This is a genomic window from Ruegeria sp. AB5, from assembly GCF_056542645.1.
Map to the genome: position 1 here is coordinate 1 of NZ_JBQGAE010000013.1, position 54697 is coordinate 54697.

62 protein-coding genes, 1 tRNA gene and 1 pseudogene (1 of these 64 cut by a window edge) are annotated in these 54697 nt (G+C 57.6%); 32 read left to right on the top strand and 32 right to left on the bottom strand.

The genetic code is table 11. The annotated features are described in order from the left end of the window. The 5 genes from ACR0L4_RS18120 to ACR0L4_RS18140 all read left to right on the top strand — a co-directional run. The coding region (locus ACR0L4_RS18120) for a COG4223 family protein (RefSeq protein ID WP_480514475.1) at positions 1-1146 on the top strand (1146 nt) is incomplete at its 5' end. A 10-nt stretch (positions 1147-1156) separates the two neighbouring features. Next, positions 1157-2644, top strand: a complete 1488-nt coding sequence (locus ACR0L4_RS18125) for a heme biosynthesis HemY N-terminal domain-containing protein (protein ID WP_480514476.1) — start codon at positions 1157-1159, stop codon at positions 2642-2644. A gap of 234 nt (positions 2645-2878) precedes the next feature. After that, positions 2879-3112 carry a hypothetical protein gene (locus ACR0L4_RS18130; protein WP_170751947.1) on the top strand — a complete coding sequence of 78 codons (234 nt, stop codon included), beginning with the start codon at positions 2879-2881 and terminating at the stop codon, positions 3110-3112. 147 nt (positions 3113-3259) lie between these two features. Next, positions 3260-3487 (top strand): hypothetical protein, encoded by a 228-nt coding sequence (locus tag ACR0L4_RS18135; RefSeq protein ID WP_480514477.1) that lies wholly within the window; start codon positions 3260-3262, stop codon positions 3485-3487. 124 nt (positions 3488-3611) lie between these two features. Further along, a complete protein-coding gene (locus ACR0L4_RS18140) occupies positions 3612-3809 on the top strand; it encodes a hypothetical protein (RefSeq protein ID WP_170751943.1) in 198 nt (65 codons plus the stop codon). A gap of 190 nt (positions 3810-3999) precedes the next feature. On the opposite strand, the gene ACR0L4_RS18145 is transcribed toward ACR0L4_RS18140, so the two are convergent. The 8 genes from ACR0L4_RS18145 to ACR0L4_RS18180 form a co-directional block, all read right to left on the bottom strand. Beyond that, positions 4000-6003, bottom strand: coding sequence for a hydantoinase/oxoprolinase N-terminal domain-containing protein (locus tag ACR0L4_RS18145; protein ID WP_480514478.1), 2004 nt, complete (start codon positions 6001-6003; stop codon positions 4000-4002). 71 nt (positions 6004-6074) lie between these two features. Next, positions 6075-7112, bottom strand: a complete 1038-nt coding sequence (gene queG / locus ACR0L4_RS18150; RefSeq protein WP_480514479.1) for a tRNA epoxyqueuosine(34) reductase QueG — start codon at positions 7110-7112, stop codon at positions 6075-6077. Between the two features lie 74 nt (positions 7113-7186). Then, entirely contained in the window at positions 7187-7852 is a 666-nt protein-coding gene (gene fzlA, locus ACR0L4_RS18155; RefSeq protein ID WP_480514480.1) for an FtsZ-binding protein FzlA, read from the bottom strand. A gap of 58 nt (positions 7853-7910) precedes the next feature. Beyond that, a complete protein-coding gene (gene mtgA / locus ACR0L4_RS18160; protein WP_480514481.1) occupies positions 7911-8645 on the bottom strand; it encodes a monofunctional biosynthetic peptidoglycan transglycosylase in 735 nt (244 codons plus the stop codon). A gap of 39 nt (positions 8646-8684) precedes the next feature. After that, positions 8685-9647, bottom strand: a complete 963-nt coding sequence (locus ACR0L4_RS18165) for a Hint domain-containing protein (protein WP_480514482.1) — start codon at positions 9645-9647, stop codon at positions 8685-8687. Positions 9648-9830: 183 nt separating this feature from the next. Beyond that, a complete protein-coding gene (gene gltB / locus ACR0L4_RS18170) occupies positions 9831-14363 on the bottom strand; it encodes a glutamate synthase large subunit (protein ID WP_480514483.1) in 4533 nt (1510 codons plus the stop codon). Next, positions 14360-14794 (bottom strand): GFA family protein, encoded by a 435-nt coding sequence (locus ACR0L4_RS18175; protein ID WP_170751929.1) that lies wholly within the window; start codon positions 14792-14794, stop codon positions 14360-14362. The genes gltB and ACR0L4_RS18175 overlap by 4 nt, the downstream gene beginning before the upstream one ends. 28 nt (positions 14795-14822) lie before the next feature. Next, entirely contained in the window at positions 14823-16256 is a 1434-nt protein-coding gene (locus ACR0L4_RS18180) for an NAD(P)-dependent oxidoreductase (protein ID WP_480514484.1), read from the bottom strand. A gap of 229 nt (positions 16257-16485) precedes the next feature. Here ACR0L4_RS18180 and ACR0L4_RS18185 point away from each other — a divergent pair, with 229 nt between their 5' ends. Then, positions 16486-17289 carry an undecaprenyl-diphosphate phosphatase gene (locus ACR0L4_RS18185; RefSeq protein WP_480514485.1) on the top strand — a complete coding sequence of 268 codons (804 nt, stop codon included), beginning with the start codon at positions 16486-16488 and terminating at the stop codon, positions 17287-17289. Here ACR0L4_RS18185 and ACR0L4_RS18190 read toward each other — a convergent pair whose 3' ends face one another. Continuing rightward, positions 17290-18273 carry a complex I NDUFA9 subunit family protein gene (locus tag ACR0L4_RS18190; protein ID WP_480514486.1) on the bottom strand — a complete coding sequence of 328 codons (984 nt, stop codon included), beginning with the start codon at positions 18271-18273 and terminating at the stop codon, positions 17290-17292. 201 nt (positions 18274-18474) lie between these two features. Between ACR0L4_RS18190 and ACR0L4_RS18195 the strand changes: the two genes are divergently transcribed. Beyond that, positions 18475-18561 (top strand) — tRNA-Leu (locus tag ACR0L4_RS18195). 546 nt (positions 18562-19107) lie between these two features. Here ACR0L4_RS18195 and ACR0L4_RS18200 read toward each other — a convergent pair. After that, positions 19108-19263, bottom strand: coding sequence for a hypothetical protein (locus ACR0L4_RS18200; RefSeq protein ID WP_480514599.1), 156 nt, complete (start codon positions 19261-19263; stop codon positions 19108-19110). Between ACR0L4_RS18200 and ACR0L4_RS18205 the strand changes: the two genes are divergently transcribed. Together ACR0L4_RS18205 and ACR0L4_RS18210 are read left to right on the top strand one after the other, a co-directional pair. Further along, positions 19238-19444: a hypothetical protein gene (locus tag ACR0L4_RS18205; RefSeq protein ID WP_480514594.1), complete on the top strand. Its 207-nt coding sequence runs from the start codon at positions 19238-19240 to the stop codon at positions 19442-19444. The genes ACR0L4_RS18200 and ACR0L4_RS18205 overlap by 26 nt on opposite strands. A gap of 24 nt (positions 19445-19468) precedes the next feature. Continuing rightward, entirely contained in the window at positions 19469-19840 is a 372-nt protein-coding gene (locus ACR0L4_RS18210; protein WP_170751921.1) for a VOC family protein, read from the top strand. A gap of 67 nt (positions 19841-19907) precedes the next feature. Here the strand turns inward: ACR0L4_RS18210 and ACR0L4_RS18215 are convergent, their stop codons facing one another. From ACR0L4_RS18215 to pncA, 6 genes and pseudogenes are all read right to left on the bottom strand, one after another. Then, positions 19908-20411, bottom strand: coding sequence for a hypothetical protein (locus ACR0L4_RS18215; protein ID WP_170751919.1), 504 nt, complete (start codon positions 20409-20411; stop codon positions 19908-19910). 124 nt (positions 20412-20535) lie between these two features. Then, positions 20536-21105, bottom strand: coding sequence for an SH3 domain-containing protein (locus tag ACR0L4_RS18220; protein ID WP_170751917.1), 570 nt, complete (start codon positions 21103-21105; stop codon positions 20536-20538). A gap of 1091 nt (positions 21106-22196) precedes the next feature. Next, positions 22197-22382: pseudogene (locus ACR0L4_RS18225) on the bottom strand (IS5/IS1182 family transposase); the annotation flags it as partial. Between the two features lie 4 nt (positions 22383-22386). Then, positions 22387-22596, bottom strand: a complete 210-nt coding sequence (locus tag ACR0L4_RS18230; protein WP_170751740.1) for a hypothetical protein — start codon at positions 22594-22596, stop codon at positions 22387-22389. A gap of 140 nt (positions 22597-22736) precedes the next feature. Next, positions 22737-23297 carry a GNAT family N-acetyltransferase gene (locus ACR0L4_RS18235; protein WP_170751915.1) on the bottom strand — a complete coding sequence of 187 codons (561 nt, stop codon included), beginning with the start codon at positions 23295-23297 and terminating at the stop codon, positions 22737-22739. 328 nt (positions 23298-23625) lie between these two features. Further along, positions 23626-24219: a bifunctional nicotinamidase/pyrazinamidase gene (gene pncA / locus ACR0L4_RS18240; protein WP_480514489.1), complete on the bottom strand. Its 594-nt coding sequence runs from the start codon at positions 24217-24219 to the stop codon at positions 23626-23628. Between the two features lie 93 nt (positions 24220-24312). Here pncA and trhO point away from each other — a divergent pair, with 93 nt between their 5' ends. Together trhO and ACR0L4_RS18250 are read left to right on the top strand one after the other, a co-directional pair. Next, positions 24313-25218 (top strand): oxygen-dependent tRNA uridine(34) hydroxylase TrhO, encoded by a 906-nt coding sequence (gene trhO / locus ACR0L4_RS18245; protein WP_480514490.1) that lies wholly within the window; start codon positions 24313-24315, stop codon positions 25216-25218. A gap of 64 nt (positions 25219-25282) precedes the next feature. After that, positions 25283-25783 carry a potassium channel family protein gene (locus ACR0L4_RS18250; protein ID WP_480514491.1) on the top strand — a complete coding sequence of 167 codons (501 nt, stop codon included), beginning with the start codon at positions 25283-25285 and terminating at the stop codon, positions 25781-25783. 13 nt (positions 25784-25796) lie between these two features. Here the strand turns inward: ACR0L4_RS18250 and ACR0L4_RS18255 are convergent, their stop codons facing one another. After that, a complete protein-coding gene (locus ACR0L4_RS18255; RefSeq protein ID WP_170751907.1) occupies positions 25797-26126 on the bottom strand; it encodes a hypothetical protein in 330 nt (109 codons plus the stop codon). A gap of 188 nt (positions 26127-26314) precedes the next feature. Between ACR0L4_RS18255 and betB the strand changes: the two genes are divergently transcribed. Continuing rightward, complete coding sequence (gene betB / locus ACR0L4_RS18260) at positions 26315-27769, top strand: betaine-aldehyde dehydrogenase (protein ID WP_480514492.1); 1455 nt, start codon at positions 26315-26317, stop codon at positions 27767-27769. A 286-nt stretch (positions 27770-28055) separates the two neighbouring features. Here the strand turns inward: betB and ACR0L4_RS18265 are convergent, their stop codons facing one another. Genes ACR0L4_RS18265 through ACR0L4_RS18285 form a run of 5 tightly spaced genes read right to left on the bottom strand, consistent with a single transcriptional unit; the run spans position 28056 to position 32714 of the window. Then, on the bottom strand, positions 28056-30212 hold the full coding sequence (locus ACR0L4_RS18265; protein ID WP_480514493.1) for a hypothetical protein: 2157 nt from the start codon (positions 30210-30212) through the stop codon (positions 28056-28058). Continuing rightward, a complete protein-coding gene (motA, locus tag ACR0L4_RS18270; protein WP_480514495.1) occupies positions 30209-31078 on the bottom strand; it encodes a flagellar motor stator protein MotA in 870 nt (289 codons plus the stop codon). The genes ACR0L4_RS18265 and motA overlap by 4 nt, the downstream gene beginning before the upstream one ends. A 47-nt stretch (positions 31079-31125) precedes the next feature. Beyond that, positions 31126-31710: a MotE family protein gene (locus ACR0L4_RS18275; RefSeq protein WP_170751900.1), complete on the bottom strand. Its 585-nt coding sequence runs from the start codon at positions 31708-31710 to the stop codon at positions 31126-31128. Next, the gene (locus ACR0L4_RS18280; protein WP_480514496.1) at positions 31707-32216 is read right to left on the bottom strand and encodes a hypothetical protein; all 510 of its coding nucleotides are present in this window, start codon (positions 32214-32216) and stop codon (positions 31707-31709) included. Before ACR0L4_RS18280 ends, ACR0L4_RS18275 begins: the two co-directional genes overlap by 4 nt. A 9-nt stretch (positions 32217-32225) precedes the next feature. Continuing rightward, complete coding sequence (locus ACR0L4_RS18285) at positions 32226-32714, bottom strand: flagellar basal body-associated FliL family protein (RefSeq protein WP_480514497.1); 489 nt, start codon at positions 32712-32714, stop codon at positions 32226-32228. A 119-nt stretch (positions 32715-32833) separates the two neighbouring features. On the opposite strand from ACR0L4_RS18285, the gene fliF reads away from it, so the two are divergent. Genes fliF through fliP form a run of 4 tightly spaced genes read left to right on the top strand, consistent with a single transcriptional unit; the run spans position 32834 to position 36036 of the window. Continuing rightward, entirely contained in the window at positions 32834-34429 is a 1596-nt protein-coding gene (gene fliF / locus ACR0L4_RS18290) for a flagellar basal-body MS-ring/collar protein FliF (protein WP_480514498.1), read from the top strand. Further along, entirely contained in the window at positions 34429-35025 is a 597-nt protein-coding gene (locus ACR0L4_RS18295) for a FliH/SctL family protein (protein WP_480514499.1), read from the top strand. Before fliF ends, ACR0L4_RS18295 begins: the two co-directional genes overlap by 1 nt. Next, the gene (locus ACR0L4_RS18300) at positions 35018-35305 is read left to right on the top strand and encodes a FliM/FliN family flagellar motor C-terminal domain-containing protein (protein ID WP_170751890.1); all 288 of its coding nucleotides are present in this window, start codon (positions 35018-35020) and stop codon (positions 35303-35305) included. Before ACR0L4_RS18295 ends, ACR0L4_RS18300 begins: the two co-directional genes overlap by 8 nt. Beyond that, complete coding sequence (gene fliP, locus ACR0L4_RS18305; RefSeq protein ID WP_170751887.1) at positions 35305-36036, top strand: flagellar type III secretion system pore protein FliP; 732 nt, start codon at positions 35305-35307, stop codon at positions 36034-36036. Before ACR0L4_RS18300 ends, fliP begins: the two co-directional genes overlap by 1 nt. Positions 36037-36248: 212 nt before the next feature. Here the strand turns inward: fliP and ACR0L4_RS18310 are convergent, their stop codons facing one another. Together ACR0L4_RS18310 and ACR0L4_RS18315 are read right to left on the bottom strand one after the other, a co-directional pair. After that, the gene (locus ACR0L4_RS18310; RefSeq protein ID WP_480514501.1) at positions 36249-36857 is read right to left on the bottom strand and encodes an MlaC/ttg2D family ABC transporter substrate-binding protein; all 609 of its coding nucleotides are present in this window, start codon (positions 36855-36857) and stop codon (positions 36249-36251) included. Next, a complete protein-coding gene (locus tag ACR0L4_RS18315) occupies positions 36847-37662 on the bottom strand; it encodes an MlaA family lipoprotein (protein ID WP_480514502.1) in 816 nt (271 codons plus the stop codon). The genes ACR0L4_RS18310 and ACR0L4_RS18315 overlap by 11 nt, the downstream gene beginning before the upstream one ends. A gap of 288 nt (positions 37663-37950) precedes the next feature. Between ACR0L4_RS18315 and ACR0L4_RS18320 the strand changes: the two genes are divergently transcribed. Genes ACR0L4_RS18320 through ACR0L4_RS18335 form a run of 4 tightly spaced genes read left to right on the top strand, consistent with a single transcriptional unit; the run spans position 37951 to position 40693 of the window. Further along, positions 37951-38406 (top strand): RidA family protein, encoded by a 456-nt coding sequence (locus ACR0L4_RS18320; protein ID WP_480514503.1) that lies wholly within the window; start codon positions 37951-37953, stop codon positions 38404-38406. Beyond that, on the top strand, positions 38403-39170 hold the full coding sequence (locus ACR0L4_RS18325; protein WP_480514504.1) for a glycerophosphodiester phosphodiesterase family protein: 768 nt from the start codon (positions 38403-38405) through the stop codon (positions 39168-39170). The genes ACR0L4_RS18320 and ACR0L4_RS18325 overlap by 4 nt, the downstream gene beginning before the upstream one ends. Positions 39171-39215: 45 nt before the next feature. Beyond that, positions 39216-40403, top strand: a complete 1188-nt coding sequence (locus ACR0L4_RS18330) for a GNAT family N-acetyltransferase (protein ID WP_480514505.1) — start codon at positions 39216-39218, stop codon at positions 40401-40403. Beyond that, a complete protein-coding gene (locus ACR0L4_RS18335; protein ID WP_480514506.1) occupies positions 40400-40693 on the top strand; it encodes a 4a-hydroxytetrahydrobiopterin dehydratase in 294 nt (97 codons plus the stop codon). The genes ACR0L4_RS18330 and ACR0L4_RS18335 overlap by 4 nt, the downstream gene beginning before the upstream one ends. On the opposite strand, the gene ACR0L4_RS18340 is transcribed toward ACR0L4_RS18335, so the two are convergent. From ACR0L4_RS18340 to ACR0L4_RS18355, 4 genes are all read right to left on the bottom strand, one after another. Further along, the gene (locus ACR0L4_RS18340) at positions 40690-41001 is read right to left on the bottom strand and encodes a hypothetical protein (RefSeq protein WP_170751877.1); all 312 of its coding nucleotides are present in this window, start codon (positions 40999-41001) and stop codon (positions 40690-40692) included. The two genes, ACR0L4_RS18335 and ACR0L4_RS18340, sit on opposite strands and share 4 nt — an antisense overlap. 22 nt (positions 41002-41023) lie before the next feature. Beyond that, a complete protein-coding gene (locus tag ACR0L4_RS18345) occupies positions 41024-41368 on the bottom strand; it encodes an EF-hand domain-containing protein (RefSeq protein ID WP_480514507.1) in 345 nt (114 codons plus the stop codon). Between the two features lie 11 nt (positions 41369-41379). After that, positions 41380-41625 carry a hypothetical protein gene (locus ACR0L4_RS18350; protein ID WP_170751873.1) on the bottom strand — a complete coding sequence of 82 codons (246 nt, stop codon included), beginning with the start codon at positions 41623-41625 and terminating at the stop codon, positions 41380-41382. 102 nt (positions 41626-41727) lie between these two features. Continuing rightward, positions 41728-42213 (bottom strand): peroxiredoxin family protein, encoded by a 486-nt coding sequence (locus ACR0L4_RS18355; RefSeq protein WP_170751871.1) that lies wholly within the window; start codon positions 42211-42213, stop codon positions 41728-41730. A 100-nt stretch (positions 42214-42313) separates the two neighbouring features. Between ACR0L4_RS18355 and ACR0L4_RS18360 the strand changes: the two genes are divergently transcribed. From ACR0L4_RS18360 to ACR0L4_RS18375, 4 genes are read left to right on the top strand one after another with little or no spacing between them, the layout of a single operon-like run. Further along, positions 42314-43525: an NAD(P)/FAD-dependent oxidoreductase gene (locus tag ACR0L4_RS18360; protein WP_480514508.1), complete on the top strand. Its 1212-nt coding sequence runs from the start codon at positions 42314-42316 to the stop codon at positions 43523-43525. Next, a complete protein-coding gene (rsmD, locus tag ACR0L4_RS18365) occupies positions 43522-44079 on the top strand; it encodes a 16S rRNA (guanine(966)-N(2))-methyltransferase RsmD (RefSeq protein WP_170751866.1) in 558 nt (185 codons plus the stop codon). Before ACR0L4_RS18360 ends, rsmD begins: the two co-directional genes overlap by 4 nt. Position 44080: 1 nt before the next feature. Then, positions 44081-44716, top strand: coding sequence for an HAD family hydrolase (locus tag ACR0L4_RS18370; RefSeq protein ID WP_480514509.1), 636 nt, complete (start codon positions 44081-44083; stop codon positions 44714-44716). A gap of 24 nt (positions 44717-44740) precedes the next feature. Beyond that, entirely contained in the window at positions 44741-44920 is a 180-nt protein-coding gene (locus tag ACR0L4_RS18375) for a hypothetical protein (RefSeq protein ID WP_480514510.1), read from the top strand. On the opposite strand, the gene map is transcribed toward ACR0L4_RS18375, so the two are convergent. Next, a complete protein-coding gene (gene map, locus ACR0L4_RS18380) occupies positions 44908-45720 on the bottom strand; it encodes a type I methionyl aminopeptidase (protein WP_480514511.1) in 813 nt (270 codons plus the stop codon). The two genes, ACR0L4_RS18375 and map, sit on opposite strands and share 13 nt — an antisense overlap. A 189-nt stretch (positions 45721-45909) precedes the next feature. Here map and ACR0L4_RS18385 point away from each other — a divergent pair, with 189 nt between their 5' ends. Then, complete coding sequence (locus ACR0L4_RS18385; RefSeq protein ID WP_480514513.1) at positions 45910-47565, top strand: tetratricopeptide repeat-containing sulfotransferase family protein; 1656 nt, start codon at positions 45910-45912, stop codon at positions 47563-47565. Positions 47566-47616: 51 nt separating this feature from the next. On the opposite strand, the gene ACR0L4_RS18390 is transcribed toward ACR0L4_RS18385, so the two are convergent. Further along, entirely contained in the window at positions 47617-48252 is a 636-nt protein-coding gene (locus ACR0L4_RS18390; protein ID WP_480514515.1) for an imm11 family protein, read from the bottom strand. A 56-nt stretch (positions 48253-48308) separates the two neighbouring features. Further along, positions 48309-49004, bottom strand: coding sequence for a DNA/RNA nuclease SfsA (sfsA, locus tag ACR0L4_RS18395; RefSeq protein WP_480514516.1), 696 nt, complete (start codon positions 49002-49004; stop codon positions 48309-48311). 51 nt (positions 49005-49055) lie between these two features. Here sfsA and ACR0L4_RS18400 point away from each other — a divergent pair, with 51 nt between their 5' ends. Genes ACR0L4_RS18400 through ACR0L4_RS18420 form a run of 5 tightly spaced genes read left to right on the top strand, consistent with a single transcriptional unit; the run spans position 49056 to position 52741 of the window. Further along, positions 49056-49778 (top strand): molybdopterin-binding protein, encoded by a 723-nt coding sequence (locus ACR0L4_RS18400; protein WP_170751853.1) that lies wholly within the window; start codon positions 49056-49058, stop codon positions 49776-49778. Next, positions 49775-50485, top strand: coding sequence for a GNAT family N-acetyltransferase (locus tag ACR0L4_RS18405; RefSeq protein ID WP_480514518.1), 711 nt, complete (start codon positions 49775-49777; stop codon positions 50483-50485). Before ACR0L4_RS18400 ends, ACR0L4_RS18405 begins: the two co-directional genes overlap by 4 nt. 31 nt (positions 50486-50516) lie before the next feature. After that, a complete protein-coding gene (locus ACR0L4_RS18410) occupies positions 50517-51074 on the top strand; it encodes a peroxidase-related enzyme (RefSeq protein WP_480514595.1) in 558 nt (185 codons plus the stop codon). Then, the gene (locus ACR0L4_RS18415) at positions 51071-51973 is read left to right on the top strand and encodes an OmpA family protein (RefSeq protein ID WP_480514519.1); all 903 of its coding nucleotides are present in this window, start codon (positions 51071-51073) and stop codon (positions 51971-51973) included. Before ACR0L4_RS18410 ends, ACR0L4_RS18415 begins: the two co-directional genes overlap by 4 nt. Positions 51974-52021: 48 nt before the next feature. Further along, on the top strand, positions 52022-52741 hold the full coding sequence (locus tag ACR0L4_RS18420; protein WP_480514520.1) for an SDR family NAD(P)-dependent oxidoreductase: 720 nt from the start codon (positions 52022-52024) through the stop codon (positions 52739-52741). Between the two features lie 64 nt (positions 52742-52805). Here ACR0L4_RS18420 and ACR0L4_RS18425 read toward each other — a convergent pair whose 3' ends face one another. Beyond that, a complete protein-coding gene (locus ACR0L4_RS18425; protein ID WP_170751843.1) occupies positions 52806-53711 on the bottom strand; it encodes a LysR family transcriptional regulator in 906 nt (301 codons plus the stop codon). Between the two features lie 227 nt (positions 53712-53938). Between ACR0L4_RS18425 and ACR0L4_RS18430 the strand changes: the two genes are divergently transcribed. Continuing rightward, positions 53939-54379, top strand: a complete 441-nt coding sequence (locus ACR0L4_RS18430) for a DUF4399 domain-containing protein (RefSeq protein ID WP_480514521.1) — start codon at positions 53939-53941, stop codon at positions 54377-54379. A gap of 121 nt (positions 54380-54500) precedes the next feature. After that, positions 54501-54697, top strand: the 5' portion of a protein-coding gene (locus tag ACR0L4_RS18435) for a glycosyltransferase family 8 protein (protein WP_480514523.1). The gene runs 736 nt beyond the window's last position; only the first 197 of its 933 coding nucleotides appear in the window; the start codon lies at positions 54501-54503; the stop codon falls past the right edge of the window.

Below are 54697 nucleotides of genomic sequence, written 5' to 3' on the forward strand. Positions count from 1 at the left end.
GAAGCCGAAGCCGAAGCCGAAGCCGAAGCCGAAGCCGAAGCCGAAGCCGAAGCCGAAGCCGAAGCCGAAGCCGAAGCCGAAGCCGAAGCCGAAGCCGCCAATGATCCGGTTCAGCTTTTGCGCGTAGAGGAAAGCCCAAGTGAACAGGCGCAGGAAAAACCCGCCGAGGCAAGACGCGGTGGCTTTGTGCCGGCGCTGCTTGGCGGTGTGGTTGCTGCGGGCCTTGGCTTTGTGGTCGGGCAGGGTGGACTTGTCTCGTTTGGAGGTGCGGACAACGCGCAATCAATTGCCGCGCTTGAGGCCAAACTGGCTGAGCAATCCGACCAGATCGCTGCTCTTACAAAAACTCTTTCGGACGCACCGGACGTCTCTGGCCTGACGGATCAGGTTCAGGCGCTGTCGCAAAAGCTGGACCCGGTTGATGCGGATCTGAGCGCCGTGAAATCCAGCGTCGAAACGCTGAGCGGCCAGATCACGCCGCTGGCCGACCGGCTAACCGAACTTGAGAAAAACCCGATCTCCGAAAATACCTCGCCCGAGGTGAATGCCGCTTTTGAGGCCGAGCTGAAAAAGCTGCAGGACTCTCTGGCTGCGCAGCGCGGCGAGGTTGAGAAGATGGTCGCGGATGCGCAGGCCCTTGAGGCCAAAGCTTCGGCCGAGGCGCAGGCTGCAACCAATCTGGCCATCCTGTCGCGCCTGCACGGGCAGTTGGATGCAGGACAGCCTTATTCGAACCTGCTGGGCGAACTGCAAGCAGGCGGAGTGGACGTACCCGACGCGCTGTCAGCTTCTGCCGACACCGGAGTTGAGACGCTTTCGGCCTTGCGGGCGGCTTATCCGGCTGCCGCCCGTAACGCGTTGGCCAACGCACGCGAGGCGGATAAAGGGACCGGTCTGGTCGCCTTTCTGCAACGTCAGACCCGTGCGCGGTCCGTTACGCCGCAGGACGGGGACGGCCCGGACGCGATCCTGTCTCGGGTGCAGGCGACCCTGGCCAATGGCGATCTGTCGGGGGCGCTGAGCGAATTGAAATCCTTGCCAGAGGCGGCACAGACCGCAATGGCCGATTGGGAGCAAGCGGCCCAGACCCGGGTTGCAGCCGTCGAGGCTGCGGATACGCTGGCATCCAGCCTGAACTCGAACTAAAGGACCTGCCATGCTGTGGTCATTGTTTAAGATCCTTGTTTTTGTTGCGATTATTGGTCTTTTGGCCATGGGCGGTCAGTTCCTGTTGCAGACCAGCGGCGGGGTGCAGATCACCGTCGCGGGGGTTGAATACACGCTGGGACCGCTGCAATCGGTCATCGCGCTGGCCGTGCTGGTTTTTGGCGTCTGGCTGTTCTTCAAGCTGCTCAGCCTGCTGATTGCGACGCTGAAGTTTCTGAACGGGGATGAAACCGCCCTGTCGCGCCATTTCGACCGCAGCCGTGAACAGCGTGGGTATCAGGCGTTGGCGGACGGTCTGATGGCGCTGGCCTCGGGCGAGGGGCGTACCGCGATGACCAAAGCCAACAAAGCTGAGAAACTGCTGAACAAACCCGAGTTGACCAACCTGCTGGTGGCGCAAGCGGCCGAGATGACGGGTGACACGAAAAAGGCATCTGAGACCTACAAGAAACTGGTGACCAACAATGCCACCCGCTTTGTCGGTGTACGTGGCATCATGAAACAGAAACTGGCCGAGGGTGACGACGAAACCGCGCGCAAACTGGCCGAGAAAGCCTTGGCGCTGAAGCCACGCCACGAAGAAACCCAGGACGTATTGCTGAACCTGCAGACCAAGGCGCAGGACTGGGCCGGGGCACGTTCGACCCTGACCTCGAAACTCAAGGCGGGGTATTTGCCGAGGGATGTGTTCAAGAGGCGCGACGCGGTTCTTGCACTGTCCGAAGCGAAAGATATTCTGGAAGACGGCGCCAGTGTCGAACAGCAGGAACAGGCGATCGAGGCCAATCGCCTGTCACCCGATCTGGTGCCTGCTGCGGCCATGGCCGCACGGGCCTATATCAAAAAAGGAAAGCCCCGCGCCGCAACCAAGATCCTGAAAAAAGCGTGGGAGGTTCATCCGCATCCGGATCTGGCCCATGCCTTTGCCGAGATCGCACCCGAAGAGACGCCTGACGCGCGGATCAAACGCTTTACCGCCTTGACCCGTATCCATCCCGAAAACCTGGAAACCCGCTTGATTTTGGCCGAGCTGAACATTGTGGCCGAGGATTTTCCCGAAGCCCGCCGGGCGCTGGGCGATGTCGTGGAAAAACAGGCCGATGCACGCGGATACACCCTGATGGCCGCGATTGAGCGGGGCGAGGGTGCCTCGGATGCGGTGGTGCAGGGGTGGCTGGCCAAGGCATTGACCGTGCCGCGCGGACCGCAATGGGTGTGTGACAATTGCCATGACATCCAGCCTGAATGGGCCCCGGTCTGTCAGAACTGCGGCAGTTTCGACACGCTCAGCTGGCAAACGCCGCAAACCCCCGAGATTGCCAGCGCCACAGGCGTGCATATGCTGCCGCTGATTGTCGGTGCGCTTGAGGACAACACGGTCCCGGACGAGAAATCGGACGCCGAAGCAGACGAGCCCGCCGAAGTGATCGATCTGAACGCGGAAATGCTGGAACAACCAACGGAAAAGCAGGCGTAACGCGGCACATTTGGGCCTTTGGGACGGCGCGGGCCTATTGGCCTGGAACGCGAAGCGCGGCCTTTATTGGATTTGCATCGTGGCTTTGGGGGTTGTAACCGTAGATCGTGTGTACCGGCACTTCGAACCTTCGCTGCAAGGGTTGAGGGAATTTGGGACCTTTTGCGGCCGTGCGTTTCCTCAGAAAATTTGATATAGTGTTGCCATTCTGTGTTTCATTGTTTGGTTGTTTAAGTGACAAAGTTCTATGGTTTACAGCCCATGTACCGGGCTCCTCAAATCCTTTTCGACGCATACAAAGACGCCAGCGAAGCTGATCGGCTGAAGCTGCGCCAACAAGTGTTCGAGTGGCTAAGTCGCCAAAAGAGCGACAAAAAGGCTTTGTACATCGTCCCTGATCCAAATACCGGTGAAGAAATGTTCATTTCCAGACAGGGCGTCAAAGACATCCTGCCACCGACCGATTAAAGCCGTTCGGTGTGCGTCAGCACCATCGGGTGGGCTCAGTCTGAAACGATTGCGACGTCGTCGCATTGCTGCATTGCACTACAAGACTGGATAAACAGCTCGTAGTGGGGCACTCTTTGCGTGTGCGTTCGGCAAGGAGGCCACCAAATGCCGCAATACAACGACATGTTCGAACTGTCGGTCGAAGACATCGACGTGATAGAAGACTCGTTGCGACGTGCTTTGGCGATCCTGTCCCAAGCCGTGGTTGATGAGACCGAAACCGAATTGCTGGAACGAGAAGAGTCGCTGCGCCGCATTCAGGATCTTCTTGGACGCCTTCATGACCAAAAGATTTTTTATCGACCCAAAAGTGGAGTTTACGTGGGGGGATAACTCCTGCGCGCGTTCTTCAAGAAACAGCCCCTTCGGGTCCGGTTGATCGCCCACAACTTGGACGGACGAAAAATCTAAGAAAATCAGTTATGCTGTTACTCAGCAAAAAAGACAGGAGATATTCATGCTTTACCCACTTGCAAATCTCGAAGCCGACAAACTCAACGCGGTTAAGGCGCTTGAAAAGGAAATCGGAAGCCCGGTCGTAGCTTTTACTGCTGTTGATGCCAACACTGCAAATCTGCCGGAAGATCAGCTTGAAAAGCTGCAAGAGTTGGAAAACGAACTGGACGTGGTGCTTGTTGCCGTGCGGCCAAGCTGAACGTCCGCCCCTTCCCCGCTAAATCGTTTGATCCGGCACCTACGCCACAGCGCACTGACCGGTCGGTCATGCGTTTGCGATTCCATGGGCGCGGCCATGTCACTTGCTGCGGGCTACTGATCCGAAGCCCGTTTTTTGGATGTGAACGACGCTTGGGCAAGAGGTGAAAGTCGGCAACACTGTTTGAGATCTAGCCCGTCGCCACCCGTGGACGTCCGCTGGCCTCAACCGTTAGCATCGCCTCGACAAATACATCACGCTCTTCGATCCGAGCGGTTCTGATGTCACGGTCGACCACGACCCGAATGTCCTCTGCCCCGGCCTCGCGCACCGCGCCTTCGGTCTCGGTACGCAGGACTCGCTCCAACAGGGCCAGGGCGTCTTCCGATGCCCCAAAGTCCTGCGGACCATCTTCCAGATGCACGCGGTACCGCCCTTCGGACGGAGAGGTGACGGTCCCGGACCGTCTTAACGTCAAACGCCCGACCACGGCGCCTATGGCATTTGCGACACCGGCATGTTCAGGCAGCACCATTCGGCACCGCAGCCGGTCACCAACGGCTGGGTAGTAGCTTGGGGCCGACGCCCCCAGACCGACAACATCCACATTCAAGGATGTATCCAGTGCCAACAAACCCCGATGCTGCTGCAATCCGCGTTGCATCAGAACATGGCGGGCGAGGTCCTTGGCGGGTAGTCCGAAATCCTCGGGGTCTTCTGCAAAAGCAGTCTCTAACAAGGTTAAACTGGTCTGTTCGGTCAGTTGATCAATGATCATCTGTGCCAGTGCTTCGGGTGATGCGGCCAGCATATCTCCGGACCCAACCCGCTTGCGGGCCACAAGCTCCAACGCCTTTCGCGCAGCGTCTGAATCCCAGGCATCGACGCGCCCCAGAACATGGCTGGCATCGGACGGGGTGATACCCGAAACCTGTACGATGCCACGATCCACCAGCCGGGTCAGAGCCGCGTTTTCCATCCGCGTTCTCAGCAAAGCGCTGAGGGGAAGAACCTGATCTCCCAACCGGTCCAACAGGGTTTCTTCACGTGTCCCCACCCCATCGCTTTGGACGCCAGCGACGCGGCGCGCAAATCGCGTGTCATGCTCTCCGACCGTTGTTGCGCGCAGTTGATCGTCCAGAACAGCATGAACAACGTCCGGCGCTTCAGAAGCGATCAGCGAGATTGGCAGTACCCGCCGCGGCCCCAAAATCACGCCGCCGCCCAATCCTTCGGTTACCACATGCACCTGACTGTCGCCGCCCAGGCCATGCGTGCGCATCGCCACGGCCTCAACCATGGTCCGGAACCCGCCGACCTGTGCCCCTGCCGGATCAATCGCAGGTTTGCCATCGCGTATCAGCGCCACGTCGGTCGTTGTCCCGCCAATGTCCGATACCAACGCATTTTCGGCACTCGTCAACCATCGCGCTCCAACAATCGAAGCGGCGGGGCCGCTGAGAATCGTTTCAATCGGGCGCTCGCGTGCTTGCTCGGCACTCATCAAAGCGCCATCGCCCCGAACCACCATCATCGGGGCCGTAATGCCCAATGCCAGCAACTGATCCTGCGCCCGACCAATCAAGCGGTCGATCATACCGATCAAACGCGCGTTCAGCACAGCTGTAACAGCCCGCTTGGGCCCATTGAGCTTGGCGGACAGATGATGAGAACAGGTGACCGGGGCACCGGTTCTTTCGGCAATGATCCTCGCCGCCTCCAACTCATGTGCCGGGTTACGTGTGGCGAACTGAGCGGCAACCGCAAAGCCGGACACTCCGGCCAGAGAGTCTAAGAAATCCTCGAGCGCGCCAACATCCAAAGGCTGAACCTCACCACCGGCGTGGCTATGACCGCCCGCCACAACCAGGGCCGGATCCCCTTTCAGGGCATCCTTCAGCCCGTGCTTGTCCAGATCGCTGTCTTTGAAACCGACATAGATCAGGGCCACGCGACCGCCCTGTCCCTCGACCAATGCGTTCGTGGCCAATGTGGTCGACAGCGACGCCATCGAGATCTGATCGGGTGCAATCTGCGCCTGATCCAACACCGCCGAGATCGCTTTGCCGACGCCGATCGCCAGATCGGCCCGTGTTGTCAGTGACTTGGCCGAGGCGATCACCTCGGTCTCGTCCCGGATCAACACCGCATCGGTATAGGTTCCGCCCGTATCCACCCCCAAAGCCAGCGCCATCGGGCCCTCCATCTGTTCGCGTCATATCGGTGTAGCGGTTTGGACCGGCACGTCCAGCCTGTTTGCGGCATTCAGGACAGTTGTTTCACCGCCCAGCGCGCAGCGTCGGCGACCGTTGTATCCGGGTCGTTGATCAACCCCTGCGCAACAGCGCGCAAATCTGACAAACCGGAATTGCCTATCGCATACAAAACGTTCCGCACGAACCGATCCCGTCCAATCCGCTTGATGGGAGACCCGGAAAATTTTGCCCGAAAGGCCGCATCATCCAGAACCGCCAGCTCAGCCAAAGCAGGTGCTTTCAGATCGTCACGGGCCGCATATCGAATATCACTGGCGGCAACGGCAAACTTGTTCCAGGGACAGGCGGCCAGGCAATCATCGCAGCCGTAGATCCGGTTGCCCATCTTACTGCGCAACGCGTCGTCCACCGGCCCCTTGTGCTCAATGGTCAGGTACGAGATGCACCGCCTTGCATCCAGCTGGTACGGTGCCGGAAAGGCATCCGTAGGGCAACTGTCCAGACAAGCCCGGCAAGATCCACAATGGTCAACCTCTGTCGCATCTGACGGTAAGTCCAAAGTCGTAAAAACAGACCCTATAAAGGCCCAGTTGCCCCAGTCGCGACTTACAAGATTGGTGTGCTTGCCCTGCCATCCCAACCCCGCTGCATGGCCCAAAGCCTTTTCAGGCACCGGCGCGGTATCGACAAAAACCTTGACCTCACCACCCGCCTCGGCAATCAGCCACCGCGCCAGGCGTTTGAGCCGTTTTTTGACAAGATCGTGGTAATCTTTGTTTTGCGCATAAACCGAAATCGCCCCTCGTTCCGGATGCGCCAACACGTCGGTCGGATCATGCTCGGGCGTATAGCTCTCGGCCAACATGATCACGGATCGCGCTTCGGGCCATAGCGCCGCCGGATCGCCCCTCCAATGCGTCCGCTCCGCCATCCAGCCCATCTGCCCATGATAGCCAGCCTCAAGAAACGCCTCCAACCGCTCAGGCACTTGCGGCACATCCCAGGGCCGACACACCCGACAGGATACAAACCCCTCGGCCAAGGCCTGCGCTACCAGTTCTTTCTTCAAACCTGATCCGCTCTTCATCTGGCCAAAAATATCCTCGGGGGTGAATTGGCCCACAGGGCCAAGAGGGGGCAGACAGCCCCCTCACCACCCTATCAGAAATCCAGATCGGCGTAATGGGGCGGAGGTCGAAACCCCGGCACCTGATCCGCCAGGATCGACCGGAAGGCCGGGCGTGACTTGATCTTGGCATACCAATCCTTGACGGCCGCACTGCGATTCCAGTCTACATCCGAGATGTAGTCCAGCGCCGACAAATGCGCAGCCGCAGCGAAATCGGCCAGAGTCATCTGATCCCCGGCCAACCACCGACGGTGATCCAGCAACCATGCCATGTAGTCCAGATGATACTTGATCGCGCGTGCGCCTTCCTTGACGTTCTTGCTGTCCGGATAGCCTTGTCCGGTCATCTTCTTGTTCACCCGCTCGTATAGAAGTTTCGAGGTCACTTCGCGATGAAACTTGTCGTCGAACCAGCCTATCAGGCGACGCACCTCAAACCGGGCCTCAGGTGATTTCGGCATCAGCGCAGGGTCCGGGCGCGTCTCTTCGATGTATTCGCAGATCGCTACACTTTCCGACATGATCTGCCCGTCCAGACGCAGAACGGGCACCTTGCCCGCCGGGTTGCGGCGCAGAAAATCCGGGTCCTGCTCCCAGTATCTCTCCTCGACCAGCTCAACTTCAATCTTCTTTTCTGCCAAAGACAGTCGGACCTTGCGGCAGTAGGGGGACAGGGGAACGTGAAACAGACGCGCCATGGGCTTCCAATCGAACCAGTGAATACCTTACTGCTTTAGCCCCGAGAGGCGATAGGTTTCAATCCTCGAAACAATCCGCGCGACCATCTGCGCGGATGGTGGCCGCCCCTTCAAGGATCGACGCCGCGCGCCTGCGCGTGAACACCGAGGGGTCCCTAACCGACCGTTTGCGGGGCGACGGCAAGATGGCCGCAATTCGGGCCGCTTGGGTCGCGGTCATGTTCGCGGCACTTACACCGAAGTTTCGCTGTGCTGCGGCTTCTACCCCAAAGACGCCATTTCCGGTTTCGGCCACGTTCAAATAGACCTCGAGGATCCGCTGCTTGCTCCAGAAAATTTCAACCACCGGCGTGATCGAGGTTTCCATCGCCTTGCGCACCCAACTGCGCCCCTGCCACAGAAAGACATTTTTCACCACCTGCTGGGTAATGGTCGAAGCCCCCCGGTTGCCGCCATTCTCCAGCGCGTCTCGGATCGCGTCGACGTCAAATCCCCAATGCAGGCAGAAATTCGCATCTTCGGCCGCAACGACCGAACGGGCCATGATCGGATTGATTTCCTCGATTGGCACCCAATCCCGCTCAACCTTGCCCAATCGTCGCCATTCAGACCAAATGGTATGGGTGATGGGCGGGTTCACGACCGAATAGAGCAAAACCAGTCCGACAACCAAAACAACAACCGCCAGCACACCGCGCGTCACCCAACGGCGCAGCAGGGACGTCAGCGAGGTCTTCTTTTTGGACGCTTTGCCTGTTTTTCCCCGCGGTTTGCGGGCTGCTTTCTTTGCCATAGGCCAGCTATACGATGCGTGGACTTGGTTTTAAACGGTCTAAATCGCGATCGCGCGGGCTTCTCGTGCAGGGATCACGGGACGGACCGTGCGGGGCAGGATTGGACTGCGACGGTTCAGAGCGGGAAATAGTTCAAATATCTCTGCCTGCATGTCGCGTTCGGGCAAGGATACGGCATGCCCCGGATAGTAGCTTTCGCTTTTGGCGCCATTGGCAAAAACGATCTCATGGCGGGAAAACAGAAGGTGCAGATACTCTACATCTCCGCCCTCCACGCGGGTGACTGTATCACCGTTTACCAAACAATGCGCCGCAACAAGCGCCTCGGCGTGACCAAACATCACCGAGGCTCGCCAATCCTCGACCAGCATGCGGTGTTGTGGTGAAACCAACAGCGGGCGCTTCAAACCAAGAATGCCCGTTTCGAACCGGATCGGCGCATGTTTCCCTGTTGCCGGAACGGTTGTTTTGCCGATCCACAGAATGGGCTGATCGCCATTGTCGGCAGTCGTAACCAGATCCCCAGCTTTCAACTCTTCGATGGGGCGGTCACCCTCGGGCGTCGCGATCAAGGTACCGGGTGTGAAACACGGCGGACCAAGATCATCCCCGGCTATATTGACCGAGCCGAAAGACGCACCGCTGTCGCTGGTGTCGGTGAACGAAGATGAAACAAAGGTTCCGTCCTGCAGCACATCTGTACCCGAGGGTGTAAACACACGCCGTCCATCGGACAGATAGAAAGTCACACCGGTATAGGTAATCGGTCCCCCGGTGGCGGGCTGGATCGTTACCATGTCGTTGAAATAGGTGGCGGTAATGTCCGCCCCATCGACGGAATCTCCGACGCCCGGGCCCCCCAACCTGTTGATCAGCCCGTCGTCATTCTGATCCACGATGTTGAACTTCTGCACCGACAACGTCGAACCCGGCACGGTTCCGTTCGCGCCCGGGTTGGCGGGATCGAGTAGAAAAAACTGATCGATATAGCTGGTTGGCATCCGCCTGCTCCTAGAAACTCACTCGAAGGGCCACACTTTGTCGTCATTATCTAAATTAACCATGAACAAATTAGGTTCATTTCAAGGCGTGGCACAAGAATCTGGCACGCAGCACCGGCGCACAAAAAAGCCCCACGTGTCGCAAATGACACGCGGGGCGCTCGTTTTCAGGGGTATCTGCGCCTATTCGGCAGGTACAGCGGCCACTTCGTTGGTCAGAGGATGGCTGAGCTTGTTCAGCATCTCTTTCGGGCAGACCTGCAAGAAATTGGCTTTTTCAACCTCCCAATGTTGCAGGATATCAGCGGCTTTCCGACTGTATGTCTCGGCGGCGTGCCGCGCGATCATGGATTTCAGCTGGTCTTCCCAATGGTCTACCGTCACCGGGCAGGTCACCAGCGTCTCCTTGTTCATGAGCAGTTCTGCCTTGCCCTCGGGGTCATACAGGTACGCCATCCCGCCGGTCATCCCGGCCCCGAAATTGGCACCGATATCCCCCAGAATGACAGCTACGCCGCCGGTCATGTATTCACATCCGTTAGAGCCACAGCCCTCGATCACCACGTTTGCGCCCGAGTTTCGCACGGCAAAGCGTTCACCCGCGCGACCCGCTGCGAACAGGTGCCCATCGGTTGCACCATACAGAACCGTGTTGCCGATGATGGTGTTCTCATCCGCTTTCAACGGGCTGACCTGCGGCGGACGCACGACAACCGTACCGCCCGAGAGGCCCTTGCCGACATAGTCGTTGGCGTCACCAGACACTTCCAGTTTCAGCCCCGGGGCGGCAAAGGCCCCCAGCGACTGGCCGGCCGAGCCTTGCAGTTTGACGTGAAGGTGGTCGTCCTGGAACGTGTTCCGCATCCCGAAATTCTGCACGATATGGCTGGAGACCCGAGTGCCAACGCTCCGATGGGTGTTCTGGATCGCATAAGACAGCTGCATCTTCTCGCCGTCTTTCAGGAACCGGGCCGCATCGCGAACGATTTCCGCGTCCAGTGTTTCCGGTACGGCGTTGCGTTCTTTTCTGCGGTTGTAAACGATGTCATGTGCGCCATCGACAGTGATCAGCAGCGGGTTGAGGTCCAGATCGTCCAGATGCGCCGAGCCGCGGCTGACCTGCGCCAGAAGATCGGCACGACCGATGATTTCATCCATCGAGCGCGCGCCGAGGCTGGCCAGCAGCTCGCGCACTTCCTGCGCGTAGAAGGTGATCAGGTTGACGACCTTATCCGCATTGCCGGTGAATTTGGCGCGTAGAGATTCATCCTGCGTACACACACCCACCGGGCAGGTGTTCGACTGGCACTGACGCACCATGATACAGCCCATCGCGATCAGGGCGGCAGTACCGATACCGAACTCCTCGGCCCCCATCATCGCGGCCATGACAATGTCGCGCCCGGTGCGCAGGCCACCATCGGTCCGCAAGGTCACACGGTCACGCAGGTTGTTCATCGCCAGAACCTGATGCGCCTCGGTCAGGCCCATTTCCCACGGCAGACCGGCATATTTGATCGAGGTCGCAGGCGACGCGCCGGTGCCACCATTGTGACCCGAAATAAGGATGATATCCGCTTTTGCCTTGGCCACACCGGCAGCAATCGTGCCCACGCCCGAGGAGGCCACCAGTTTCACCGTCACCTTGCAGCGCGGGTTAATCTGTTTCAGGTCATAGATCAGCTGCGCCAGATCCTCGATCGAATAGATATCGTGATGCGGCGGGGGCGAGATCAACGTGACGCCCTTGGTCGAATGACGCAGCCGCGCGATCAGGTCGGTGACTTTCATGCCCGGCAGTTGTCCGCCCTCACCGGGTTTTGCACCCTGCGCGACCTTGATCTCCAGCTCTTCACACTGATTCAGGTACTCGGCGGTCACGCCGAACCGGCCCGAGGCCACCTGTTTGATCTTGGCCGAGGGGTTGTCGCCATTGGGTTCCGGCACGAAATGCGCCGGATCTTCGCCACCCTCGCCACTGTCGGATTTGGCACCGATCCGGTTCATCGCCACGTTCAGCGTTTTGTGCGCCTCGGGCGACAACGCGCCCAGCGACATGCCCGGCGTGACAAACCGCTTGCGGATCGAAGTGATGGATTCCACCTCTTCAATCGGAACGGGTTTGCCCATCGGTTTGAAATCCATCAGGTCACGCAGATGGATCGGCGGGTTTGACTGCATCTTGGCCGAATACTGCTTCCACAGCTCATATGAGGCTCTGTTACAGGCCATTTGCATCATATGCATCGAGGTCGCTTCCCAAGCGTGCGTCTCTCCGGATTGCCGAGCTTTGTAGAACCCTCCGATCGGCAGCACATCGAGACCGCTGTTCCACGCTTTGGCGTGAATTTCTTCAAGCTTGGTCTGGATGCCGGTCACGCCGATGCCCGAGATCCGGCTGGTCATGCCGGGGAAATACTCGGCGACCATCGCACGGCTAAGGCCCACGGCCTCGAAATTCAGACCGCCGCGATAAGACGAGATCACTGAAATCCCCATCTTGGCCATGATTTTCAGTAGGCCCTGATCAATGGCTTCCCGATAGCGCGCGACGTTTTCGGTCAGGGTGCCGTCCAGCAGACCCCGATCAATGCGATCGGCCAGCGAATCCTCGGCTAGATAAGCGTTCACTACGGTCGCGCCACATCCGATCAGAACCGCAAAGTAATGCGGATCGACACATTCCGCCGACCGCACATTCAGCGAGCAGAACGTGCGCAACCCCTGACGGGTCAGATGCGAATGCACGGCGCTTGTGGCCAGGATCATCGGCATCGCCACGCGGCCGGGACCCGAGTTCATATCGGACAGAACCAGATGCCCGGCGCCCGAACGCACGGCTTCTTCTGCTTCGGCTCTAAGACGGGCCAAAGCGGTGCTCAGGGCACCTTTTCCGTGTTCAAAGCTACAATCGATTTCGGCTAGCGGAGAATTGAAGTTCTCAACCAGCTTGTCCCATTGCGCATTTCCGACAAAGGGGCTTTCCAACACGATGATTTCGGTCTGGCTGCTGTCTTCGTCCAGTACGTTTTTCAGGTTCCCGAACCGCGTCTTCAACGACATCACCCGGTATTCGCGCAAGCTGTCGATCGGCGGGTTGGTCACCTGGCTGAAATTCTGGCGGAAGAAATGGCTGAGCGGGCGGTATTGCTTGGACAATACGGCCGAGGGCGTGTCATCGCCCATCGAGGCCAGCGCCTCTTTGCCGTCTTCTGCCATGGGTGCCAGAATCTGTTCCAGCTCTTCCACCGAATAACCCGCCGCGATTTGACGCTTGCGCAGGTCTTCGCCCGTGAACTTTGGCGCCTCGGACACCCCAGCCAGTGTATCATCCAGATCGTTGATCTTGCCGACCCATTCGCCGAAAGGCAGCGCGCGGGCCAGCTTGTCCTTGATCTGCTTGTCGCGGAACAGTTTGCCCTTTTTCATGTCGACGGCCAGCATCTGACCCGGACCCAAAGCGCCTTTTTCTGTTACAGATGCCTCGTCAATCGGCACCATCCCGGCCTCGGACCCGGCAATCACCAGCCCGTCGCCAGTGACCACATAGCGCATCGGACGCAAGCCGTTCCGGTCCAGACCGGCGCAGACCCAGCGTCCATCGGTCATGGCCAGCGCGGCGGGGCCGTCCCAGGGTTCCATCACCGAGTTGCAGTAGGAATACATGTCGCGCCACGCCTGCGGCAGCTCGACCGCCTGCTTGGACCAGCTTTCCGGCACCAGCATGGTTTTCGCCATGGGCGCCGAGCGGCCCGCACGCACCAGAACTTCAAAAACCGAGTCTAATGCGGCAGAATCCGACGATCCGCCCGCGATGATCGGTTTGATATCTTCGGCGTAATCGCCAAAAGTGCCACTGGCCATGCGGATCTCATGGCTTTTCATCCAGTTGATATTGCCCTTCAGCGTGTTGATCTCACCGTTATGGGCCAACATGCGGAACGGTTGCGCCAGCCACCATTGCGGAAAGGTGTTGGTCGAATACCGCTGGTGATAGATGGCAAAGGCCGATTCAAAGCGTTCGTCCATCAGATCGGGATAGAACACAGCGACCTGCTCGGCCAGCATCATGCCCTTGTAGATAATCGAACGGCAAGACAGCGACGCCAGATACAGGCCGGAAATCCCGGCAGCAGCAGCAGCTTTTTCGATGCGACGACGGATAACGTACAGCTCGCGCTCAAACGTTTCTTCGTCCACGCCTTTGGAGTTCGAGATCAGAATCTGTTCGATCTCGGGCCGGGTCGCGTTGGCCTTTTCGCCCAGACAGGTCACATCAACCGGCACGTGGCGCCAGCCATAGATGTAATAGCCCATGCGCAGTACTTCGGATTCGACGATGGTGCGGCACTGTTCCTGCGCGCCGAAATCTGTGCGCGGCAGAAACACCTGACCGACTGCGATCAGTTCGCCCAAATTGGGCTCGTGCCCGGTGCGGCGGATCTGGTCATAGAAGAAGGGAACAGGGATCTGCACATGGATACCAGCGCCGTCACCGGTTTTGCCATCCGCATCCACGGCGCCGCGATGCCAGATCGCCTTGAGCGCGTCGATACCCGCATCCACAACCTTGCGCGACGGTTTGCCATCGACCGAGACCACAAGGCCCACACCGCAGGACGAATGCTCTTCTTCCTCGGAATAGAGACCGTTTTTGGCCATAAACTGACGTTTGGCTTCTTCGGCCCGCACCCAATCAGCATCATATTTGGTCATTGGCTGTCTCCTTCTTCCGGCATGGCATACATGGCTTCGACCTCGGTTTTGGTCATCTGCCGGCGTTCGCCAGCGAACGCGTAGCCGTCGGGCTTTTTGTCTATGTAAAGTTCAAGTTTCAGCGGATGGCCGGTGTCTTGGAACAGCCCCGCAGCCATTTGTGTGTGCCCGTGCATCTCGCCGGGTAGGGTAATCCGGTACCACAGCGCCGATCCGCATTCCGAGCAAAACGCACGTTCCGCCCAATCGGACGATGTGAAGGTCTTGACCGGACCCAAGGCCGCATAGCCGGGTTCGGCCTGAAACGTCATCAGCATTGAGCTGGTCCAGCGACGGCATTGGTCGCAATGACATGCGCCCAGTGAGTCCTTCGCCGGGGCGGCCGTCACCGTAACCGCGCCGCACATGCATTGGCCTTGCAATTCGGGCATCTGAACCCTCCTGTCGCTGGGCGTTGAGTTACTCGGCTGCGATGGCCGCTTTGGCATTGAGCCGGTCGATGATCGCGTCAGCGCAGTCGCGTCCGTCACGGATCGCCCAGACGACCAGTGAGGCACCGCGCACGATGTCACCAATGGCGTAGACGCCGTCCATCTCGGTCTCACCAGTCTGGAACGCGGCCTTGACGGTGCCCCAACGGGTCACAGGCAGGTCGGGCTGACCAAACAGGGTCGGCAGGTCTTCGGGCTCGAAGCCCAACGCCTTGATGACCAGATCGGCCTCTTCAACATAATCCGCGCCTTCGATCACTTCGGGGGCTTGGCGGCCCGAGGCGTCAGGCTGCCCCAGACGCATCTTCTGCACCATCACGCCTGAAACCACGTCGTCACCCGTGAAGCCCTTGGGCGCGCTGAGCCATTCGAACACCACGCCTTCTTCCTCGGCATTCTGCGTTTCGCGCTGCGAGCCCGGCATGTTCGCGCGGTCACGACGATACAGACATTTGACCGAGGTCGCGCCCTGACGGACCGAGGTGCGCACGCAGTCCATCGCGGTGTCACCGCCGCCGATGACGACAACTTTCTTGCCTTCGGCGTTCAGGCGGCCATTGTCGAAATCCTCAACCGCATCGCCAAAGCTTTTCCGGTTCGAGGCGGTCAGGAAATCGATGGCCTTTTCAATCCCGGCCAATCCACTACCCGGCATGGACAGGTCACGCGACTTGTAGACACCGGTTGCGATGATCACTGCGTCGTGCTTGGTGCGGATTTCTTCGAACCTGGTTGCATCAACGTCGCAGTTCAGAACAAATTTGACACCGCCATCGGCAAGCAGATCATTGCGGCGCTGCACGATGTCTTTTTCAAGTTTGAAACCCGGAATGCCGTACATCATCAGCCCCCCGGCGCGGTCATAGCGATCATAGACAGTGACCTGGATACCAGCACGCCGCAGCATGTCGGCCGCCGCCAAACCACCGGGTCCTGCGCCGATGATTCCAACGCTTTCGCTGCGTTCGGCCGCAGGTGCCACGGGTTTCACCCAGCCTTTGTCCCATGCGGTGTCGGTGATGTATTTCTCGATCGTGCCGATGGTAACAGTACCGTGGCCTGACTGTTCGATCACACAATTGCCTTCGCACAGACGGTCCTGGGGACAGATGCGGCCACAAATCTCGGGGAACGTGTTGGTGGCCTGGCTGGTCTGATAAGCCTCTTCCAGACGCCCGGTCGCCGTCAGGTTCAGCCAATCGGGGATGTTATTGTGCAGTGGGCAATGCGATTGGCAATAGGGCACACCACACTGGCTGCAGCGACTGGCCTGCTCTTCTGCCTTGACGGCCGCATATTCCGCGTAGATTTCGTTGAAGTCCTCTTTGCGCGTCTCGGCGGCGCGTTTTTCCGGCATGTCCCGGTCGATCTGCACAAATTTCAGCATCGGTTGCTTGGCCACGGGTCAGACTCCATGAATTGGCTTGATCAGAACTCTTTACGAGAAGAGCGTATGGATGAAAAGTCAAAATTACTGACCTAAATGTGAAAAAAACAGGCTCGCCCGTCAGATTCAGCAGTTTTAGTCGTCATTTTAGGTCCGATTCGGACACATCTACCTGCTTTCCTTTTTGAAAGCACCGGAATACCCATAACCGCAAAGCAAATGTAGTGGCAGTGCGGCAGGGCAAATGAGTCTCTTTCACTTGATTCTCGTGGCAATCATTCAGGGCCTCACGGAATTCCTGCCGGTTTCATCATCCGGTCACCTGATCCTTTTGCCCAGTCTGACAGGGATGGATGATCAGGGGCAAGCGATAGATGTTGCAGTCCACGTCGGCACGTTGGGCGCAGTCGTTTTGTACTTCTGGTCTGACGTCAAACAGGCAGTTTGCGGTCTGCCCCTCGCCCTGACCGGTCGTACCGATACCCCAAAGGCCCGGCTGGCAATGGGTCTCATCATCGCAACGATACCCACTGTCATCGTCGGACTAATCCTTTATTTGACCGGCCTCAGCCAAGCGCTGAGATCGATTGCCGTCATCGGCTGGTCGATGTTGCTGTTTGGTCTATTGCTCTATTGGATGGATCAGAAGGGTCAGCAAACCAAGGTCGCCAAAGACTGGGGACCACGGGACGCGGCGATTATGGGGCTGTGGCAGGTCATTGCCCTGATCCCGGGCACCTCTCGGTCCGGCATTACCATCACCGGCGCGCGGCACTTGGGGTACACGCGCGAGGATGGGGCGAAGATCGCCATGCTGATGTCGATCCCGACCATCATCGCATCTGGGGTTTTGCTGTCCTTGGACGCGGCCTACAAGGCCGACGCAGCGCTGGCCAAAGACGGAGCGATTGCCGCCGTTTTCGCTTTTGTTTCTGCGCTTCTGGCGCTGAGCCTGATGATGCGTTTGTTGCGCAGTGTCAGTTTTACGCCTTACGTCATCTACCGGGTTATTCTGGGCGTGACCCTGTTGGTGATTGCCTATAGCTGATCAGGTCCGCAGGTTCCCGGCCGAATTCTGAATATCGTCATACTGGCCCGAGGGGCGAAACTTCCACAGATATTCCGGCAGAACAGAATCCATCGTCGTCGGTTCGATCCCCAAATCAGCCAAGCCCTTTGATTCCTCACCCACCACATTGTCGCGTCGGAGGTTCTTGAGTTGGTCGCGCGTCAGGATCGGGTTTGAAAACAGTTGAAAGCTGACAAATTTCATGATGTCCAACACGCCCGCCATAATTCTGGCGGCGAAGAACGGCATACCGAATATGACCCGGCGGCGGTAAATGACCGCAAGCATCTGTTGCATCAACGCCCGAAAGGTCTTCACCTCGGGGCCACCCAGTTCGTAAACACCGGCTGCCGCCTGCCCCACAACACCCTGAACCGCAGCCTGAGCCACATCGTCCACATAAACAGGCTGAAACCGTGTTTCTGCGCCGACCAGAGGCAGACACGGTCCCAAACGGGTCATAGCGGCGAACCGATTGAAGAACTGATCTTCGGTCCCGAAAATGATCGAGGGGCGCAGGATGACCGCTCCGGGCATATGCGCCAGCACGGCAGCCTCACCTTCGGCTTTGGTTCGGGAATAGATGCTGTCCGATTGCGCATCCGCGCCGATGGCCGAGATATGCACCATCCGCGCCACGCCATGCTCGGCAGCTAGGCGCGCAATACGTTCCGCCCCTTCGGCCTGCACCGCGTCAAATCCGTTTTTCCCCAACTCGTTCAACACGCCAACGCAATTCACAACCGCATCCGCGCCCTGCAGGGCCAAAGACACAGAAGCGTCATCCCGGATATTGCAAAAAACCGGCTCGACCTGACCAACGACACCATAGGGTTTCACGAACATGGCCTCGTTCGGGCGTCGTACAGCAACCCGTACACGCCAGCCCTCATTCGCCATCCGGCGCGCAATGTAACGCCCGACAAAACCTGACCCTCCGTAGATTGTGACCAGTTTCGACATCCGATGGCTCCCGCTGCGTGGCTTTGACGTAGAATTAGCGCCGCGGCCCCTGTCTAACAAGTCGCTAATTCGCCGCGCAACGGGATCGTGCTGGCATGCTGCCCGAGGTCGCGATCGCCCCGTTCAAAAAACTTTCGGAAAACAGGGCGAATCCTGTTGACGCCTCCAGCCACTGGGCTTAAACGCCCCTTCACGACACCTGCCCAGGTGGCGGAATTGGTAGACGCGCTAGCTTCAGGTGCTAGTGTCCGTATGGACGTGGAGGTTCGAGTCCTCTCCTGGGCACCAAAATCCCCCATAAAAACTATTTAAAATCAAAGTATTGATGGGACGCAATTGCCTTCAATGAACCTATGTACCACATTTTCGCTTTGTTGTGGCTCACGTTGCTAGAAGACACAATACTGGGAAAGTGCGGAAGTCCTAGTTGGTTTTTGGAGAGGCATAGTCTGTCTGCACAAGGACGCAAATAGTGAGCAGCCTCGATCAATTCTCTCTATACAACAAGTTCAACAAAATGCTCGCCATCGGAAACACTTGTCATTTTTGCCCTCATTCCCGCCAAGGCTTGAATTGCACGTACAGGTGCCAAGTCTATTGTGTCTGTTATGAACTTGTCAGACTTTAGAACCTCAAGGCTATGTTGAGCTTCTGCGCCTTCTCTCGAGCCATGGCCCTAACTTCAACCATGTGTTCTTGACCGTCATTGCCACCAATAAGTGCAATGGCGGCGTCCAGCAGGCATTTGACGATTAACGCCCAATGCTGCAATTCCCCGCGCGTGCAGCTTTTTTGGGATAGGACAAAACTTCTCCGTTCGCTCAAACGCGTCGTTCAATCTTTGCTGATTCCTCCGGTTGTGATATTGATAGAAATCATATCATAGCGAGCAACACAAATATCAATAGAAATTCTATCAAATAGGCAAATCAAGGCTGCACGCGCCTTGTTGGCTTGGTCGCAAGTGGATTTAGCCGAGCGTTCGGGCATTTCTTATCCCACTATCGCCAGACTTGAGGCCAATGATGGCCCGCTGGGTGGTCGAACGGAAACGGCTATAGCGATCCGAGCTACCTTTGAGGCCCAAGGCATTCAGTTCCTGGAAGAGGGAGACACAGCAAAAGGCGCTGGGGTGGTTCTGGTCAGGGAAACTGATCCAAATGTTTTTTAGGAAGAGAGCTGATAGAAACCTGTCATGACACTGATAGCTTTTGACCACGTGAACGTACGCACCACTAAACTTGAAGAAATGGTTGAGTGGTATGGAAAAGTACTGGGCTTGTACTCAGGAAAACGACCGGATTTCAAGTTCCCCGGTGCTTGGCTGTATCTGAGTGATACAGCGGTCGTGCACTTGGTCGGAGTAGCAGAAGAGCCTTCGGTTGGAGCGAATCCTACGCTGGAACACTTTGCCTTCAAGGGTAGTGGCCTGAAAGCGTTTGTGGGGAAGTTGGAAAGGATGAGCATTGCTCACACCGTTGATCGAATACCAGGGATGCCGATTGTGCAGGTCAATCTCCGGGACATTGACGGCAACCACATTCACGTTGATTTCGAAACCGACTGACGGCCTGATTCACCTTCAACATAGAATCCACGGCGATCTCAGCCAGTACTGCGACCAGTAGTCGACTTCACGCAACCCGCATCATCAAAACCATAGCCAAACAGGCGCAACCGACGCCCACCAGTTCGCGAGGCCCAACATGCTCGTCGAAGAAAGCCCAACCAGCGCCGCAAAGGATTATCAACGACAACATTGAATAAGCTACTGCAGCTTGCCCGAGTGTCACATGACGCATCGCGAAATACCAAAGGATAGCGGAACAGGCATAGAGAAAGATGCCCACAAGCATGGGCGGAGACGCAATCGCCCTGGCGCCATCCGCAGCAACTTTGATGAATAGGTCACCTGCAATGACCACGGCGGCGGTGAACAGAGAAAACAAAATGCCATAGAAAACGCTCATAATAACTCCAAAAAAAATACTTAAAATAATGCAGCGCGAAATGCATGCGCCCTGGCAACTATGGTCCGCTAAGAACAAGATTCTGTCAAACGCGTTGGATTCGGCAATGTCATGTTTTTTGAAGAGTGTGTGACGCACTTCACTGACCAACGTCACAAGGCTGAGCATATTGAGTGTATTGACGAGTTAGCGTTCCTGGTGTGTTTCGAACGCGAGATTTCTTTCTTCTCCCTGAGACTGGGGCGTGCTTGTGGTTGGGCACGCCCCGTTTTTTCGGCGCTATCCTAACCCGTCAATGATGATGGTGACCATGACCATTGTCGTGATGGTGGTGATGCCCTTGGCCGCCGCCGTGGTAGTGATGTGGAGCAGCTTGAAAAGGCGGGTTGGCGTAAAAAGGGCCAAAGTGACACTCAGGGTCTTGAGGAGCGTGATAGCAGTACGGACCTGGGGCCGGATGGTAGGGGTGATAGTAGCGGTTCCAATACACATACCAAGGGTAGGCCTGGTAGTGATTTTCCCAATACGCCTGACTGAATTCTACAATCGCGATGCCAAGCGCTGCAGCAAGCACCGGGTTCATGACCTTTTTCGAGCCGTCACTTTCGGTGAGAATGTAGTTTGACGATATCCAGCCGCGTGCGCTATTCCACCCCGTATCGCACCAGCTATAGCCAGTCTGGCAACCGTAAATCTCGATTGTCGCGTTTTGCGGCAACGTGGCGACGACTGGGTAATTCGTACTTGGACCGGCTCGCATATGGACGGAAGTGGTGGTGAAACCTTGTGTCTCGGCAAGGGCTGAGTTTGCCACCAAAGGTACAAAAAATGCCGTTGTTAGGCAGAGCAATAAGTGTCTCATAGGATTTCCCGTCCGCAAAATGACCTTGTTAAGTTACACCGTCTAATCCGATCTCAGCCAAGGTAGCCCCAATCTACAGACAATATTGGCCTACCCGACTTTGTGTTGCAACTTGCAACACCCTTAAGACGATCCAGGAACGCGCCGTTGTTCAGCTTGGTGTCGCGTATTAGGTTTCGGGCCTCTTGGCCGGTTTGCTCAGCGCGGGATATGGCGCGGTTAAGTATGCTGGCGCGAAACCCCCGCTAGCTCGGCAGTCTCAGAGGCGAGCCGCTTTTCATGCCGATATTCCGCCCCTCAGCGATCGGAAAGACTGGTGGGACAGAGTGACCTAGAAGCTTCTTTCGCGGCGCACAACTCCTTGCGTTTTTTTAGATGCCCCGCAGTTCGGACTGCGTCCAACTCCAATCGCATCAGGTTTTCATCACTTTCCCATGGCCGTCGGCAGAACAAACTCGCCCTCAGCTAGGGGTCGATAGGGTTCGTCACGATCTGGCTTCATCGAATTCGCCGCGCAACTAGCCCGAGTACGTCACCGCTTCCCAAGCTGTTCGATGGTTTGTTGCGCGACAGCTAAAGAATTCCGGATTCGTGAAGTGGGGCCTGCTAGAATTGCTGGCACCGCTAAACAAAAAAGTCAGTTGCTCTGATAGCCCAGACGATTTTCGCTATAACGATTTCAAACACCACCTCAGTCTTTGTCGCGTAAAAATCACAAAATCGCCTCTCTAAACGAAATCTCGTCTCTCATCACCTGCAACCGGTCTTTTGCCCATTTGTTAAGCACGCGTCTTGTTGATCGTCTTAAATTATTGATATAATTAATTTTTCCATATATTTGCTCTGGTATTAAACCTCCTCAAAGCATAGGAGATATAGCCCACAAACTCCCTTTCTAGCTCAACGCTGTGCCATTCCCGAAGGTTGTCCATCTTGCTATCGTCTGAGAAAAAATCATCATCATCAAGTAAGAGTGCGTCGCCTAGCTGGTTGTGAACCAAGCTATTGGATGAATTCAGATTCTTGTAAGCTTCGCTGACAGCCGAAAACAACCGCTTCCGTTTCTTAGGTTCCAGACTCATTGAGTTTCCGAGCCAAAGAATGATGGCGGCTGCGAGTGCGACGGCTGATAGAAACACTTTCAGCATCTATCGTGGCGTGTTGTTCCTCGGCGCCAATCCTTCAACCGGTCGAACATGATCTCGATACGGTTGCGTTTTTTTGTGCCTGCGCTTGTGTTATTGCACCGGCTTATCGCGAGACTTCCTGCCTCGGATCCCGTCAGAAATAGTAGTGGCGATAAAAGTAAGCGTCAGGCATGTGGTCGTCGAAATACCCAACATCCCGCAAGTCCTTGGCGACCTGCTGATCGAGTTCTCTTTGCCTCTCGCGGGCTTTCAACTTGCGTTTTCGGTGCGCCCGTCTTTCTTCCGGCGCCGCAAAAAACAGCCCCCAAAACCCGTTCGCCTGTCGAGTTACAATTTCTGCCATCTCAGTCGCTCCCAATGATTGTTACCCATTTAAAGAAACAAGATGGTGCTGCCGCATGAGGTGTTCTTTGCGCTACCGTTAAGAAAATGCAATCAAACGTCGCCGACCGTTCCTTCGAATTGGCAAAAACCCTGTGTCAATCAGGTCTCGTTGGTGAAGGATCCGGGCCAGCGCAGGACCGCGTGCGCAAATGCGTGGTATTCTCCTGTGATTTCCCTGACCATGCTTAACGCGGTGGGCCATGGCGTTGTCAGAGTTGCTTCTATCTGACCGGGAACAAGCGCCAGTTCGGCTTCGTGCTTGGCGGCCAGCCGACGCATTTTTTGATTGGTCGCTAGACACACCATGTGAACTTCTCGAATTCCACGATTTTGTGCGGCAGTGATGAGCCGTGACAGCAAGGCATCACCAATTCCCTGACCCTGCCACGGTTCTTCAACAGTGAAAGCTGCTTCTGCAATGGTGTGTGTGTCGCCAGCCAACGTACGCAACTCCCCCACGCCGCGAAGATGCGCGTCTGGGAACGCTCCATAAACCAATGCTGCATTGCCAAAAACTCCCGAGATATAGGAGTCTATCGCTTGTGAGTTAACCGTTGCGCCGAAACGAGACTGTAGGGCGTCGTTGTCCAGGTTGTGAAAGTGGCTAACAACCAGAGATTTATCGTATTTTCGCAGTCTTCTTATTGCTACCTCGTGCATTTTTCTTGCCCCTGCCTTGCTAGGAAGAATGGCGAAAGTGCTTATAAAACCACTGTATCACAATTCTGCACCGCAGCATATTGGGTTGGAATCTGAGGTAGGTGCGGGCCAGTGAACACGACGGCCAGCCTTTATGCATTTGCAGATGCGGCATCTTCAACATCATCCTAAAAAGCATCGCTCCTTCTCCCAGCCAGGGATTCTTCACGGGAAACTCTAATCACAAATGGCCGGAAAATCGGGTTTCAGAGCAGCCTGATAGGCTGCATCCGGGGCGAGAACACAGAAGCGGTTGTGCAGGAGCCAGGGCTCTGGTCAAACCCTAAGGCTAGACGAGCGTGACCCCTGCCGCCACCATGGCCTGTTGCGCGGTTGCCAGAGACCCATCCATGTCGATGGCGCGACATGCGCTTTGCAGAACGGTGACATCAAATCCCAGTCTGGCCGCATCAACCGCCGAGAAGTGCACACAGAAATCCGTCGCTAGACCCACTAAGGTCAGCTGTGCAATACCACGCGTCTCCAAATAGCCTTTCAGACCCGTTGGGGTGGTCTGATCGTTTTCGAAAAACGCTGAATAGCTGTCGATATCACTGCGGAACCCTTTTCGAATGATCAGATCGCCATCGGTGCGCAGGTCAGGGTGAAAACGCGACCCATGAGTGCCCTGAACACAGTGATCCGGCCACAGAACTTGCGGGCCATAGGGCATTTCGATCATCTCGAACGCGCCCTTGCCCGGATGAGAGCTTGCGAACGAGGAATGACCCACCGGGTGCCAGTCCTGCGTCAGGATAACGGCGTCGAACTCGTCCATCATGGCGTTGATCGGGGCGACGATCTCGTCTCCTTCGGCCACGGCCAGCGCGCCGCCGGGGCAGAAATCGTTTTGAACATCGATGACAAGCAGGGCGTGGGTCATGGCGATCTCCTTTTCACTTATCGGTACGGCGTGGCGCAGAGGGCGTCAATCCGATCCCTTGCGACTCTGTTCCAGCAGGTTTAGACCGCGCCCATGTATACGATTGCTGCTCTCTATCATTTTACCCGATTCCCAGATCACGCTGCTTTGCGCGGGCCTTTGCTGGACCTGTGCCGCGTGCAATCGGTCAAAGGTACCCTTTTGCTGGCGCAAGAAGGCATCAACGGCACAATTGCGGGGCCGCGCGCAGGCATTGACGCCGTTCTGGCGCATATCAAGGCCCTGCCCGGATGCGCCGATCTGGACTGGAAAGAGGCCACTGCCGACCACCCGCCCTTCGGCAAGATGAAGGTCCGCCTGAAGAAAGAGATCGTGACCATGGGGCAGCCGGATGTCGACCCACGCGCACGCGTCGGCAATTATGTCGAGCCCGAGGACTGGAACGCGCTTATCCGCTCGGACGACGTTGTGGTGATCGATACGCGCAATGACTATGAAGTGGCGATTGGCACGTTCGAGGGCGCACTAGATCCTGAAACCGCCAGTTTTAGGGAATTCCCTGATTGGTGGGAGAAGAACAAGGACCGGTTTCACAACAAGCGTGTGGCGATGTTCTGCACCGGCGGTATCCGGTGCGAGAAATCCACCAATTACCTGCTGGGGCAGGGGGTCGAGGATGTCTATCACCTCAAAGGGGGTATCCTGCGCTATCTTGAAGAAATGCCTGCCGAAGACAGCACGTGGCACGGAGAGTGTTTCGTGTTCGACAATCGCGTGTCTGTCGGGCATGGACTGGTCGAAGGGCCACATAATCTGTGCCATGGATGCCGCCGCCCGATCCTGCCCGAGGATATGAAACGCCCGGAATACGAGCATGGCGTGGCCTGCCATCATTGCGTGGACGAGACCTCGGACGCCGACAAGATGCGTTTTCGCGAGCGGCAAAAACAGATCATGTTGGCCCGGTCACGTGGCAACGAGCACTTGGGCAGTGTCTGAATTCCGCTTGCAGGTCCGGTCGGAATCCCCATGATCAAGCCCATCCAGGCATGACGGAGATTGAATGTCCCGAAAACCGACAACTTTGGCAGAATGGAAATCAACCTTCCTGGCCGCTGCCGGGTTGGTGTTGGCCAGTTTCCTGGCGTGGTTTGGCCTGTCGCGGCTGAGTGAGACCGCCGCCGGCGATACGATTGGTACAATTGCGTCAGTCGGGTTGCTGATCTGGATCGTATCTCAATCGTGGTACTACATGACCCAGGTGAAATCACCGCGCAGGCTTTTGTTTCTTATGGGCGTGTCCTTCATTCAGGTTGTGCCCTTCCTGTTTGCAGCTGTGTATGGTGCCTTTGGGTACAAGGACAATTGTGTCGTCGGCGCGGAAGGTCCGGCCGACATCCTGTATTTCTCATATGTTACCTTCACCACTGTCGGGTATGGCGATATGGCCCCGACCGGCTTGTGCCGCGGGTTAGCCGTGTCCGAGGCCGTCACCGGCTATATCCTGCTTGGGATGTTTGTGGCCGCTGCGGTATCGCTGTATTCCCGAAACCACAACCACTAGGCTTTCAAACCGGCTATTTGTTCTGATCGATCCAACGCGACATCATCCGCTTGTCCCGAAAGCACTCGGACGGGATCGGGCGGCGTTTGCTGCGTGAGATCCGCTCGGCAAAAGCAACCTGTTTGCCTGTGGGGTAATTGTCGAACTGCGATGTCGCGCGCGGCTTGTGTGCCGAGATCCAATCCGACAACATCCGACGGTCTCCTTGCGCCTCGACCGGAATCTCCAGCGAAGACCGTTCCGCGATGGCCTGAGCGTAGCGCATTTGGCGGTCGGTCACCGGCAGCAGGTGATAGTCGTTGTTGGGGCCTTGATTTGCCAGATTGCGTCTGTGTTGTGCCATCGGTTTATCCTCTGACGATGTAGAACATAAATAGAACATCAACCAAATTTTTCAAGGGGGGCACTGTCTGACCGGCATGTTCCTGCCGTCCCGGCAAGTTTATTGACTGATCAATCAATAACCGATAGGCCGATTTTGACGGCCCCACGCGCCTGTGCAGGGCGCATCAGAAACGAAAAGGATCTGGTATGAAGTTCCAACCCAAGGCCAGCCATTTCATCGATGGCGCGTATGTCGAAGATGCCAACGGCACCAAGATCGACGTGATCTATCCAGCAACCGGAGAGGTGATTGCCCAACTGCATTCGGCCACGCCCGAGATTGTCGAACAGGCCCTGGCCAGCGCCAAGACCGCGCAGGCCGACTGGGAGGCCATGTCGGGCACCGAACGTGGCCGCGTACTGCGCCGCGCCGCCGACATCATGCGTGATCGCAACCGCGAATTGTCGATCCTGGAAACCCATGACACTGGCAAACCCCTTCAGGAAACCTTGGTAGCCGACGCAACCAGCGGAGCCGACGCGTTAGAGTATTTCGGGGGTCTGGCGGCATCCCTGACTGGCGAACACATTCCCCTCGGCGGCGGCGACTTTGTCTATACCATTCGCGAAGCACTGGGCGTCTGCGTTGGGATCGGTGCATGGAACTATCCCACCCAGATTGCCTGTTGGAAAGGCGCTCCGGCCTTGGCCTGCGGCAACACGATGGTGTTCAAGCCATCCGAGACCACGCCTCTGTCTGCGCTTCAAGTGGCTGAAATCCTCATCGAAGCCGGTGCGCCCAAAGGTGTTTATAATGTCGTCCAGGGCTATGGCGACGTAGGCGCATCGCTGGTGACCGACCCGCGCGTTGCCAAGGTTTCATTGACGGGGTCAGTGCCAACGGGCCGCAAAGTCTATGCCGCTGCTGCAGATGGCATGAAGCATGTCACTATGGAATTGGGCGGCAAATCCCCGATGATAGTATTCGACGATGCCGACATCGAAAACGCGGTCTCGGGCGCGATATTGGGTAATTTCTATTCCTCGGGTCAGGTGTGCTCCAACGGTACGCGCGTTTTCGTTCAGGCAGGCATCAAAGACGCTTTTCTGAACCGTCTCGCTGAACGCCTGGCGACGGTCAAGATCGGTGATCCACTGGATGAAGATGTCAATTTCGGGCCAATGGTCAGCGAAAACCAGATGAACATTGCGCTGGGCTACATCGAAAAAGCCAAGGCCGAGGGCGCACGTTTGGTTTTTGGTGGCGAGCGTATCGACGGCCACGGCTTCTACATGCAGCCCACAGTTTTTGCCGACGTCACCGATGATATGACGATCGCGCGTGAAGAGATTTTTGGCCCGGTCATGGCGGTGTTGGATTTCGACACCGAAAACGAGGTGCTGACCCGCGCCAACGATACAGAATTTGGTCTCGCCGCCGGTGTGTTCACAAACGACCTGACCCGCGCACATCGCGTCGTGGCCGGGTTCGAGGCTGGAACGTGCTACATCAACACCTACAATCTGGCGCCGGTCGAAGCGCCGTTCGGTGGATCCAAAATGTCCGGTGTGGGGCGTGAGAATTCCAAGCTGGCGATCAACCATTTCAGCGAAATGAAGACGGTCTACGTATCGATGAACGACGTCGAAGCGCCGTACTGAAATCAGCCGCCTCTGTTCCCGGCCGCGTGTTTCGGGAACAGAGCGCGCGCATGTACCTCTTGGTTGGTATCCGACACCTCTGTGCGGTTCGCGCAGGGTTGAATTTGACCATACCACCCGGCCAAGACCTTGGACGTCCCAATCCGTCAATGACACTTTGGGTGCTTTGAACCAACTTTTCTCACAGATAAAAGTGCGTAGGTTTCTGGTGAGGGGATCATTTGCTCGTCCGCCCGCCAGAGCCACCGTATGGATCATCAGGCGGTAATCTCGGGGCGTCCCGGCCTTACTGGGCGTCGTTTGCTTGGTCTTCTGCCAACGTCTGCTTTTGGTCCAGCATATCCAGCATCGCGGTGATTTTTTGACGGGTCATTTCACTGTCGCCGAGCAGGTTTTCAGCATCTGCTAGAGGCGTATCGGACCGGCGTTCAACTTGTTTGGCCAGTTCTTGAGTGATCGTATTCAAATCAACAAAAACTCCGCCCGCCTGCGCGTTGATGTCCCCTGGTAAATTGGCCAGCCAAAAGTACCGGTTTGCTGCCTGAGCGTCACCAAGACCCCGCAGCAGATCTCCAGCGGCTTCATAGTCTTCGTTCACGGCCAGAGCCCACGCACGCAAGCTGTCGGCCTCATTGGATGTGTCGTCTGACAACTCCAGCAAGGCCTTGTTGGGCTGACCGTCAAGCAGGGCTGCGCGTGCGCGCAACCTTGCGCGTTGGGCGCGGTCTGTCGTGTCATGGGAGCGATTGGCAAAGGCAGAGCTCTGAGTTGCAAAACCCAGCCTCCCCAGCCGATCTGATAGCGTGATTGCAGTTTCTGTGGTCAACGTTTCGATTTCCTTGTCAGACATGGCCAGCGCCTGCTTGAGAAACGTGATGTCGTCAGCCCGTGTGGCCAGGATGTGCAGATGCCGAGTCAAGCTATCCTTGCGAGTCTCGCCCTCGGGCAGGCTTTGGATCAGGGAATACGCGCTGTCGAACTCGTGGCTCAGACCCAGCGCAACGACATGTGTCCGTTGCATCATGGGTCCGATCTCGGAAGCTCTGAATTCCATGGCAAAGGCTGCCGCCAGGTCACGTTCCCGGGAAGAAACCGAGCCTTGGTCTACCCATCGTTTTTCAACAAGTCTGGCCAAGGCGAGTGGCGCATCCTTTGCCGTTTCCGAAGCAGAGACTACCTCCTGCAGCATGGTTTCGGCCGTTACATGATCTCCTTCTGCCTCAGCGATCCGAGCCTTGGCGAAACTCGGGCGAACACCAGGTTCGACGCGATCAACCGAGCGCATGATCCGCCGGGCAGGTTCCAGTTGGTCCGCATCCACCAGAATTGACGACAGCGCTGGACCCAGGCTGCGACGCAAATGCCGAGGCAACTGTGCAAAAGACTGTTCGATGGCGTCCAAGTCTGCATCGGCACTCAGTACCTTTTCGGTCAGCAGTGCCCAGAGGGCCGAATTGCCGTCGCAGCGTTGCAGTCCACGAAAGGGACCGTCGTCCGCTGCGTCCCGTTCGTCAACAACCCCAGCGATGGCCCTAACCCATGCCTGGTCGCGCGTTTGCGTTTCAATCAGTGCAAGTGTGGCGGTTGCCTCGGCGCCAAACCCATAGAAGGCATATAGCTTTGCAAGCCCAATGGCTTTCTGTTTGTCGACGCGATCAAATTCCTGAAACAAACCCGTGCGGAAGTCTGCAACCTGTTCAACAAATGGGCGCGTGTCAGACCAGGTGGTAAATCCCAGTTCAGCATCTGCAATACAGGGGGGTCGTTTTTCTATTTGCGGCACGTTGGGCCCCAGCAACGCTTCAAGCTCGTCTAGCACCGTTGTAACATTGAGGTTCGCAGTGAGGTCTGACGGCAAGCTGGCGACATTTGGCAGACTCGAGAGGCGGGGCCCTACGGGTGCGAGGTCCAGATCCATAATCTCGCGATCGGCACCCTGAAGCAAACGGATCGAAAGCTGATCCTTGAACACCTGTTTGTGCCCAGTCAAAAGCGGCAGGGCCAAAGACTCAGGCACTTTGGGCGCGTCCGCCCGTGGCATGGGTTGCGGAGCAGGGATATCGGCAGAAAGTGGAGGCGGCAGGACACCGGGCGCTATGTCTATGACAATCATCGATTGTTGAAACAAAAAAGCAGAAGCCACGCAGTCACATCCGAACTCCATGTTCAGCGCTGCCCCTGGTTCAGTTTGTGATAGCGCGGATAGTCGGCCTGACGACAAACGACCAAACACGCCATTTGTCTGAAATTTGGCATCGTCAATCGCGACGCTCAGCCGTGCCCCATTCTTGCGCTGTGCAAGCGCCCAATTCGTGCCCTGCGGTATCTGAACAACAAGACGCGTATAGCTGTCGTGTTCACCTGAGCGTACTGTCAGGTTTTGAGAAGCGGCCGTTGTCGCTGCCGCAATCAAGACTGACGTCAGCAAAGTAACCCGTTTCATGCAGCTGCCTGTTTGAGTTCTTTGAGCGCGTCCTCCAGCTCGGTGAACCCCGGTCGGTTGTGGGTGGGCGTGTTCTGGCGACCAACTTCGATGCACATGGCGGCGTTGTGGTTGTGCAGATTGGCAACCAGAACCTCTTTGATCAGTTGGTAGAAGTGATTGTCCTCTTCCACTACATTTTTCAACTTGCCGGCAAAAGGACCAACCAAACCATAGGCCAGAAACACACCCAGAAACGTCCCGACCAAGGCCCCGCCGATCAATTTGCCCAAAACTTCTGGCGGCTGATCGATCGAACCCATCGTTTTGATCACACCCAACACCGCTGCGACAATCCCGAGGGCAGGAAGGCCGTCAGCCACCGTTTGCAAGGCATGGCTGGAATGCATCGCATGATGAAAGTTCGCCTCCATCCGTTTTTCCAGCACCTCTTCGACCTGATGTGGATCATCATAGTTCAGTGCCGCCGACCGCATCGTGTCGCAGATCAGATCGACGGCTTCCTTGTCGGACTGGATCTTGGGATAGGCGGAAAACAGGCTCGAATTCTGGGGATCTTCGATATGTTGTTCAACTTCTACCGGATTTGCCCGTGCAATGCGGATCAATGAAAACAAAAGGCAAAGAAGATCCCGATAGTCCTGGGGCTTCCATTTCGGACCTTTGAAGACCTTGCCCATATCCTTGATTGTGTGTTTGATCCCGCCGATATCGTTGCTGATCAGAAAGGCACCCACGGCGGCGCCGCCGATCATCATCATCTCAAATGGCAAAGACTTCATGATAATCGTCATCTTGCCGCCAGCGGCAAGGTACCCGCCGAACACCATGACGAAAATGATGACAATTCCGACAATTCCAATCATTTGCGATCTCCGGCTTTGGGTTGGGCTGATCTGAGTGGCACGGGCGTCTACTCCTGCGGTGCTGCGGCGTTGCGGCCTGCCATGACAACACTGATCGTATAAGCGGCTTCCGGGCTGAGCCCGGCCAGTACGCCCGCCGCCGCATCAGGTGTCATGCGAGACAGGAAACCTGCTGCGAAACTCGGTTCCATCGTCTCGAACAGTGCGGCAGCGTCTTTTGGTTTCATGTTCTGGTACATGTCTGTCAGGCGGATCAGGTCGGTTTCGGCGGCTTTGTCTGCCAGTGCGAGTGTTTCGCGCAGATCTTCTTCGGCCTGTTGCAAGGCCACCAACCGCGTTTCGATGGCGTCACCTGCAATCTCAAGCGCCTTTTCCTTGTCCCTCATTGCCTTTTCCCGCTGAACCAACTTTTTTTCCCGATTCAAAAGTTCGGTCAAAAGCACCTGGAGATCCGGCGCGCCCGTCACCACAGGTTGATCCGCAGTCTTTTCTGGGTCCGCGGATTTGGCCAAGGCAGGTCCGGCTTCCAGACCCAACCGAATTGCTGCCGATCCGATCATGAGGAGTGCGATCACCGCCAGAACGCCGCCGCGCGGACGGGCTCTGTTTGTCTTTGCAGGGGCACGTTTCATTCCGCAGGCTCACTGCGCTGGCGATCATGGCGGAAAAACATCAGGCCCTCAGGCGCTTTGTTTTCTGCTGGTCCAACTTCAACAGGCAGGTCGGGTTCTGTGGCGTCCTTTGACGCGTCGTACGACACGGGCAGTTCGACCTGTTCCGAATTTTGCTCACCTTCGTCCGTTTCGGTCGGCGGATCCTCCTTGGTGACCGGTTCAGAAGGTTGGACCTGTTCCGGAATGACGTCATGCATGGACGCCATCATCAGTTCCAGCCTTTGTGCAACCGATTGCGCACGTTCAGTCACGTCTTGCAGGGTATCCCCCGACCGCTCCGAGGCTGCGCGCGCGCTGTCCAGCGATTTTTTCAGCTCTTCAGCCTGGGTCGACAGCACTGCGACAGCACCGCCTACGCCTTGTTCCAAATCAGTAAACCGCTTGAGCCGCCGGGACAGCACAAAGCAATAGAGACCGGCGCCAAGCGCACCTGCGACCAGCAAAATATCCGCGATCAGCTCCAATTTCGCCTCCTAGTTCATTACAAATTCCATCACCAGAACGTCGCGCACGCGACCTTCACCGACGACGATTTCGATGCGCCGCAGCAGATGGCCCCGGATACGCATCAACGCCAAAGAATCCTCGAGATCCGAGGTTTCGACCGCACGCAGATACCCGTTCAGCACGTCCATGATTCGTGGTTGCATTTTTTCCACGTCAGAGATGTAGGCCGCGTTAACTTCGAGTTGCGCGTGAAACTTCAGATGCCGCGATTCTGTCGCATTCACTGACACGATCACGGGCGGAAGATCGACAAATCCAACTTCCGGCAGGGCTATGGGCGGATTGGCCATTTCATCGCCATGGACCCCGGATACCGCGCCGAAAGGCAACAGTCCCGACGTTGTCAGGAAGTAGCCGCCAGCCGCCCCGGCCAAAGCCAGAATCGCCCCTGCAATCAGTCCTTTTTTGCCTGCCGGTTTTGGGGCTGCTGCCTCTTCTGCAGTTGCGTCAGTCATGACGTCCTCATCTATCCGATCTGCACCTGTCATAACCCGGCAGGGACTAACCGATTGTTAAGGGCAATCGTTCAAACAGAGGGTGCGCCGGGCAGAATGTCGGCGAGTCGGAGGTGAGCGTGCAGCAGATCGGAACTGTCTGGGCAAGTTTGGACAGGCGAAAACAAATCATCGTCGCCGGTGCAGTTGTGCTGGTGTTTCTCGGGGTCCTTGGGATGTCACGTTTGGTGACCGCGCCGTCCATGACCCTTCTGTATGCGGGTCTGGAAAGCGGGGCCGCAGGTGATATCGTCCGTGCGCTGGATCAGCGTGGGGTCGCGTATGAAATCCGGGGCGGCTCGATCTATGTGCCGCAATCGCAGCGGGATGAGCTGCGCATGACCCTGGCCAGCGAAGGCCTGCCAGCCAACGGCAATCGCGGATATGAACTGCTGGACTCGCTCAGCGGTTTTGGCACCACATCGCAGATGTTCGATGCCGCCTATTGGCGCGCGAAAGAGGGTGAACTTGCGCGCACAATCGTTGGCAGCGCTCATATCAGCCAGGCCCGTGTGCACATAGCCAACGGTTCAGCCAACCCGTTTCAGCGCAGCGTGGCCCCGACCGCGTCGGTCTATCTTGTTCCGTCCGGCGCGCAAATCACCGCAGATCAGGCCAAAGCGATTCGTTTCTTGGTGGCATCGGCAGTCAGTGGGCTGGCGCCTGAAAACGTTGCGGTGATCGACTCGAATGGTGCTGTGATCGGTGGGCAGGACACGGCGGTTGCGGCCGACACGGCGGATGACAAATCGCGTCAACTGCGCGAGCGGGTTTTGCGACTTGTCGAGGCGCGTGTGGGTGCCGGAAACGCGGTGGTAGAAGTCAGCGTGGACACGGTGACCAAGACCGAATCGATCCGGGAACGCCGCTTTGACCCAAAAGGGCGCGTCGCGATCAGTACGGATGTCGAGGAACGCTCGGACAGCGCGCGCAATCATTCTTCGGACGTCACGGTGGCGTCAAATCTTCCTGACGGGGATGGCGCGGGTGGGGATGAATCGAATTCGACCGCGACCCAAACCCGGGAACGTGTGAACTACGAAGTCTCCGAGACCGAGTTGGAAGTGCACAATGCCGCGGGCGCGATCAAACGGTTGACGGTGGCCGTGCTGGTGAACGGCACTCGGTCGGTGGACGCCGCCGGGGGCGACGTCTTTGCGCCCTTGCCACAGTCCGAGTTGGATGCCCTTGAAGAATTGGTAGCCTCAGCCGTCGGGTTTGATGCAGCGCGTGGCGATGTGATCACCCTCAAATCGCTCGATCTGCCAGTGGTCGCGCCGCAGGGCACACTGGCTTCGGCTTCGATGTGGCAGCACATCCATCTGGACGCGATGTCTCTGGTCCAGATGGCCGTGCTGGCAGTGGTGTCTCTGGTTCTGGCCTTGTTCGTGATCCGCCCAATCCTGATGAAACCGGCGATGATGCAGGCTTTGCCACCCTCCGGTGCCGCGCCCGAAACACAGGAGGCACAGGTTCTTGTCGGGGAAATCACCTCAGAGGATGCGGCTGACTTTACCGCTCTACCCGGTAATGCGCCGGGAGCTGACGTACCGGCGTTGGCCTCGGACAGCAACGCAGACCCCGTGGATCGCCTGCGCGCCATGATCGGAGACAAGCAGGAAGAAACGGTCGAGATTCTGCGCAGCTGGCTTGAAGAAGGGGAGGAGAGGGTCTGATGTCGATTGCGCATCTGCTAGAGGATTTCACCCTTCAGGTCGAAGGGGGCACTCTACACCTTCTGGATGAAGACGCGTTGGAGGAACAAAGGCTGGCCGCTTTTGATCATGGTTATGGTGCCGGGTGGGAGGACGCCATTCAGGCACAGGAGCAAAGCCGCGGTCATATCTCAACCGAGTTGTCGAAGACCTTGGAGGACATGTCCTTCACGTATCACGAAGCGCTGACCCGGATGACGTTGTCGTTGGAGCCGATGTTTCAAAGCCTTGTCCAGTTGGTACTGCCAGACAGCATCGACCGAAGCTTTGCCATCCGCTTGTCTGAACAATTGCGTGACATGGCGCGCGACCAGATAGATCAACCCATGCAAATCCTGGTGCCTGAAGGCCGCGGCGCCGAGGTGGAGAGCGTGTTGCGACCGGATATGCCCCAGCGCCCGCGCGTGATTGAAGATCCGTCGCTGCAGCCCGGACAGGCGCGGCTGCAGGTCGGGATATCCCGGCGCGAGGTGGATTGCACGAGCTTGTTGGCGTCGGTCGCACAGGCATTTGAATCCTACATATTTGAGGCGAAAGAGGCTGTGTCCCATGACTGATTCCCAATCCCAGAAACCAGAAAAATCCAATCCTTTCGGTGCGGTACCCATTGAGGTGACCGTCTCGGTTGGCCGCGCCCGCCCATTGATCCGAGACCTGTTGAATATGGGTGAAAACGCGGTGCTGGCGCTGGACAAGCGTATCGAAGATCCGGTGGATCTCTATGTCGGTGATCAATTGGTCGCACGTGGTCTGCTGGAAGAGATGGAGGGTGATCATGCCGGGCAATTGGCCGTACGTCTGACCGAAATCGCTGACTTGCAAAACGGGATCGGCTGATGCGCTGGTGGCTTTGGCTGATTGCAACTGCGGCCATTTTGATGCCGTCGCTTGCGATCGCGCAGGATGTAACGCTGTCGCTGGGCGAAGGCGGGTCCATTTCGGCTCGGACAATACAGCTGATACTGCTGATCACTGTTCTGAGCCTGGCACCGGGTCTGGCGATCATGATCACCTGCTTTCCCTTTTTGATCACGGTGTTGGCGATCCTGCGGCAAGGCATTGGACTTCAGCAATCGCCACCCAACATGCTGATCGTCAGTCTGGCTCTGTTCCTGACGTACTTCATCATGGAACCGGTCTTTACCGAAGCCTGGACCGTGGGAATTCAGCCGATGATAAATGAAACGCTGGACGTTGAACCGGCCCTTGGGCGCGCCTTGCGCCCATTTCGCGAATTCATGGCGGCCAGGCTTGATATGGATACGTTTCAGGCAATGGCCGCGTTGCGCCCCGGCGGTGATGCAATTGTCTTGTCCCCCGACGCACCGCTTTCAGTCCTGATGCCGTCTTTCATGCTGTCCGAAATTGCCCGGGCCTTTCAGATCGGATTTCTGATTTTTCTGCCTTTCCTGATCATCGATCTGGTTGTGGCTGCCGTGCTGATGTCGATGGGGATGATGATGGTACCGCCCGCGATTGTTTCCCTGCCCTTCAAGCTGGCGTTTTTCGTGATTGCAGATGGGTGGGCCCTGATCGCTAGCGCATTGGTGCGGAGCTATATGCCATAGAACGGCGCGTCCGGAGCAATATCAAAAAACCGAACAGTCCCGTAGGGAACGGCAAACATAGTGACGGGGCGAAATGGTTATTCACAACACCGGATGATCCGCAAAAAAGCCTTTCGGACAAACCGGGCGTCTTTGAGCACTGCTTGCTCGACCTCGTGTACGGTTGTGACCTTCCCCTTGCCTGAGTTTAGAGAAGGTCAACGGTCTCAGGTTCAGCTCGTCCCGTTCAGGTCATTGATCAGTTGATCCAGGTTGCCCTTGCGCGCATCCAGCATCGCGCCGATTTCGGTGCGTTCGGTCAACAGAAGGTTCACGCCCTCGATGAACATGTTGTAGAACTTGTCCCGACCGGATTTGTCGGACACCAGAAAGGTTACGTCAAAGGGCGACGAGCCCCGCAGTTTGACCGAGGTTCTGACCTCATACCCGGCCTTGATCTTGCGCGCATTGCGAACATTGACTTCGCCTCCGATGAACTCGCGGAAGCGGCGGCCATACTTGCGCGAGATATAGCTTTGGAACGCTTTGGTGAACTTCCGCAGCTGTGCCGGAGAAGCCGTGCGGGCATCGGCCCCAAGCGCATAGCGCGCCATGATCGGAACATCGGCATATTGCACAAATATCTTTTCGAAATCGCGCAGCATGGCGTTCTCGGATTTGCCTGAGGCGATAACCCGGTTGATATCGGCAACGACGCTGTTGACCAGCTGCGTCGCAGCGGCTTCGGTCAGAGCAATTGCAGGCTGGGGCAGGACGAGTGTTGCCGCGCCAGCCAGGGAGGTTGCCAGAAAATGACGACGGTTCAAGGTTTTACTCAGCATAAGGGTCCTCGTAGGGGTCGAGAAAGGGGTCCCTGACAGGGTCGGTGCCAGTGTCGGAATAGGGATCGTTGTACAAATCCAGAAAGGCATCTTCGTCATCGCGTGTAAGTTCAAAGCGGCGGTTTTGAAGATAGATCAGGCGGGCTTGGGCATAGCTGTCGGCGCTTTCGTACAGGATCGAGTCCACTGTATCCGAAAACCGTCCACGATCGCCCATCCGGCGCACCACCTCGGCATAGACGCCCAGATTGTCAGCCGGCCGCACCGGAGTGAAGTTGATCGGGTTCGAAAACAGGTTGATCACGACGCCCACCGCGTCTCGTGTGGTCGACGGGCCGTAGAAAGGCAGTTCAACATAGGCGCCTTCGCCAAAGCCCCAGATGTGAAGGGTTTCGCCAAAATCGGTGTCAACGGGGGGCAGGTTCAACTCATCAGCCGGTGCAGAAAGGCCGAATCCGCCAACGGTCATGTTGACCACAAACCGCAGCAGCGCATTGCCCATCTGTTTCGGGTTGCCCTGCAGCAGATAGTCGATGGCCTGCCCGGGCAGTGAGATATTCTCGGCGAAGGTGCTGAAACTGGTCACCATAGGATCGGGAACAATCTTCACATACCCTTTGGACGCGGGGCGAAACAGAAACCGGTCAACGCCCAGATTGAATTTGTGAATGCCGCGGTTGGTGTTTTCGTAAGGATCGAACACCTCGCCGCGCGCGGCTTGTTCCGGGGGCTGCGTGGCACAGGCCGACAGAACGGTCAGGAGTGACAGAACAACAAGATGTTTCAGGCCAAATTTGCTCGACACGGTCTTTGTTACTCCAATACGGCCCACCAAAAAAAGCGGGCGATCAATCAATACGACTGTGTCAAACAGACACAAGTTGTTGTCACATAGAGGTTTCGGCTCGTGAATGAAACACCTAGCGTTTAACGCGGCAGATCAACCCTCGTAAAGTGACAGCCGTTCAATAGTTCGGAATAAGTAAAGATACGCTCAGTTCCCGCGGAATTCAAAAAAACCTGTTTCCGGCTTTCCCAGCGATAGTATCCCGGTTAGCGTCCGCCCGAGTCGAATTATGGTGAGGACCACGTCATGAGCATCGCAGCCAAACTTGAAAGCCTGGGTATCAGCCTGCCGGATGCACCGGCCCCTGCGGCCAACTATGTACCCTTTGTGCGTGTGGGCAACATTGTCTATGTCTCAGGCCAGATTTCCAAGGCAGATGACCTGATCACCGGCAAGCTGGGCGAAAACATGGATGCCGAAGCCGGCGCAGTCGCGGCAAAGGTTTGCGCGATCAACCTGTTGGCTCAGGTCAAGGCGGCCTGTGACGGGGATATCGACAAACTGGTGCGGGTGGTCAAGTTGACCGGTTTTGTAAATTCAACCGCAGATTTCAACGCGCAGCCGCAAGTGATCAACGGCGCTTCTGATTTTCTGGTCGAAGCCCTGGGTGAGGCCGGGCGCCACTCGCGTTCTGCCGTCAGCGCGGCGTCGTTGCCGCTTGGGGTGGCTGTTGAAATCGAAGGCATCTTTGAAATTCAATGACGCCGCCCCTGCCGCCCGTGTTTCTGAAAGCCCCGATCGCACATCGAGCGCTGCACGACAAATTGGCGAACCGCCCGGAAAATAGCCGGGCGGCAATTCGCGCAGCGATCGAGGCCGGGTACGGGATCGAAATCGATCTGCAACTGACTTCGGACAACCGCGCCATGGTCTTTCACGACTATGACATGGCGCGGCTGACCGGGCAGTCCGGACCGATCCGTCAAATCTCGGCGGTTCAGGCGCAAGCAACGTCTTTGCTACATGCCGATGACGGAATTCCAACATTGGACGAAGTGCTTGACATGGTCGCGGGCAAGGTACCGTTGCTGATTGAGCTCAAGGATCAGGATGGTGCGATGGGGGCCGATGTCGGCCCGCTTGAAGCAGATGCGATTCGTGCGTTGAAAGGCTATGACGGTCCGGTGGCGCTGATGTCCTTCAATCCCAACAGCGTGGCCGAACTGGCGCGGCTGGCCCCACATCTGCCGCGTGGGCTGGTCACCAGTTCTTACGATCCGGCACACTGGCCCTTGCCGCAAAGCGTCTGCGACCACCTGCGTGACATTCCCGATTTCGATCGCGTCGGCGCCAGTTTTATCAGTCATGAGGTATCTGACCTGACCCGCCCGCGCGTTGCCGAGTTGAAGGCGCGAGGTGTTCCGATCCTGTGCTGGACGGTCCGGTCGCCTGAACAAGAGGCAGACGTGCGATCTGTCGCCGATAATGTGACCTTCGAGGGATATCTGGCTGCGCATCCGGGTTGAACCCGCCCCGCCTCGTCACAGATAAAGATCAGACGCGGAGGGTACATGGATCAGGCGCAGATCGAAGTTCAGGTTCTGGGATCACTCTCGCAGATTTCTGCGGCCGAGTGGGATGCCTGTGCTTGCCCAGAAGTGGCCGACGGTGGGCGGCCGCTTGATCCGTTCACCACATATCGGTTTTTGTTGGCGCTGGAAAACAGCGGATCGGTTGGGCGTGGCACCGGTTGGCAGCCACAATACCTGACGGCCTATATGGATGGGATGCTGATCGCGGCGGCGCCGATGTATGCCAAATCGCACAGCCAGGGTGAGTATATTTTCGACCACAGTTGGGCCCATGCCTATGAAAGCGCGGGCGGGCGGTATTATCCGAAACTGCAGATCGCGGTGCCGTTCACACCGGCCACCGGACGACGGTTCCTCGTGCGCCCGGGTTATGAGGGGATTGGCATGTCCGCCCTCGTGCAGGGCGCGGTGCAACTGGCCGCCGACAATCAGGTCTCCTCGGTCCACGCGACTTTTTGTACCGAGGATGAAGCACTGGCTGGTGAGCAGATGGGCCTGATGCTGCGCCAGTCGCAGCAGTTTCATTGGCTGAACGACAGTTATGTTGATTTTGACGGGTTTCTGGCGGCCCTGTCGTCACGCAAGCGCAAGAACATCCGCAAAGAGCGGGCGCAGGCCAATGATTTCGGCGGAGAAATCCGTACCCTGACCGGCGATGACCTGCGGCCCGAGCATTGGGATGCGTTCTGGCAGTTCTATCAGGATACCGGCGCGCGCAAATGGGGCTCGCCTTATCTGACGCGACAATTCTTTGATATCGCTCAGGACACCATGGCCGATGATATGGCGTTGGTTCTGGCTGAACGCGACGGATATGCCATCGCGGGCGCGCTGAATTTCATCGGCCGGGAAACCCTTTTTGGCCGCTATTGGGGCTGCGTGGAACACCATGCCTGCCTACATTTCGAGTTGTGCTATTATCGGGCCATCGATTTTGCCATCGCGCAGGGGATGCAAAGGGTCGAAGCGGGCGCGCAGGGCGAGCATAAGTTGGCCCGAGGGTATCTGCCGACGCGCACGCAGAGCCTGCACTGGATCAGTGATCCGGGTTTTGCCGATGCCGTCAAAAAATATCTGGACGCCGAAGGCCGCGCAGTGGGAGAAGAGATTGAGATTCTGACGGAATATGGCCCGTTCAGAAAATCGAACCCGGAGGAACAGCAATGACCGAACTCTTGTCGACCGAGACCCGTGGCCCTCTACTGGACCCGCTGTTCAACAACGGCTGGACCATGGTCGAAGGCCGGGATGCGATCACCAAGACATTCATCTTCGACAATTTTGTTGCCGCCTTTGGCTGGATGACTCAGGTGGCGATCTGGGCTGAAAAGTGGAACCATCACCCGGAATGGTCCAACGTCTACCGTACGGTCGAAGTGACGCTGTCAACCCATGACGTGGGTGGGCTGTCGGCGTTGGACGCCAAGCTGGCGCGCAAGATGGATGGCTTGGTCTAGTCGCGATCCTGACCTGATCCAATGCCACCGGCCAAAGATGCCGTTATTGCCATCTGGCGGAATTCATCCGGTGTGACCGTGCCGCTGCTGACGTCGATATTGCCCGGAATGCGCGTGGTCTTGTTGCCAATGGACCGGACGCTGCGCGCCGCAGGGTTGATGTCCAGACAGCGGGTGTCATAGCAGGTCAGCCCACTGGTGTTGATCTGAATGCGGGCCTGACCGTCTGGCCCCGTGATGACAGGTGCTTGAGGCACGTCACAAGCAGAAAGTACAACAAGCGCCCCAAAGGCGATCCACTGCTTCATAAGTGCTCCTGTCCGAGTTTGCCTAGTCCAGTTGGCCGTTTCCATCCTGATCCGCAAAGGTGAAATCGCTGTTCATCTGCGCGTCGTATTCAGACCTTGAGATAAGACTATCGTTGTTCTGGTCAACGTCCCGGAACTGTTTGTTGTCCAGAAACGACTTGGCTTCGTTCAGACCGAGCGTGCCGTTCTTGTCCTCGTCCATCGCCTGAAAGGCATAGTCTGAAAACGCGTTGAACTCATCCTTGGACAGGAAGCCGTCATTGTTGGTGTCGATTGCGTTCAGCTCTTGTTCATTCAGCTCAGCCACTCCGTCCGCGGCTGCAGCGCTGGCCATCGCAAGCGCGGCGATACAAATTGCTCGTTTCATAACGGACCCCTTCAACATGCGAATCTCGCGCCACTGATGCCACCGGCTGCCGCACCCGCTCCTGTCAGAATTGACTTGCCCGAACCGCCGCCGAACTGATTGCCGATGGCGCCACCGATCAGTGCACCGCCCACTGTACCGCTGAGGCAGGCGATCTCATGTTGCCGCGCGGCTTGTTGCTGCGGTGTCGGAGCTGGGCCACACGCGGCCAGCAGCCCTGCGCCGCCCAGAATGAGTGAAAAAACTTTTAGCTTCATCAATAGACTCCCCGGTCATTCATACCCGATATTGGCACAACGGGGCGTTGTATCAAGTTAAATTGGATTCAGCTGGCCCCGGTCTGGCCGGGGCCAACGGTGTCAGATCACCTCAAGCAACCCTTCACCGGCCGAGATCTCGCAGGCGCCTGGGTTTTCTTCCAGGTTCAGGGCTGTCACCTTGCCGTCTTCGACCAGCATTGCATAACGCTTGGACCGCGCGATCAGACCAACCGGGGGGGCGTCGAAATCCATGCCAATTGCCTTGGTGAATTCCGAGGCCGCATCGGCCAGCATGGTCAGGCCAGCGCCCGTTGCGCCGGTCGCTTCGCCCCAGGCGTTCATGACGAACGGGTCGTTGACTGATACGCAAATAATCTCGTCCACGCCCTTTGCATCGAATTGATCCTTGGTGCGCATGAAGCTGGGGACATGGGCAGAATGACAGGTTGGTGTGAATGCGCCGGGCACGGCAAAGATCACGACTTTGCGGCCCTTGGTTTTGTCTGAAATCCGTACCTCTTCGGGGCCGTCCGCGCCCATATGGGTCAGCGTGGCGTCGGGCAGCATATCACCTGTTGAAATCATTTTTTCAGCTCCTGTTATTTGGATTTGCAGAGTCGGGCTCTGCCGCAATATAGGTGGTCGCGTGGATGAGACCACGGGAATTCGACAGGGTGAGAGAAACATGAGCCATATTGTCGTGATTGGCGCCGGTCAGGCGGGCTCTTCGCTTGTTGCACGGCTGCGCAAGGATGGGTTTGACGGGGACATCACTCTGATCGGGGCCGAGCCGCATTTGCCCTATCAGCGCCCGCCTTTGTCCAAGGCCTATCTGTTGGGCGAGATGGAGTTGGAGCGTCTTTTCCTGCGGCCCGAGAGCTTTTATGCCGACAACAACATCACCCTGCGGCTTGGCCAACGCGTCACTGCGATAGACCCGCAGGCCCAGACCGTGACGGTGGGCGATGATGTCCTGTCATATGACGAACTGGCCTTGACCACCGGCTCGGACCCCCGCACTTTGCCTGCGGCCATCGGAGGTGATCTTAAAGGGGTCCACGTGGTGCGCGATCTGGCCCATATCGACGAGATTGAGCCTCGCGTGACGGAGGGTGCACGTGCCCTGATCGTGGGTGGTGGTTACATCGGGCTTGAGGCTGCGGCAGTCTGTGCCAAGCGCGGGGTCAAAGTGACCTTGGTCGAGATGGCCGAACGCATTCTGCAACGTGTCGCCGCGAAAGAGACCAGCGACTACTTCCGCGCGCTGCATTCGGACTATGGTGCCGATATCCGCGAAGGCGTCGGGCTGGACCGACTGATAGGTGAAAACGGCAGGGTGACGGGCGCTGTACTGACCGACGGGGCCGAGCTGGATGTGGATTTTGTTGTTGTGGGTGTGGGTATCGCACCCTCGACGCAACTGGCCGAGATGGCGGGGCTGGAGCTGGACAACGGCATCAAGACTGACGCCCATGGGCGCACATCGGATCCGTTGATCTGGGCGGCAGGAGATTGCGCCTCTTTCCCGCATGGAAAAGGGCGCATCCGTCTGGAAAGCGTGCCCAACGCCATCGATCAGGCCGAGATCGTGGCGCAGAACATGCTGGGCGCCGCCAAGGACTATACCGCGACGCCATGGTTCTGGTCGGATCAGTATGACGTCAAGTTACAGATTGCAGGTCTGAACACAGGCTATGATCGCGTTGTGACACGCAAGGGCGAAGGCCAGACCGTGTCGTTCTGGTACTACAAGGGTGACCAGCTGATTGCGGTGGACGCAATGAACGACCCGCGCGCCTATATGGTTGGCAAACGCCTGATTGAGGCAGGTAAAACAGCCGACCCCGCTGTCGTCGCCGATGCGCAAGCGGACTTGAAACCGTTGCTCAAAGCGTGAGGATCATCGCGGGGGACTTGCGAGGTCGCGCCTTGGCCTCGGTCGGCAAGGGCGATGCGGGCGCACATCTGCGCCCCACCACTGATCGGGTACGCGAAAGCCTGTTCAACGTGCTGACTCACCAGTTCGACTTTGACGGTGCGCAGGTGCTGGACCTGTTCGCAGGTACCGGCGCGCTGGGCCTTGAGGCACTGTCGCGCGGCGCAACCCATGTCACCTTTGTGGATGACGGTCGCGTGTCGCAGGGACTGATCCGCAAGAATATCGACCTGACCCGCAGCGCCGATTGCACCACGCTGATCCGCCGCGATGCCACCAGGCTGGGCGACAATCCGGGTGCGCCTTGTGATCTGATCTTTCTGGACCCACCGTATGGAAAATCTCTGGGGCAAAAAGCGCTGAGTGCAGCAGGGGCAGGCGGATGGATTGCGCCGGACGCATTGGTTGTCTGGGAAGAAAACGCGCCAATGGACGCGCCTGCGGGCTTTGAGCGTACCGATGCGCGAAAGTACGGCGACACGCATATCTCGTTGTTACGGCGCTCAGGGGAATGAGATGCACGATCTGGTTATCTTCGATTGCGATGGTGTTCTGGTCGATAGCGAGCCGCTGTCCAACCAGGTGATGATCGACAGTCTGGCGCAGTACGGGCTGCGTATGACGATGGCAGAGTGCATGAATCTGTTCGTTGGCACCACCATGCCCCGCGCACAGGAGATTGCGGTCGAGATGGGCGCCACGCTGCCCCAGAACTGGATTGACGAGGTCTACGACGAAACCTACGCCCGACTGCGCAACGGCGTGCCACTGGTCAACGGGATACCGGAACTGCTCGCGACCTTTGATGCGAAGGGCATACCTATCTGTGTCGCCTCAAATGGTCATATAGAGAAGATGAAGATCACGCTGGGACAACATGGTCTATGGGATCGGTTCAAGGATGTGATGTTTTCGGCCTATACCATCGGCATTGGAAAACCTGACCCGACCATGTTTCGAACGGCGGCACAGCACTTTAAAGCCAAATCGCCGGTTGTGATCGAAGACAGCGCCAGCGGTGTGACTGCCGCCGTTCGGGCCAATATGCGGTGTTTGGCTTATGCGCCCCACGGGGATAGTGCGGCCCTCTCAGACCTCGGGGCAGAGGTGTTTTTCGATATGGCAGACGTTCCGAAGCTTTTGGGGATTTGACCAGATCGTGCTAAGGTCCATGGCATGGACCGCGCCTTATCTCCGCCGTTCTGGGGTAGTGCCCCGGAAACAGTCACAGCGACGAACCCACCGCCGAAGCCTCGGCGCGCGCCGGTTCTCATTCACGACGCCATCACGCCGTGGGGGTCCGAAACGATGCTTCTGAAACTGCTACGGGATCAGGCGGTCGATCAGGACGAATAGGTCGGGTGGAACTTGCCACCGGGTGACAAGGTGAAGATTTCGACCCCATCCGCCGTGACGCCGACCGAGTGTTCGAACTGTGCAGACAGCGACTTGTCGCGGGTGACGGCGGTCCAGTCATCGGCCAGCGTCTTGGTTTCCGGGCGGCCCAGATTGACCATTGGTTCGATGGTGAAGAACATGCCTTCTTCCAGAACGGCCCCGGTGCCAGGACGGCCATAGTGCAGAACGTTGGGCGGAGCGTGAAACACGCGGCCCAGCCCGTGGCCGCAGAAATCACGGACAACACTCATCCGGTGCGCCTCGACATAAGCCTGAATCGCGTGACCGATGTCGCCGAACGTGTTGCCCGGCTTGACCATCTCGATGCCCTTGAACAGTGCATCATGAGTAACCTGGATCAGACGCTCGGCCTTACGCGGCAGTTTGCCCGCCACATACATGCGAGAGGTATCACCAAACCATCCGTCCACGATGACCGTGACGTCGATGTTCAGGATGTCACCATCCTTCAGCTTTTTATCACCCGGAATGCCATGACAAACCACGTGATTCACGCTAATACAACTAGCGTGCTCATAGCCCTTGTAGCCGATCGTTGCCGAGGTTGCGCCCGCATCCTCGACCATTTGGGTTATGATCCCGTCTATTGCACCGGTCGTTTGACCGGGGAACACTTGTTCCGCAATGTCGTCCAATATCCGCGCGGCCAAGGCCCCTGCCGTGTGCATTCCGGCAAAGTCACCCTGTTCGTAGATGCGGATACCGTCCTTGGTCAGACGGCCACGATGCTCTTTCATCGATGCTCAGCTCCAAATGTTGCGCAGCACTCCTTTTACGCTGCTTGTGCAGAAAGTACCAGAGGGCGCAGGGTCGCAAAGTCAAGGGCAGAGCCCGCAAATGCCTTATCTCAGGTGGACGCTTGCGCCGATATCAACTAGCACGGGGCAGATTTCACCCCCATGCGGACAGAAGGGAAGGGCGGCCAGATGCAGAAAGCCGATCAGTTGAGGGCCGAGATTGCCAGTATTGGTGAGTTGCTCAGGAACGGCCGCGCAGATCGTGCTTTGAAGCGGGTAACCAAAGCGGCGAAGAAATGGCCAAATGTATCGGCCCTGCCACGTCTGGCGGGCCTGTGCTATATCCAGCAGGGTGAATTCAAACAGGCGCAAACGCATCTGGAACGCGCCTGGCGTATGGAGCCCGCGAACCCCGAACTGATCCAGAACTACGGGCTCAGCCTGGTTCAAGGGGGCGACCCGGACAAGGCTCTGACCTTCATCGATCAAATCGGGCGCAAGGCGCCGTTGACCCCTCCACAGCAGTTCATTCGTGCCATGGCCTTGCTGCAGGAACGGCAACCGGGAAAGGCGTTGGTAGCCGTCGATCAAGTGATCAGCCGACAACCTGGGAACCTACAGGCGCATTGTCTGAAGGCCGATATTCTGGATGAATTGCACAAATGGGACCGCGCAATCGACGTGTTGTCGGGACTCGTAAAGAAACACCCCAAGTTCCACTATGGTCAGTTGCGTCTGGCAAAGGGTCTGGTTGGGCTGGGTCGCATGCCCGAGGCCCTGACGCATGGCCGCGCCGCCTTTGCGTTGGCTCCTGCCCACGCCGAAACGCTGGAGTTTATGGCCACTTTGCCGAACCTGTCGCCCGAGGATCACACGGCCTTGCGCACCCAGCTGTCAAAATCGCTTGAGGCGGGGGACCCGAACCGCGAATCCGGCGCGATGGTGCATTTCGCAGCCGCCAGTCTTGCCAGACGCGCGGGCGACACAGCGCAAGAGATGGACCATCTGGGCAAGGCGCACGGACTGTTGCGACAGGGTTTCACGGGTTGGGACGCGCGCAGCGAAAAGACCTGCAACACGCATCTGTCCGCCCCGTTGCCCAAGGCTGCGACCAACCCACGCACGGATATCCCGCGTCCGGTGTTTGTTGTGGGCCTGCCCCGTTCAGGCACAACGTTGATTGAGCGGATTTTGTCCTCTCATTCCGGCGTGCAGGGGTTGGGAGAGCTGGCCAGTGTGCATTTCATGGCCCGACGGACCGAAGATCAGCACTCGGAGTGGCAACAGGCGCAGAATCTGGCCGAGTTTTATGCCGACGCCCTGCCGGAAATTGCTGACGGAACGCGTGCCTTTGTCGACAAGGCACCGGGCAACTATGCCTATCTTGGGGCTATTGCGCAGGCTTTCCCGAATGCCGTGATCGTGAATGTCGAGCGTGACCCAAGGGATGTCGCACTGTCCATGTGGCGCACGCATTTTGGGGCCGGAGGGATGTTCTATACCCATGATCAGTCGTGGATGGCAGCCGAGGCCAACCGCTACCGCCGCTACATGCAGCACTGGCATGCCGTGCTTCCGGGCCGCATCCATGACGTGCGGTATGAGCATCTGGTGAATAACCTTGAAGAGGTCGCCAAAGAACTGGCGCAGCTATGTGATCTGCCGTTCGAAGAGGCGATGTTGTCGCCCGACAAATCCTCGGACGCGATCCGAACGGCCAGCAACCTGCAAGCCCGAAAGCCGGTCAGCACCACATCGGTCGGCGGCTGGCAGGCGGTGGCCGATTCCTTGGAGTCCTTTGTTAAGGGTTTGGACGCTGAACTTTGGCCGGAGGTTCGGGCGTAGGATCACCAACCTGATCTACATTTGGCTTCGAATCGTATGCTCTGAGGCCCGCTAGTTGGAAGCTAAGGTGCAGGAGCGGAACCCCAGCCAGCGCGTGTTCATGCCAGAGGCTTTGATCGCCTTCTTGAGACGGTCAGAAAAGAACAAGCTGTTGCTAAGGTGAAAATCCTGCCAGAGATCAAGATTTTCCGCAGCGGACGGATCGACCACAACCTCATACTCGCTTCCATCCCAAGTTTGCCAGACGTCTTTGTCTGGCCAAATGCGATCCAGACCCGTCGACTTTTCCGAGACCAGGGTCGGGTGGTCTTCCCACTGATACATCAGGAACCATCGCCCACGAAACCGGGTTGTCCGGTCATATTCATAGAATGGCACCTCGTGAAACCGGGCGCGGCCCAGATCGAACTGCTGCAACAGATCGTGCATCCGCTTGGTGACAATCACCAGACCCAGAGTGATCAGGAACATATCGGGCAGATTGTCTTTTTTCTTCTGCGGTGTATTCCAAGATTTGAAACAAATACCTGTGGGCAGTTCTTCACATGGTATCTCATCCAATGCCTCATACTTGTCCTGAAACGCAACATATCCAGATGGTCGCGGCGCATTCAGCATCACATCAATATGCTTGACGTTGCGCGGATCAGAAAACAGTCGTGAATTCCAGATTTTCTTATGTACCACCGTGCCCTCAATACGTTTTTGATATCAATGTATTGCGCAAAAGATTTACGGAGACACTAGCGTAAGCCGTCTCCAACCCAAACCCCTTCTGGCGAAATCCGCGTGCCATAGACCAACCGCTCAACCCCCTGCGCCTGCGCGACATCAAACGCTGCCGCATAGGCCGGGTCGATATCGGCGGCCAGCGCAAAGCGGTCACAATCGGTGCGTTGCACCAGATAAAACATGATCGCGCGGTGGCCCTGTTCGGCCATGGTTGCCAACTCTTCCAGATGTTTGGTGCCGCGCGCGGTGACGCTGTCGGGGAACTCGACCAGACCGGGTCGACGGGACAGGGTGACGCTTTTGACCTCGACATAGGCATCCGGCAGGCCCGGCTGGGTCAGAAGGAAATCGATGCGGCTGTTCTGGCCGTATTTCACCTCGGCCCTGACGGTTTCATAGGCGGCCAGTTCGGGAATGTCTCCAGCCTCCAGCGCCGCGCGCAGCGCCCGGTTCGGGACCGAGGTATCGACGCCGGTGAAATGGCCGTTGTCGTGATCGACCAGCCGCCAGCCATATTTCAGCTTTTTCTTTGGATCATCATTGGGTTCCAGCCAGATTTTCTCACCCGGTTCGGCCAGCCCCATCATTGAGCCGGGATTGGCGCAATGGGCCGTCACCTCGCGCCCGTCGTCCAACGTGCAATCGGCCAGAAAGCGTTTGTAGCGACGGATCAGACGGGCGGGGACAAGGGGGGTTTCAAATCTCATGCCCCACGGCCTATACCTGCCCCAACAGCCGATCAAGAGGGGGCGCGCGCCATGGCCAATCCAACCGCTGCAATGCTTGTCATCGGGGATGAGATTCTGTCGGGTCGCACCCGTGATGCGAACATGCATTATCTGGCGGGTGAACTGACAAAGCACGGGATTGATCTGAAAGAAGTACGCATCGTCAGCGATGATGCCCCGGCTATCGAGGCGGCGGTCAAAACGCTGTCGCAAAGTTATGACAGTGTTTTCACCAGCGGCGGCATTGGTCCGACTCATGACGATATCACCGCCGATTGCATCGCCCGCGCCTTTGACACGCCAATTGATGTGCGCCCCGACGCACGGGCGCTGTTGCAGGCACATTACGACAAATCCGGTTTAGAGCTGAACGAGGCCCGGCTGCGCATGGCGCGCATTCCCGACGGGGCCACGCTGATCGACAATCCGGTCTCGACTGCGCCGGGATTTGCCATCGGAAACGTGTATGTGATGGCCGGGGTGCCTTTGGTGTTTCAGGCCATGGTTGCGAGTGTTTTGCCCGGCTTGACCGGCGGCAGCCCGCTTTTGTCCCAGACGTTGCGGGTGGATCGGGGCGAAGGGGATATCGCGGCAATCCTGTCGTCGGTCGCAGATGCGTTTTCGGACCTGTCGATCGGGTGCTATCCGTTTCAGATCAACGGTGCCTTTGGCGCAAACGTGGTTGTACGTGGCACCGATGGGGCCCGTATCGATGCCGCGACGACCCAACTGGCAAGAGAGTTGGGATTGTGAGCATCAATTGGGCCGATGTCGTCGACGGCACCTGGCCTGCCGCGCGCTATGACACTTTGGGTCCTTTCCGGTTGCGGCAAGGGCAGGGAGGTGGGTCGCGCGTTTCCGCGACCACTGCTTTGGGCAAGGCAAGTGAGGCTGATATCGACGCTGCCGAGACCGCCATGCAAGCTATGGGTCAGACGCGCCTCTTTTGCCTTCGCCCCGGAGATGAGGCGCTGGACGCACAGCTTGCCGCGCGCGGGTATGAGGTGCTGGACCCGGTCAACATATACGCCTGCCCGGTCGAGCGGTTGACGGATCAGCCGCTGCCCCGCGTCACTGCCTTTGACGTCTGGCCGCCGCTTGCGATCATGACTGAGATTTGGGCGAAAGGTGGCGTCGGACCGGAACGGTTGGCCGTGATGAAGCGCGCACCGGGCCCAAAGACCAGCCTTATGTTTCGACACGCGGACCATCCGGCAGGAACTGAGTTTGTCGCATTGCACGGCGATGTTGCCATGGTCCATGCGCTTGAGGTTCTGTCAAACCATCGTCGCCAGGGGCTGGGTCAGTGGGCGATGCGCGCGGCGGCCTTTTGGGCGCGGGATAACGGGGCGCAAACGCTCAGCGTGATCTGTACCAGGGCCAATGATGCGGCCAATGGACTGTATCGCGCGCTCGGGATGGAGATTGTTGGGGAATACCATTATCGTCAACGCGTATAAGGAGTTAAGTGAGCCCGTGACCCAGAAAGATATGCCCACCGCGCTGGACCTGCCCATGGTCGATCCCCTGCCACCTGAAACGCAGCAATATTTTGATATCTGTGTCGAAAAGCTGGGCATGGTTCCGAATGTGCTGAAAGCCTATGCGTTTGACATCGACAAGCTGAACGCCTTTACGGTCATGTATAACGATCTGATGCTGGCCCAAAGCGGGTTGTCCAAGCTGGAACGCGAAATGATCGCGGTTGTCGTGTCCTCGATCAACAAGTGCTTTTATTGTCTTGTCGCCCATGGGGCCGCTGTGCGGCAATTGTCGGGTGACCCGCAATTGGGCGAGAAGCTGGTGATGAACTATCGCACCGCGCCACTGGATACCCGCCAGAGGGCGATGCTGGATTTTGCCGCCAAGATGACCACCGCCAGCACCGAAATCGAAGAACCTGATCGGCGGCGCCTGCGCGATGTCGGGTTCAGTGATCGGGACATCTGGGACATCGCCAATGTCGCCGGGTTCTTCAACATGTCCAATCGGGTGGCCAGCGCCACGGCAATGGAGCCAAACCCCGAATACCACGCTCAATTCAGATGATGCGCGGTGTCGCCCTGCTCGTTTGCCTGCTGGCCGGTCCTGTGCTGGCGCAGGACCTGACCCTGCCCGCCAGCGCGCGGCAGATCAGCGAACGGACCTCGCCCCTGGACAGCTATGACCTGCCCACCGGCCCCTTCGCTGATGACACAGTTCCTGTTCAAACGGTCGAAGGCCGGGTCGAGCGGTTGACGTGGAGGTTACAGGCGGGTTCGAGCACCACACTGCAGCTACTGGCGCCGCTGCGCGACCAGATCACGGCGCAAGGCTATGACATCCTGTTCGAATGCGAGGCCCGCACCTGTGGCGGGTTCGATTTCCGCTTTGCGACCGAGGTTGTCCCGACCCCGGACATGTATGTTGCCATACAGGACTATCGCTTTCTTTCAGCCGTCAAAGGGGACGACGTGCTGAGCCTGCTGGTCAGCCGCAACCTGCCTGACGGCTATGTGCAACTGATCCGCGTCACGCCCGTGGATGCGCCGGACCCATCGCCAGTTGTCGTTGAACAGACGGTTGACGGGGCTGATGGACTACTCTCCGAACTGGAACAGAACGGCCATGTCATTCTGAATGACCTGCATTTTCCGACCGGTCAGGTGGCCCTGGGCGAGGGTCCCTTTGCGTCGCTGACTTTGTTGGCTGAGTTTCTGGCAAGCAATCCCGCGACCCGGCTGGCTTTGGTCGGTCATACAGACGATACCGGTGCTTTGCAGGCCAATATCTCGGTCAGCGCCGGTCGGGCGCAAGCGGTACGTGCACGCCTGATCGACGCACATGGCGTGGCCGCAGACCGGATAGAGGCGCAAGGCGTGGGGTATCTGGCGCCGCTGACCTCGAATGCGACCCCGGAAGGGCGCGATCTGAATCGCCGGGTCGAGGCCGTTTTGCTGGTCAACTGACGCGCGCGCGATAGGTTCAGGACCAACAGAAAGCTAAAGGACATCGCCATGACGGACCAGTCAACTACTGCAAACGCCCTGATCGTTGGCGCAGGGGCCGGGTTGTCAGCCTCGTTCGCCCGCGCGCTGGCTCAGGCCGGATATGCGCTACATCTGACGGCGCGCGATACCTCGGATCTTGGCGAACTGGCGTCCGAGACCGGCGCGACCTTGCATCAACTGGATGGAACGGATGCCGAGGGGATGGCGTCATTGGTTGCCGGGCTGCCGGGTGAGTTGCGTGTTGCGTGCTACAACCCGTCGGCGCGTCAACGGGGCTCGATAATTGAACTGGACCCTGAAGTTGTCCGAAAGGCAGTGGACGTGACCGCGCATGGTGCATTTTTACTGGGTCAAGCCGCTGCCCGCCGCATGCTAATGCAGGAGATGCGTGACAACCGCCGTGGCACAATCCTGTTCACCGGGGCTTCAGCCGGGGTCAAAGGGTTCCCGCTGTCGGCACCGTTTGCGATGGGGAAATTTGCCCAACGTGGTCTGGCACAATCCATGGCGCGAGAATTGCATCCCAAAGGCATCCATGTCGCCTGGATCAACATTGACGGGGGCATCCGCAACGCGCAGCGCCCGGACCGCGTCGCGACCACCGAAAATCCCGACAGCATGCTAGACCCCGACGCGATCGCACAAGAATACATGCATCTGATCAATCAGGACCGCTCGACCTGGAGCAATGAATTGACCGTGCGGCCCTGGGTCGAATCCTTCTGACCGAGGCCGACAAAAAAAGGCCCGCACGATATACGCACGGGCCGTTCAAGTTCACCGGGAGAAATTACCAGTCCATCGGTCCCTTTTCGGCAAAGGAATCAACGAGAAAATCAATGAAGGCCCTCACTTTGGGCTGTGTGAAGCGGCCCGGAGGATAGACCGCATAAACACCCTGCACTTCATCCGGCAGGGAAGGCATAGCGTCCAGCACCTCCTCGGATTTCAGCGCATCGGCGTAGAGATAGCTGGGCAGATAGGCGATCCCGAGGCCCGAGATAGCCGCGTTCAACAGGGATTGACCGTCATTCACGCTAAGCCATCCGGCGGTGCGCACCTGACGCTTTTCACCCGAAGGCGCCGTCAGACGCCAGACATTGCCAGACGATTGGCTGGAATAGTGCAGCAGCTTGTGTTCGTTCAGATCGTCAATCTTCTGCGGCCTGCCGAATTTCTCAATATAGCTGGGGGCTGCCACCATGCGTTTGACGGTGTCGGTCAGCTTGCGGGCGCGCAATGTGCTGTCTTCCAGTTCACCAATGCGCACGGCCACGTCAAAGCCTTCGGAAATCAGTTCCACATAGCGGTTGTTGAGCACCATGTTCACGGTGATATCGGGATAGGTGGCCAGAAAGTCCGACAGCACGGGCGAGAGATGATTGACGCCAAAATCCGTCGCCACGCTGATCCGCAGCAGGCCCGATGGTGCCGATTGCATCGCGGTGACGAGCGAATCCGCTTCCCCTGCGTCATTCAAGACCCGACGGGCGCGGTCATAGTAGGCCAGTCCGATCTCGGTGGGTGAAACCCGCCGTGTTGTCCGGTTCAGCAGTCGAGCGCCCAGCCGCGACTCGAGGCTGGACACATGTTTGGACACAGCCGATTTGGAGATGCCCATTTTCTTGGCCGCATCGGTGAAGCCACCCTGGTCCACCACGTTGGCAAAGGCTTCCATTTCGGTCAGTCGGTCCATACTCGTACCCCAGGTCTTGGTTTGTGATCCGACTTTGGCCTGCAATCTGGGCGGAATCGGGGCATACATGGGATAATATCAGGGTTTTGAAACGGATCGTTTGCGTATCAGAAACGCGGAAACAGTAGTTTCCCGATTTGGTAACGGCGTTATCATTGCGCGTTTTCTGGACTTTTTCCCAAATGTGCTATGGTGAGAATGGCAATTTTGTGACCAGGGAGGAGATCATGAAAGCCATCTTTACTGTCATCGCGATGGTTCTGTCAGCCACTGTTGCTTTGGCGCAGGAACAGACCTCGTCGAACCCCGACGCCGAGGTCTATTTCGTCAACCTTGCGGACGGAGACGCTGTGCAATCCCCTGTCACTGTGGTGTTTGGCCTGAACGGTATGGGCGTCGCACCCGCTGGGACCGAAGCCGAGAACACCGGCCATCACCATCTGCTTCTCAATCGACCGCCCTTGGGTGAGGGTGAAGACGGTGCGGATGAACTGATGTATGGCCTGCCCGCAGACGACAACCATATTCATTTCGGCGGGGGCCAAACCGAAGTCACGTTGGATCTGCCTGCGGGTCAGCACACGCTGCAGCTGGTTCTGGGGGATGCAGGTCATGTGCCCCACAATCCGCCAATCGTATCCGAGGTCATAACGATTTCGGTAGAATAACGACACCCGAACATTTTGCGGAACCCACATGCGATCTGTCTTGCAGGGTGCTAAGGGTTTGAAGCAGTTGCCCTTCGCTGATAAGCCTCCGTTCGAGTTCATGTGATCGGAGGGAATCGCGATGCAGGTGGTCTATGGCGTGAACAGATCCTTTCTGTTCCCGGCTCTGCTGTCCGCATATTCCGCTGTCAAGAACGCCAGCAAACCGATCGTCGTGACGATCTTTGGCCAGGATTTTACAGCCGAAGACATTGCGACAGTAGAACAGGTGAATCGCTCCCTCGACCAGGGAACACTTTCGTATCAGAAATTCGATCT

What these genes read in the sequence shown, in the direction of transcription:
- ACR0L4_RS18235 (WP_170751915.1), bottom strand. Translation starts at nt 23,297, where the DNA reads ATGCACGAGGTAGCAATAAGAAGACTGCGAAAATACGATAAATCTCTG.
- pncA (WP_480514489.1), bottom strand. Translation starts at nt 24,219, where the DNA reads ATGACCCACGCCCTGCTTGTCATCGATGTTCAAAACGATTTCTGCCCC.
- ACR0L4_RS18335 (WP_480514506.1), top strand. Translation starts at nt 40,400, where the DNA reads ATGACCGAACTCTTGTCGACCGAGACCCGTGGCCCTCTACTGGACCCG.
- ACR0L4_RS18360 (WP_480514508.1), top strand. Translation starts at nt 42,314, where the DNA reads ATGAGCCATATTGTCGTGATTGGCGCCGGTCAGGCGGGCTCTTCGCTT.
- ACR0L4_RS18255 (WP_170751907.1), bottom strand. Translation starts at nt 26,126, where the DNA reads ATGGCACAACACAGACGCAATCTGGCAAATCAAGGCCCCAACAACGAC.
- ACR0L4_RS18285 (WP_480514497.1), bottom strand. Translation starts at nt 32,714, where the DNA reads ATGACTGACGCAACTGCAGAAGAGGCAGCAGCCCCAAAACCGGCAGGC.
- map (WP_480514511.1), bottom strand. Translation starts at nt 45,720, where the DNA reads ATGAAAGAGCATCGTGGCCGTCTGACCAAGGACGGTATCCGCATCTAC.
- ACR0L4_RS18275 (WP_170751900.1), bottom strand. Translation starts at nt 31,710, where the DNA reads ATGAAACGTGCCCCTGCAAAGACAAACAGAGCCCGTCCGCGCGGCGGC.
- ACR0L4_RS18295 (WP_480514499.1), top strand. Translation starts at nt 34,429, where the DNA reads ATGTCGATTGCGCATCTGCTAGAGGATTTCACCCTTCAGGTCGAAGGG.
- ACR0L4_RS18215 (WP_170751919.1), bottom strand. Translation starts at nt 20,411, where the DNA reads ATGCTCAGCCTTGTGACGTTGGTCAGTGAAGTGCGTCACACACTCTTC.
- ACR0L4_RS18385 (WP_480514513.1), top strand. Translation starts at nt 45,910, where the DNA reads ATGCAGAAAGCCGATCAGTTGAGGGCCGAGATTGCCAGTATTGGTGAG.
- ACR0L4_RS18325 (WP_480514504.1), top strand. Translation starts at nt 38,403, where the DNA reads ATGACGCCGCCCCTGCCGCCCGTGTTTCTGAAAGCCCCGATCGCACAT.
- ACR0L4_RS18310 (WP_480514501.1), bottom strand. Translation starts at nt 36,857, where the DNA reads ATGCTGAGTAAAACCTTGAACCGTCGTCATTTTCTGGCAACCTCCCTG.
- betB (WP_480514492.1), top strand. Translation starts at nt 26,315, where the DNA reads ATGAAGTTCCAACCCAAGGCCAGCCATTTCATCGATGGCGCGTATGTC.
- ACR0L4_RS18250 (WP_480514491.1), top strand. Translation starts at nt 25,283, where the DNA reads ATGTCCCGAAAACCGACAACTTTGGCAGAATGGAAATCAACCTTCCTG.
- ACR0L4_RS18300 (WP_170751890.1), top strand. Translation starts at nt 35,018, where the DNA reads ATGACTGATTCCCAATCCCAGAAACCAGAAAAATCCAATCCTTTCGGT.
- gltB (WP_480514483.1), bottom strand. Translation starts at nt 14,363, where the DNA reads ATGACCAAATATGATGCTGATTGGGTGCGGGCCGAAGAAGCCAAACGT.
- fliP (WP_170751887.1), top strand. Translation starts at nt 35,305, where the DNA reads ATGCGCTGGTGGCTTTGGCTGATTGCAACTGCGGCCATTTTGATGCCG.
- ACR0L4_RS18190 (WP_480514486.1), bottom strand. Translation starts at nt 18,273, where the DNA reads ATGTCGAAACTGGTCACAATCTACGGAGGGTCAGGTTTTGTCGGGCGT.
- ACR0L4_RS18350 (WP_170751873.1), bottom strand. Translation starts at nt 41,625, where the DNA reads ATGAAGCTAAAAGTTTTTTCACTCATTCTGGGCGGCGCAGGGCTGCTG.
- ACR0L4_RS18140 (WP_170751943.1), top strand. Translation starts at nt 3,612, where the DNA reads ATGCTTTACCCACTTGCAAATCTCGAAGCCGACAAACTCAACGCGGTT.
- sfsA (WP_480514516.1), bottom strand. Translation starts at nt 49,004, where the DNA reads ATGAGATTTGAAACCCCCCTTGTCCCCGCCCGTCTGATCCGTCGCTAC.
- ACR0L4_RS18330 (WP_480514505.1), top strand. Translation starts at nt 39,216, where the DNA reads ATGGATCAGGCGCAGATCGAAGTTCAGGTTCTGGGATCACTCTCGCAG.
- ACR0L4_RS18320 (WP_480514503.1), top strand. Translation starts at nt 37,951, where the DNA reads ATGAGCATCGCAGCCAAACTTGAAAGCCTGGGTATCAGCCTGCCGGAT.
- ACR0L4_RS18200 (WP_480514599.1), bottom strand. Translation starts at nt 19,263, where the DNA reads ATGCCCGAACGCTCGGCTAAATCCACTTGCGACCAAGCCAACAAGGCG.
- trhO (WP_480514490.1), top strand. Translation starts at nt 24,313, where the DNA reads ATGTATACGATTGCTGCTCTCTATCATTTTACCCGATTCCCAGATCAC.
- ACR0L4_RS18165 (WP_480514482.1), bottom strand. Translation starts at nt 9,647, where the DNA reads ATGCCAACCAGCTATATCGATCAGTTTTTTCTACTCGATCCCGCCAAC.
- ACR0L4_RS18265 (WP_480514493.1), bottom strand. Translation starts at nt 30,212, where the DNA reads ATGAAACGGGTTACTTTGCTGACGTCAGTCTTGATTGCGGCAGCGACA.
- queG (WP_480514479.1), bottom strand. Translation starts at nt 7,112, where the DNA reads ATGAAGAGCGGATCAGGTTTGAAGAAAGAACTGGTAGCGCAGGCCTTG.
- ACR0L4_RS18355 (WP_170751871.1), bottom strand. Translation starts at nt 42,213, where the DNA reads ATGATTTCAACAGGTGATATGCTGCCCGACGCCACGCTGACCCATATG.
- ACR0L4_RS18370 (WP_480514509.1), top strand. Translation starts at nt 44,081, where the DNA reads ATGCACGATCTGGTTATCTTCGATTGCGATGGTGTTCTGGTCGATAGC.
- ACR0L4_RS18125 (WP_480514476.1), top strand. Translation starts at nt 1,157, where the DNA reads ATGCTGTGGTCATTGTTTAAGATCCTTGTTTTTGTTGCGATTATTGGT.
- ACR0L4_RS18400 (WP_170751853.1), top strand. Translation starts at nt 49,056, where the DNA reads ATGGCCAATCCAACCGCTGCAATGCTTGTCATCGGGGATGAGATTCTG.
- ACR0L4_RS18430 (WP_480514521.1), top strand. Translation starts at nt 53,939, where the DNA reads ATGAAAGCCATCTTTACTGTCATCGCGATGGTTCTGTCAGCCACTGTT.
- ACR0L4_RS18410 (WP_480514595.1), top strand. Translation starts at nt 50,517, where the DNA reads ATGCCCACCGCGCTGGACCTGCCCATGGTCGATCCCCTGCCACCTGAA.
- ACR0L4_RS18425 (WP_170751843.1), bottom strand. Translation starts at nt 53,711, where the DNA reads ATGGACCGACTGACCGAAATGGAAGCCTTTGCCAACGTGGTGGACCAG.
- ACR0L4_RS18185 (WP_480514485.1), top strand. Translation starts at nt 16,486, where the DNA reads ATGAGTCTCTTTCACTTGATTCTCGTGGCAATCATTCAGGGCCTCACG.
- ACR0L4_RS18375 (WP_480514510.1), top strand. Translation starts at nt 44,741, where the DNA reads ATGGACCGCGCCTTATCTCCGCCGTTCTGGGGTAGTGCCCCGGAAACA.
- ACR0L4_RS18345 (WP_480514507.1), bottom strand. Translation starts at nt 41,368, where the DNA reads ATGAAACGAGCAATTTGTATCGCCGCGCTTGCGATGGCCAGCGCTGCA.
- ACR0L4_RS18230 (WP_170751740.1), bottom strand. Translation starts at nt 22,596, where the DNA reads ATGGCAGAAATTGTAACTCGACAGGCGAACGGGTTTTGGGGGCTGTTT.
- ACR0L4_RS18420 (WP_480514520.1), top strand. Translation starts at nt 52,022, where the DNA reads ATGACGGACCAGTCAACTACTGCAAACGCCCTGATCGTTGGCGCAGGG.
- ACR0L4_RS18340 (WP_170751877.1), bottom strand. Translation starts at nt 41,001, where the DNA reads ATGAAGCAGTGGATCGCCTTTGGGGCGCTTGTTGTACTTTCTGCTTGT.
- motA (WP_480514495.1), bottom strand. Translation starts at nt 31,078, where the DNA reads ATGATTGGAATTGTCGGAATTGTCATCATTTTCGTCATGGTGTTCGGC.
- ACR0L4_RS18145 (WP_480514478.1), bottom strand. Translation starts at nt 6,003, where the DNA reads ATGGCGCTGGCTTTGGGGGTGGATACGGGCGGAACCTATACCGATGCG.
- ACR0L4_RS18135 (WP_480514477.1), top strand. Translation starts at nt 3,260, where the DNA reads ATGCCGCAATACAACGACATGTTCGAACTGTCGGTCGAAGACATCGAC.
- ACR0L4_RS18175 (WP_170751929.1), bottom strand. Translation starts at nt 14,794, where the DNA reads ATGCCCGAATTGCAAGGCCAATGCATGTGCGGCGCGGTTACGGTGACG.
- ACR0L4_RS18220 (WP_170751917.1), bottom strand. Translation starts at nt 21,105, where the DNA reads ATGAGACACTTATTGCTCTGCCTAACAACGGCATTTTTTGTACCTTTG.
- mtgA (WP_480514481.1), bottom strand. Translation starts at nt 8,645, where the DNA reads ATGGCAAAGAAAGCAGCCCGCAAACCGCGGGGAAAAACAGGCAAAGCG.
- fzlA (WP_480514480.1), bottom strand. Translation starts at nt 7,852, where the DNA reads ATGGCGCGTCTGTTTCACGTTCCCCTGTCCCCCTACTGCCGCAAGGTC.
- ACR0L4_RS18210 (WP_170751921.1), top strand. Translation starts at nt 19,469, where the DNA reads ATGACACTGATAGCTTTTGACCACGTGAACGTACGCACCACTAAACTT.
- ACR0L4_RS18415 (WP_480514519.1), top strand. Translation starts at nt 51,071, where the DNA reads ATGATGCGCGGTGTCGCCCTGCTCGTTTGCCTGCTGGCCGGTCCTGTG.